The following is a 57,671-nucleotide window of genomic DNA, read 5'->3' as shown; positions in this document are numbered from 1 at the left end:
ATTTCTTAGTCTTTATCCGGATATATGTATCCAGCTCTTGTTTGATGATAAAGAACTTGATTTAACAATGCGCCAAGCAGATTGTGCTGTTCGTTTGCAGCAGCCCCAACAGCCTGACCTTATACAAAGAAAACTCTTTACAATTCATATGCATGTTTATGCTTCAGAAAACTATGTTGCAAAGTATGGAAAACCAGAAACATTATCTGAGTTAGAGTCACACCGTATTATTTCGTTCGGTGAACCTGTTCCGCCTTATTTGTCTAGTTTAAATTGGTTGGAAAAGGCTGGCAGAAGTGATGGATCTTTGCGTCTTTCAGTTTTACGAATCAATAATATTATTTCAATCAAGAATGCAATTATGCGTGATCTTGGTATCGCTGTTCTTCCTGATTATATCGTGAATAATGATCAGAAACTCGTGCGTCTCTTTCCTGATATGGTCGATATTCCTTCCTTTGATACTTTTTTTTGTTATCCTTACGCTTTAAAGAACTTAGCAAAGCTGAGAGCTTTTCGAGATTATATTTTTTTAAAAGCCCGTCAGTGGTCCTTTTAACGATGTGGTATTTAAAGCTATGTGTTTATTGCATAGCTGATACGCTTAAGTCTTTATTGCACTTTTTCTGATAAAATGACATACTATGCTACCTCTTGATTATGTTGCCTCCCATTGCATTTTCTTGAGGGTTCCCTTACGGAAATCTGTCAGATTGATTTTATCTCTGGAGATTTACCAGATTTGCCGGGCATTTGTCCGGCTTTTTTTTAAACGTGTAGGATGGTATATAAAAATGAAGGTCCTTTAGAAGATGATAGGGAAAGAATTTAAAAAGTTTTGTTTTATAGATTTCCAATAATTTTTAGGTACATCAAGGTGTAATGAAGAGCATTGGGAAATATTTGCGTATAATGACCCTTCCCGAATAGAAAAAGTTTGATTGAAAGGAATGGTATTTAATATAATATTAAATCTTCTTTAATGCCACAAATTGAATGAAAAAATGTAATTTTTATGATTATGTAGAAGCGTTTTGGATGGAGAGCCATTGAGTATGGCGAGAGAGCCCATACGCTTGTCTCTTAATAAGCGCTCACTAAAGCTAAAAGATTTATTTCTGATAATAGAGCTAAAATAGCCGATACTCTTCATTTCTCATATGGGGGAACGTAGAAATGTACTCTATGCGGATATCATTGTTGAAATCACGTGTGGTTTATTTTGGGGATACTTAAAAATTTTTCAATCTTTTTTGCAATATATATCTTCATGTAGTTTCATTTATACGTACTTTCTATAGGATTCGTTTGTTTGTGCCATAACCCAATGGTCGAAAGTTTTCAGATAGACGAATGTTCGGCAGCAAAACTATAGCAATAGAAGATACTTCAGCATTTAAAGCAGACTATTACAAAAGCGCTGGATACGTAAACAAGCTTCTTCAAGCAACCTTTCTGATGTTGCATAAGAAATACGAAAAGCTGGTCCAAGTCCAAAAGCAGATCCATGAACAACAGCAACCGATTCTGCTTCGAGAAGCGCTATTACAAAATCTTCATCATGGGCAATCACTTTACCTTCGGGTGTTTTCTTCCCAATGAGTTCTGCACAGGAAGGATAAACATAAAAAGCGCCTTCTGGTGTTGGACAGTTAAGGCCGGGAGTCTGGTTGAGCATAGAAACGACAAGATCACGGCGTGCTTGGAAAACATTTTTATTTTGAGTGATAAAATCTTGCGGACCACTGAGTGCTTCGACGGCTGCCCATTGCGAGATAGAACTTGTACCCGATGTTTGCTGACCTTGAATAATATCCATGGCTTTAATTAATTTTTGTGGACCACCCGCATAACCGATTCGCCAACCCGTCATAGCATAGGCCTTAGAAACACCATTCATTGTAAGTGTACGATCGTAAAGCTTTGGTTCTATCTGAGCTGGAGTGACAAAGGTAAAACTTTCATATGTGAGATGTTCATAAATATCATCGCTGAGGATATAGACATGAGGATGTTCTAATAAAACATCTGTTAGCTTTTTTAATTCGTCATGTGTATAAGCCGCACCTGATGGATTTGAAGGGGAGTTAAAGATGAACCACTTGGTTTTTGGGGTAATGGCAGCTTCTAGCTCTTGTGGTTGAAGTTTATAAGAAAACTCGGCTTTTGTTTCTGCAAAAACAGGTATACCATCATTCAGAGTAACCATTTCTGGATAACTAACCCAATAAGGGGATGGAATAATGACTTCATCCCCTTTATTTAAAGTTGCCATCAATGCATTAAAAAGGATTTGTTTGCCACCGGTGCCAACAATAATTTGTTCTGGTGTATAAGTGAGATTGTTTTCTCTTTTAAATTTTTCTGCAATTGCTTGGCGCAATTCTGGAATACCCGATATGGGGGTGTATTTTGTTTCACCACGTCGAATGGCTTCAATGGCAGCATTTTTGATGTTGTCTGGTGTATCAAAATCTGGTTCTCCTGCGCTTAAAGCAATAATATCACGACCTAACGCTTTCAAATTACGTGCTTTTTGGGAGATAGCAATTGTTGCAGAAGGTTTTATATAGGAAAGCCTGTCGGCGATAAAAGCCATAATTTCAGTCCTTATATAATTATAAGTAAAAGATTGTTGATGTGAGGCTATTCTATAAAAGATTGCGTTGTATGCAATAAAAAATTACAGGAAAATTCTTAAATTCTGTGTCTTTAAGTAAGATTTGAGATAAGGGAAAATAGGTCGTAAAGTTGCGTTTATAAAAAACAGGAGTGTTACCATAGAGAAGTTTTACATCAAGAATAAAGAAAGGATTTATGGTCTTTTGAGAAAAGTTTCGAATCTTCACGCGAAGACTGGAGATTTTTCTCGTCGTTTTGTTAAGCGCAATTCATTTTAAAAAACAGAATCTCAATAGAGGAATTTCCTTCTTTCCAAAGGCAAGTGGCATAGCATCCGTAAATATTATGCGTTTTGATGTGAGGTAAGAAAGAGATCATTAAAGGTTTTTTAAAATAATTTACCAAGGACGATGAGTGTAGATTTATGATGGTTGGTGGTGCTTCTTCGTACTCATTCCCGCCATTTGTTCACTTAAACAGAAAAACATCGTATAACTATGATGAATATATTTACAAAAACGATATCTTATTCAACGACTCTTCGACAAAATCGATAATTTATATGTATTTTTTTGCAATTCAATAAAAAGTTTCTTTTTTATGGAAGGTCTAAATTATGCTGTAATCCTCTTTTGGCCTAAGACGCTAGGTGCGTAGAGCTTGGGAATTTTCGTTTAAAATAGGGAATCTGTATTGTTGTTTTTTGAAATTTTACAGGAAAAAAACAGTTTGCAGCAATTATGAAAGATTTAAGGAGAAAGACAGGAGTATCTTGGATCATTGTGTAAAGCAGAGCATCAGTATTTTTTTTTATAAAGATCAATTATACTTTTACAAAGAATAAAAAAACTCGCCTGTAAAGGCGAGAATTTTTCATTGAAATAAAGAAGAATTTAAAAATCAAAGCACTGCAAGATTATCAGCTGCGAACTTCCCAGAACGACGATCTTGAAGAACTTCATAAGAAACTTTTTGTCCTTCGTTAAGATTATTTAAACCAGAACGCTCAACAGCAGAAATATGTACGAATACATCTGCACTTCCATCACTCGGTTGAATAAATCCGAAACCTTTTGTTGTATTAAACCACTTAACTGTTCCTGTAGACATAGGAAACTCCTTAGAATATATAATGATATTGCGTACTGAAGCCATAAAGCCTTCAATACAATTTTAGATCGAAATTAGGTGGGAGAAGTTTCGTCGAAAGTGCAAATCGCACAGGAAAGAAAGTCACATAACCGAAAATTCGATGGAGTCTGTATAAAAGTTTTTAGGATAAAAAGCAAGTCTTAATCGGTCTTTTTTTACAAAGAAAAGATTGAGAGAAAATACAGAATATAAAGAGAATATATTTTGTACCATAGTGAAAAACTCAAGTGAAATAACTTTGCAGTGAGCGCACTTCAAGGTTTCTGTTTTTGAGTGCTTTGATAGCTTCTGCGACAGCTTCGGCTCCAGCGGTTGTTGTATAATAGGGGACTTTTTGCATAAGCGCTGCATGACGTAATGATTTGGAGTCTGAAATAGCACTGGGAGTGCTTGTTGTATTGAAAATCAATTGAATTTGTTGATTACGAATAGCATCTTCGATATGAGGGTGTCCTTCTAGTACTTTGTTAATTTTTTTTGCTTCAACATTATGTTCGGTAAGAAATTTGTGTGTTCCACTTGTTGCTAAAATAGAAAAGCCAAGATCAGTTAACAGTTTTACGGGGTTTAAGATGCTTTTTTTATCTTCATCTCTCACAGAAACGAACAAAGTCCCTTCCTTTGGAAGATCAATGCCAGCTCCAAGTTGAGCTTTAGCAAAAGCAAGAGCAAATTCATAATCAAGTCCCATGACTTCTCCGGTTGAGCGCATTTCTGGACCAAGAAGTGTATCAACGCCTGAAAAGCGTGCAAAAGGAAAAACCGCTTCCTTAACAGCGATATGTTGTTTTGGTTGCGGAGAGGGAAGCCCACCATAAGCTTGAAGAGCTTTTGAGAGCGTTTCCCCTGCCATAATACGTGCAGCTATTTTGGCAATGGGGCGGCCAATCGTTTTTGCGACGAATGGAACGGTACGTGAAGCACGGGGATTGACCTCTAAGATATAAATCATACCATCTTTTATGGCATATTGAACATTCATCAAACCACGAACATGAAGCGCTTGTGCTAGTGCTTTGGTTTGACGCTCTAGTTCAGCGATGATTTTATGTGAGAGTGTATGCACTGGTAAAGAACATGCTGAATCCCCAGAGTGGATACCGGCTTCTTCAATATGTTCCATAATACCAACAACCAGTGTTTCTTCTCCATCGCATAGACAATCAACATCAACTTCAATGGCTTCTGTCAGATAGGTATCAAATAAAAGTGGATTTTTACCAAGAAATATATTGATTTGTCCCGTTTTGTCGTTGGGATAATGGGCTTTAATATCTTCTGGAATTAATTCAGGGACACTCTCAAGCAAATAATTTTGCAAGCTGCGTTCATCACGAATAATTTGCATGGCACGTCCTCCTAAAACATAAGAAGGGCGTACAACCAATGGGAAGCCTAATTCATGGGCGATAAGACGCGCTTGTTCGACAGAATGGGCAACACCATTTTGAGGCTGTGTTAAGTTAAGTTTGAACAACAATTTTTGAAAGCGATCTCTATCTTCTGCTAAATCAATAGCGTCAGGTGAAGTGCCTAGGATGGGGATATTATGTTTTTCTAGTGCACTTGCCAACTTTAATGGTGTTTGTCCACCGAATTGGACGATAACTCCAACCAATTCGCCTTTTTTCTGTTCTGTCTCTAAAATGGCGAGTACATCTTCTGTTGTTAAAGATTCAAAATAAAGACGATCAGAGGTATCATAATCGGTCGAGACGGTTTCAGGATTGCAGTTAATCATAATGGCTTCAAAGCCAGCATCACGGAGCGCAAAAGCAGCGTGGCAACAACAGTAGTCAAATTCAATGCCTTGTCCGATCCGATTTGGTCCCCCGCCTAAAATAGCAATTTTTTTGCGTTTAGAAATTTGTGCTTCCGAATGTTCTGTACCTGCAAAAGGAACTTCATATGTCGAATACATATAGGCTGTAGGTGAAAAAAATTCAGCTGCACAAGTGTCGATTCGTTTGAAAACATGCTTAACATTAAGTGATTTACGCAAAGCAGCAATATCATCGGGCTCTTGCCCTGTAAGGGTGGCTAAACGCGCATCCGAAAAGCCCATAGCTTTTAACATGCGTAGATTGTCTGGATCGTGGGGCAAGCCATGGATGCGGATGCGTTGCTCCATTTCAATAATGGACGCTATTTGTTCTAAAAACCATGGATCAATTTTGCTAATTTGATGAATTTCATTTAAGGGTAGACCTGTACGCATTGCTTGGGCTATGTAGCGCAGACGATCTGGGCTTGGTATTGCAATGGCGGAGTGTATTGAACTCTTTTCATCACCTTCAGCATGTTCAGGGATGACAATTTCATCAAGACCGGTAAGACCTGTTTCAAGTCCACGAAGTGCTTTTTGTAGCGATTCTTGAAAAGTGCGTCCAATTGCCATGACTTCACCTACAGATTTCATCGCCGTTGTTAAAACAGGTGAGGAATCAGGAAATTTTTCGAAGGCAAAGCGAGGAATCTTGGTAACTATATAGTCAATAGAAGGTTCAAATGATGCTGGTGTTGCACCACCTGTGATATCATTTTTTAATTCATCAAGTGTGTAGCCAACTGCGAGTTTGGCCGCTACCTTGGCAATTGGAAAACCTGTTGCTTTTGAGGCAAGTGCTGAAGAGCGCGAAACACGCGGGTTCATTTCAATAACAATGAGGCGGCCGTTCTCAGGATTAACAGCAAATTGCACATTGGATCCACCGGTTTCAACACCAATTTCACGCAGTACAGCAATGGAAGCATTGCGCATACATTGATATTCTTTATCCGTTAAGGTAAGGGCAGGCGCTACGGTGATAGAATCACCGGTATGGATACCCATAGGATCAATGTTTTCAATGGAACAAACAATAATACAGTTGTCATTCTTATCGCGAATAACTTCCATTTCATATTCTTTCCACCCTAAAACACTTTCTTCAATTAAAACTTCTGTTGTAGGTGAGGCCTCAAGGCCACGTTCAATAATTTCATAAAATTCAGAGCGGTTGTAAGCGATTCCACCGCCGGTACCACCAAGGGTGAATGAAGGACGGATAATAGCTGGAAGACCAACAATATCAAGAGCTTGAACTGCTTTTGCAGTTGCATGTGCAATATAATGTTGCTTGCGATGCACTTCGGTTTGTCGCCAGTCACGTTCAAGCTCTTCTAATGCTTTCTCAAGAGCATCACCGGAAAGTTTCGCTTTAAGTTCATCGCGCATTTTTGCGTGTTTTTGGCGATTTTCTTCTTTAAGTTCTGTTGCATTGGCTAACATAGAACGTGGTGTTTCCAAACCAATTTTTGCCATCGCTTTGCGAAATAAAGCACGATCTTCAGCTTTATCAATCGCATCGGCATTTGCTCCTATCATTTCAACGTTATAGCGGTCTAAAATGCCCATACGCTTTAATGATAAAGCAGTATTCAGGGCGGTCTGTCCTCCCATAGTTGGCAAAAGGGCATCGGGATGTTCATGAGCGATAATTTGTGCAACTATTTCAGGGGTAATGGGCTCAATATAAGTCGCATCAGCTAAATCTGGATCTGTCATAATGGTGGCAGGATTAGAGTTAACCAAAATAATTCGATAACCTTCTTCTTTTAGTGCCTTACAAGCTTGTGTGCCTGAATAGTCAAATTCACATGCTTGGCTAATAACAATAGGTCCTGCTCCAATGATAAGAATGGATTTTATATCTGTGCGTTTTGGCATGGTTTTTCCCTATAACAAACGTCCGTACGCGGTTGTCGCAGACAGAATTAAATTTTGAGGCTAAAGTTGTTTTATAGGTTAAGTGACAAAGAAAGTAAGCAATAAAATGCCTTTTCCCTGCTTTTTTTCATAGAATGGGAGATAAATATCTTCTTTGGAGCTGTGAGAGTGTGCCCTTTAATAAAAAACAACAATGCACGAAAAAGACAGAATATGAAAGATAATTCGTAAGTATGAAACATAAGCCATTATTTATGGAAGTGAAATTTTGCAGAATACAAAGAGGGAGATTATACAAAGCGATAAATATGATTGGTTGATCGTGAGTGTTAGGTTTGTCATTATAAATTTTTAAATTGTAATTCTTTGTACTTTAGTTTTTTGTAATAATATTAAAGCTTAGGGGGAGATTGATCACAAATTAATTAAAGTCATAATTATTGATACGAAGTGTTCTATCGTATCAATAGACGAAGCGAAACAAAAATTATTTTATTCTGTTATTAAAACTCTAAATAAAGGCATTGGATTCTGTATAGAATGCAAGAACTTGGCTATTTGGCTTAATAATTTTAATACGTATTTGATAATATGGGGGGATGCTATCCCCCCATATAAATTATTGACGAGCTCTTAAAACAATAATTCCTGGTGTTTTTGCGACATAATCCATAAAAGGAGAGTCTACAACTTTTTCATTCTTTTTTAGCGAGGAAGCATTCCGTAACATAGGGCCGTGGTCTGTCATAATAAAGAAGCCTACATGCGTTACATCTAATCCAGCCAATTTAGTATAAATACCGATGAAATCACCAGTTTGCAAACGACTTATAACCTTTTCATTAATAAAATGGCTTGGAATATACGTTATATTGCGTTTAACAACTGGTAAGCCAGGAAGGTAGTTGCTACCATCAGCTTTTTTATTGAGATATTTTTCAGTGCTTACTGCATGAGGGCTTATTTGGGCGGTAATGTCATCGGCGAGTTTATATTCTCTATAAGCCCAATCGGTAAAAAAATGTTTCCGATTCAAAAAGCTAATATTACCATCAACGTAACGGGTGCGGACAACGTTGTTTATGAATTCTGTTTGCGATGTTGATTTCCGTAATGCTTCAACATAGTCCAGATAGGTGAAGCAATCTAAACCTCTAAAGTTGATTATCAGTTTTTCTGGTATTTTTTCTGAGCCATGTAACATGTTTGCCTGGTAAGGTGTCCCTAAAAAAGCTTCAGAAAGTAAGTCAATTATTTCTCCTCTTTCACGGTGGTGGGCTTTCGAGCGTTTTTCAAGAAGAGCGTTCAGTTTATTTAAAGTATATGGATCTAGGGTTAAGCTAACTGTTTGTTCTATCTCCATTTTGTTCTCTGAAATATCCTTTTTCGTACCAGAATCTTGAAGATCACATCCTGTAGCTAGCGTTGAAATTAAAATTAATTGGAATATTTTTCGCATTTTACACACCATTTTGGAATTAACAGTTCATCATCTAGTTATCTCTGAAGGCGGCCTTTTCCTTCGCGAATTAGATTGGCGTTGAGTTCATGGTAGCATATAATAAATCATAGCATAAATCGATATGCTCATGGTTTTTAAAATTACACAAATTGCATATGCTATGTGGATGAAATAAAAAGTTTTATGGCTTTGATAGAAGTTTGTATTTTGTCTATAAAATCTTGCATTATATTTAAAATCTGATCAATTTTATTGAGATGGTAGGCTATTTTAATGATGCATTCTTTGATCTTTTAGCATGTTCATATGGGGATGGAGATAGCCTTGCTAAAGGCTTATATTTTAAAGGATTTCAATGATTGCACAATGATACTGAAACCCAAAATTTTTCTGAACTGTTTGAAGTCATTATAGTGAAAGAAAAAATACGGATCATAAAACATCATAATCATGTTTATAAAGCTATTGAAAGTATTTCATACTTATTGAAACTTTGTTTGTGGTTTATTTTTAAAAGCTAGAAAGTAATTTCTAGGCTGGTATGTTAGTTGTATTATATTGTCTAATAAATGGGGTTTTACAGTACTTTTTCTGATCTTTTCTCAGATTTCTGCTTCGTTATCATTTTATATTGAAAAAAAATTGCTATAGAAAACTATTGAAAATAGAAAAACTCTAGAAAGCATTGGGGAGGTTGTGTCTGCTCTGAAAGGTCACACGCTTAATCCAAAATTTGTTTAGCGTGGGCTCATTTTAATTTTCATCATTTTATTGTTGGATATTATTGCTATCGCAATCATTCGTTCTGTTTTGGCTGAATATTTTATCAGTTAACTGGAAAAATATGTGTGTTTTTTCTGTGGAAAGGAGGAAAATTGCCCGTGGGTTATGCAGCAGTGCAATTTTTTCTGTCATTGGCAATTTTTCTGATCGATATGGTCGCGGTCCTATTTTGCTTCTTTCTATTTATTAGCTTTACTCTTGATAGTTTCATCTGATGCTATAATGTGAAACTCTTCTATATTGTTTATAGAGCGTCTTTTGTTAGAAATGAGGGGTATTTGTTTTTCAACTTGTTGGTATCTTTGACTGATATAGCTGATTATAGGAGGCGTACAGGCAATTTTGCTCTGTTGGGAATTGCATTTGGATTGAGATTTATTTTAGGTTCATTTATTGTTTTTTTAGGGAAATTAGGTTTACGTGGTCCTTTTATTTTGTTGTTTATTTTTGCATGTTTTCTTCTTCTAGAATCTTTTTCTGTGTGGAATCGGTGCACTTTTTGATATTAAGTGTGAAAATCCTTTAGGTGCTTTTTTTGCAACTGAGGCCATATCCAATAATTCTCTGGGTACAGGGCGTCTTTTTTCTTTATGAGTTTGTGAAAACTGTATGGTTATGTCTTTGAGCATTCGTTGCTAAAGAAAGCTATGATTAGAGCATATTATCTCTCGGAGTGTTTTATCGTGTTTTCCGTATAGTCCCGATTATTATGGTCGCTTTCATTCTGCTTTATTTTTCTAAGCGATGGAGCAATTGGCGTATTGCTGTGGTAGGTGTTTTGTTTACCTCTGTTGCTATGCTTGGTTAATACATTTGCAACATAAGAGTGATGGTCTATCTGGTTTTTTGCGGGTACTACTTGAATATCTTGTTATGTACTTACGTGCGTTAAAGCTTCAGGGCAGGGGGTGCAAATATCTAAAAAAGAATTGCATAAAGCGATGCTCTGTGTTGTTTCATTGAGTTTAATATTTTGCTCTATTTTATGTATTTCTTTTGTGAGAGGTTTTTATGTGCTTGTTGTTACGACAATATTTTCGCCTTGTGGGCACACTAAGTTTTTGGTATTCTGGCTGGTAAGTATATTCTTCAAGGCAATATAAAAAATAAATAGTATTTATGAGTCTTGAGCAGATTCCGCTCTTTTTTATGTTGTATCAAAGTCGTTTTATGGAGACAGGATTATTATTTTTTATATTGAAAAACAACTTATTTGTGTGCAGCATGGAAATATAGTTTGAGAAAAAATCCCAAAAATTAAGGACTTCAATTAAGCTATTTTTTATAGTCCATAATAAGATCGCAGAAATGTTGAAAGAGGTAGTGACTGTCTTGTGGACCGGGGGAAGCCTCGGGGTGATATTGAACAGAAAAAACCGGTTTTCCAATGATTCGAAGGCCACAGTTGGAACCATCAAAAAGGGAAATATGTGTTTCTTGAACATATTGTGGTAAAGATGTTGTGTCTACGGCAAAACCATGGTTCATTGATACGATTTCAACTTTTCCAGTGTTAAGATCTTTAACAGGGTGATTGGCGCCATGATGCCCTTGGTGCATTTTTATGGTTTTTGCGCCAACCGTGAGAGCAAGAAGTTGATGCCCAAGACATATCCCGAAAAGTGGTAAATTACGATCAATCAATGTTTTGATAGTTGGAATGGCGTATTGTGCCGTAGCAGCCGGATCACCAGGTCCATTGGAAAGAAAAATACCATCGGGGTTCATTGCCAGAATTTCTTCTGCATTTGTGTGTGCGGGTACAATAGTAATGCGTGCACCTTGTATCGCCATAAGGCGAAGAATATTACGTTTAATGCCATAGTCAATTGCAATGATGTGAAGCTTATGCACATTATTTGTACTATATCCTTTATTCCATACCCATGGTTTTTCATTCCATTGCCTTAATGATTTAGAGGTAACTTCTTTTGTAAGGTCGAAATTAATAAGACCAGACCATTTTTGTGCACGCTTCTTTAAAGAGAGGATATCGAAGTCTCCTTGAGGATTATGTGCGATGACGGCATTTTGCGTACCTTTTTCACGGATAAGAATAGTAAGTGCGCGTGTATCAATACCACAAAGTGCAATAATTTTACGTGCTTTGAGCCATTTATTAAAGTTTTCATTTGCGCGATAATTAGAGGGGTGCGTAATATCTGCCTTAAAAATAGCACCTATTGCACCACGACAGTTGAGGGGTGTGAGATCTTCAATATCTTCGCTATTTGCGCCTACATTTCCTATATGAGGAAAAGTGAAATTAATAATTTGTTGTGTATATGATGGATCTGTGAGGATTTCCTCATAACCTGTTATGGCTGTGTTGAAGCACACTTCAGCTTCAGCAATACCTGTAGCACCTGCTCCTTTACCCTCAATAACTGTCCCATCAGCTAATACTAAGAGGGCTGTAGGTTTGCTTACACTCCAAGGATCGCGAGATGGGATAGTTTGTGTCATAGTGTGCATCCACAATTTACTTTTTGAAAGGCATAATGATCAACGTTATACAAAAGCACCATCAATGCTATGTATCTTGTTCTTACACTGTTTTGCTTACGATGGAAAGTATAGGTATATTCCACGAAGAGGTAAAGTCTTGTTTTTGGATTTTCTAAGATCTGAGTATTTATTATTTTTTAGTCGTGCATTGCAGATAGATAAAGATTGGTTAAAGATGGTTTTTCTGTTGGAACAAATTGGGTAAATTTATGTTGCGTGAGACTAGATTGGTGTTGTGTTCAAAATGCTTTGAGGGTCTAAGATGGGCCTGTCTTGTTATACTTCGTTTAACAGATGCTTAGAGATCGTGATAAAGGGAATCCGGAGGTCTATGATCATCAGAGACAGTAGGTTTTCACTAAAATGTTTCAATAGTGTGAGGAGTTAACGCCTATTTATAAAGGGTTTTGTCTCTTATAATCGGTATAAAAAACAAGAGGAGATAGAAGCTATTTGCGAATTCCGTTCTTGTCGGTTCGATGAGAAAAAAGTTGAATAAATGCTTTTTGAAGCTTTGGCACAAACAAGGGCCGAAAGATTACATTATATCGGTAAGGTTATGGTAGAGCTCAAGGAACGTTATCCAAGCTAAATGAGTTTTTCTAAGGTTTGCAATAACTTTCGTAAAAAATTAGAATGAATCTTACCAATTTGCAAAGGGCATTTGAAAGTGTTTTTTACGACTGGCAACTTATTCAGTGTACAGAAAGCATGGAGACATTGTTAAGAAGCATTTATCCTGTAAAATTAGTATGAGGGAAGAGTTCTTTGAAATAAGCAAATTGGTGTTTTTTTCTATTGATGGAGAAACAAGATGCCTCTTTTTGTGCTATGTTCTGCTTTCCTCTATGAGAATTACATCATTAAAGGAGTTATAAGCGTTTTAACTTTTCTAAAAATTTATTCCTGCAATCTCAAGAAGCTTTTAGAAAAAATAAGGCGGTTAGAAAAACTGTCTGATAAAAATTTAAAGTTTTTTTTAAACATGTTGTCAATCATCTTTGATGCTTCAAAAATGTTTCTTGGTATTTAGAGCTACCATATATTTTAAAAGGATGGATATTCTTCTGCAGGTAACTTAAATGCAGATAATTTTTAATATGGTGTACATATTCAAAGCTTATCAAAGACAAGTTTGTTTTATGTTTTCATGGTTAGGATGAGGTAAAAGAGATTTTTAAATGCTTCTTTGTAAAAGTGGCGATATTTCCGCGTTGGAATGGTTTAAAAAGTATTGCGAAAAAAGTTTTTCATGCATAGTATGCTATTCAGATAAGTTTGAAAACTTGTTCCTTACCTTGAAAAAATTATATAAAATCAATGAGTTTTCAGAATGGAAAAAGTATAGTGTTTTTTATTTATGCAGGATTTGTTGTGTAGAGCGGTGAAGCTGTTAAAAAAAGCTCGGTTAGCAACAATGGCTTGCCTTCTAATCGCAAACGGGAACGTCGTGCCCATAGTCCACCTTGCTGGCCGATATGAATGTAATCGCGGGTTAATTTGTCATGATTAAATAAATAATGTCCCAGTGGTATAGTGCCTAAATGCATCAGAGCTTGATGGTGTTCGGATAGAGTTTCTTGCGGAATTACAGTACGTCCAAGGAGCCAAGGCTGATTATCTCCCATTATTATGACTTCGCGTAGCCAGTAACGTGCACTCTTGGGCAAATGTTCCGCTTCTTCTTGCAATTTGTCATGCGTAATAAAACATTCACGTTGTGGTTCGACATGGATGCAGGTACAGTGCTGTTTCAATCGAAGTGTCATAGAGTCCGACTCCATAAGCCAATTGCGGATGCTTTCTGGTATTGGAGGATCTTGATCAGATAGCCACGTTAGAGGTGGTAAGATGGAATCTCTAGGATCAGACATCGTTTCACTCCACATCTAAAATCGTATTCTGTACACTATACTGGATGATATAAATAAACGCTTCTTGTAATGGAGAAATGCAAAGGTAGCAAGCTTTTAAATGGAAAGCTGTAAAGGAAAAATTTAACCGATGGGAACTTAAAGAAGATCTACAGAGAATATATTTATTGGATTGAATCTTAATTAAAAAATGAAGGAAAATCATATATTATGATTTATCTGAAGCCCTTTCATACTATGCGTTTTGGAACTTTCTTGATAGTGATAAAGGTTTAGGCATTTCCAAAAGTTAAAACCATTATATTTGAAGAATTCATATGTGATAATAACAGCTACTTAAGAGATGAACCTCAAAAATTAGTTAGCTTATGTGAAACTGTTTTAGACATAGCAATGATGGGAGAATGATATGTCTTGGAAATAGTATTTCAAGCTCTAATCCATATTTCGATTTTTTTGATCCTAAAAACCATCAAAGTGACGAATTTACACATTATAAATCAAAGTCGATATTAATTGGTCACACTGTAGGAAAAGAATTTATACAAGAGAAATTAACAACAAGATTTGCACAATCTATTAAAGATACAACATATAGTTCATTAATATTCTCAAAAAATGTTATTAAAGATGATTTTGCTTTCATTAATAAAATGAAATCTATTAGGAAAAAACATAGATTAATCTGATTATTAATGGAGAACAGTGAGCTATATTTTGCGGCAGATAAATTCTTCATTAGAGAAGAAAATATCAAAGAATTTCCTACACACAGCATTGATAACAAAGTCCTCTATGAAGATGCAATTAAAGAAAACCTTGCTAAAGATGCTTACTTAAAACGGCTTGCAAAATTTATTAGAGAAGGCATGTAGTTTTCAAAACAATGAAAGTAAGACGATTAATGGAACCTTTCATTAAAAAAGTATAAGCTTATGAAAAAATTTATATCACGTAAATGCATTCAAATTTTTGAATGTTAAAAAGTTGGTGTTGATATGTTTATTTAAAAAAGAATAAAAATCTTATCAAATCATAAAGTTTTTTGGCTTTATAGTGATGTTATGGTATATGCGAATGCAGGAATGTTAGAAAAATATCGTTTATAAAAGACTAAATTATTTTGTAATAAAATCATCGATAATAACAAACTTATTAATATTATTAATCCTTAGAGATTTTTAATAAGTGATAAATATTATAGAGTTTGAATATAATATTCTTTCATTGTAAAAAATGATTTTTGAAATGTGTGGTCCTTTAAATTTTATATTGGGTGATTGAGAAAGTCTTTAATTCATAAAAGGTGAGAATAGAAGATACCGAATAACAAGGGAAGAGTATCTTTTTATAACGTTTAGTTTTTTATCTCCGACGCATCCTAGGAAACTTTCTTTTCATTTATGAAATTCAAAAGGGATATTTGAGTCTTTGAATGAAATGGTCCTGTTTGTAGAGTGCATAGAGTTAAGTACTATGCGATAGAGTTTTGGAGCAATTGTTGTTCTTATAATAATATGTATTGATTGTATTGGTATTATATTGAGATGAGCAAGGTTTTATTGTGATTGGTATATTTTATTTCTTACCAGAACCTTGGGCATTATGAGATAGTAGGAATAATTAGATATTCAATCAATGATATTTTAAGCCGGAATGATAGAAAGATAAGCTCGTATTGCATTCTAAACAACATCGATATCTCCGCTGGTATGAGCACATCACAGCATATTCGTTATGGCGGCATATGTGTTGCTAAAGACCTCTACCGTTTCTAGTTTAACGAGGCGGTAATGGTGATGTAAGGTTATGTAAGAGATTGCAGCTTAAGCATCTAACCCCCATTCCACCATTGGCTGCATCTTTAAAACTATGGCAGAAATATTTTAACAATTTCACTCAGCACAAAAAGGTGCCTTAAAAAGTGAATAATGTTCTATGATCGTATTTTTCGCCCTATCCATATAAGAATACAGGCGCCTATAAGACCTGAAATAAGATAGCCAAGCCACCCGGCAAAACTCACACCTAAAAGGCCAAAAAGAAAGCTAGCTAATGCGGATCCAATAATCCCCAAGATAATGTTTAGAAACAATCCTGTCTGGCTTTTCATAATATATTGCGCAGCCCAACCTGCAAGGCCACCGATAATAATAGCTGCAATCCAGCCGATATTTGCGTCTTCCATTGTACTCTCCTTTGCCTGAATTTAAACTGTTAGTTCTAATTAGGGTAAGCTTTGTAAAGGTCAAGGTTTACTTCTTTTTGCCGAGGGGCTCTTGCTGGGAACTTTATTAAAATTTCTGCTTCGTGGATTCTCAACCAATGTGAATATCTTCTGCCTGCAGTATTATATCTATAAAATCATATACCGCACGTAACATATGGCTAACTTATTGAGCCATAATATATAATTTCTCTAATATTACAAAAAGTGCTGAATTTAACAACCACTTTACGTAAAAATATCTGCGAGAGTACTTTGCAATCATAAAATGTATATTTATGAGAGGCTTTCTTGTAAGTTTTTATACAAGTTTTGCAAAAAACTAAAATGATGTGATTAACGCCAGAAGTAAAATTGATACTCAAAAAGTTGAAAAGAATATCACCAATACGGTATCAATGTTGTTTGAAATGAGGTTTTAAAATGTTTCTCTGTAATTCTTTGAAACATATTGTGTCGGTCCAATCTATAAAAATATCCATGAATATTTATATTTCTTATGACACACCTTTTCCCTTTATAGTGCTTTAAAGTGTGCCTCCTTTATAAGGACACTTCAATGTTCATAATGCAATGATTGATATGGTTCGTTTATTATCTCTTTTTAAGATTAATATTTTGCTGTTTGTTGTTCCCAAGGATTACGCAGGCGGGAGCTTTTGAGTAGTCCTTGTGTTTCTAAAATTGGGTAGATCATTGAGGTTAAAAGGGAGTTGATTTGTTTGAGATCGCGTACAGTATCAAGATGAAGGCTGGACGACTCTACATTTTTGAGATCACCTTCACGAAGGCATTTAAAATGCTTTAAACTCATCTCTTTTTCTAAATTTCGCAGTTGATCTTTTTTCTGCACCAGTAAATGCGTAGTGTGTGTCCCGCGAAACACGAACATTAAATGCGATATGCGCATTAGCGAGAACAATGGTGTGGAAATGAAGCAAGTCATTCCATCTATCGGTGCTGAATTTTAAACCTTTTTGTTGTTTCTTTTTAACCAGCATAAGCATATTATGAATAATGATGTCTCTTGCTTGATCTAATTTTATACAAGCGCTTAGAAGTTCTTGTGTTTGAAGGGCCTCTTCATCAGACAGTTTTTGTCCAGCTAATCGGGCGAGATAAAGTTTGATTGCAGTATGTTTTTTGTCTAATATAATATTCAGCTGGTTGAGTTCACGAATGATATCAGGATCAGAATTTTCGTAAAGTTCCATGATTTTTTCTGGCATGATATCCACAAGATCACAAATATGGATAACTTCACGCATGACATTAGAAAGCGCTAAAGTTGGACGTTCAAGGACGCTATCATCAAGAGCTGTTTGATCAGATAAGTTAAGCATTTTATCGACTGGCGTTTTTTTTGTACTTATATGAACAATTTTAGTGGTCAGTTTTAAAGTCCATTTTGAAAGTGGGATCCCGGCAAGGAGAATGAAAACATTGAAAATGATATGGGCGTTAATAACTTGAGTAGAAGCGTTATTCCCAAGTCATGTGATTGGCGGTTGAAAAAAGAGAAATAAGATAAGGACAAGGATTGAACCGGCTCCACGCATGAGTAAATTCCCCAATGGAACGAGGCGGGTATTAGGGGAGGCGTTGCGTGTTAAAAGTGGTGCTATGAGGAAAGAACCAAAATTGACGCCGAAAACCATTACAACACATAGCTGAGCATGGATAAGATCATAGTTGGCAAAATTGACTATCAAAATAATCCCTGCAATAGATGAGTGCAAGAGGTAAGTTAATGTTGCTGCCAATAAAAAAGTGGAAACAGAATCGGTTGAAAGATAGCTAATGATGCTAGGCAAAATCGCGCTATCACGTAAAGGTTCTGTGGCTGTGCTTATCATTTGTAAAGACAAAATCAAAAGGCCAATACCGATGACAATACGTCCTATTTGGCGCCAATCGCGTTTTTCAGTTGTCATAAAGATACACGTACCGATTAAAAGACAAAGCGGTACCACGAGAGTAAGATCATAAGAGAGATTTTGACAACTAATGCTGATCCTAATTCTTCCCCACGTACAGCCGCCCGGCTAACCCAGAGACAAAACCAGACTCAACAAAAGAACCAACAAGGAGCGTTATTGCTGTAGAGCTTTGTAAAATCATTGCTGTAAAAAGTCCAAAACTTATAGCAAATAATGGTCTGGAAATGACGTGGCGCAGTTTGTATTTAAGCTTGTCACCATAGGCGCGTTCAACGCCTGTGCGCACCATGCGTGTGGCCCAAAGAAGGAGAAAAATAGCGCCTGCAAGATGAAGGAGTACCAATGAACCATTCATGATACTTTTCTTTCTCTGTTGTTATAAATAAGGTTGATCTAAAAATATTGACGAATTGAGGTTGATCATTTTACGTTTTTTTCACTTCTAATGCATGGTGAAAATCATAGCCACTTGGATTTTGAAAAATCCTGAGACCAAAACTAGGAAGAATGGAATAAAGGTGGTCAAAAATATCAGATTGAATTTTTTCATATTCTAACCAAACGGTTGTGTTGGTAAAACAATAGATTTCCAAGGGTAAACCATTTGGTGTCGGAGGGAGTTGTCGTGCCATCAGGGTCATGTTTTGTTCAATGTTTGGATGCTTTTCTAGATAAGAAAAGATATAAGCACGGAAAGTTCCAATATTGGTTAAACGACGTGTATTTGCTAAAACATCGCGATTTTTATCTAATTGCGTGTTCCATTTATTTATCTCTGGTATTTTTTCTGTGAAATAGTTCTCTAACAAATTAAATTTGGAAAGGCATTCTTGTTCTTCTTCTGTGTGGAAACGAATACTTGATTGGTCAATAAAAAGGGAGCGTTTAATGCGTCGTCCTCCCGCTTCTTCCATTGCACGCCAATTCTTAAAAGGATCAGTTACCAGTTTACGGATAGGCACAGTTGTACTTGTTTTATCGAAATTTTGAACTTTAACAGTGTGAAGTGCGATTTCAGTGACATTCCCATCTACATCGAGGCTAGGAATTTGAATCCAATCGCCAACACGTACCATATCGGTCGATGAAATTTGAATGCCTGCAATAAGAGAAAGCAGCGTATCTTGGAAAATCAACATTAGGACAGCTGCCATTGCACCAAGACCGGATAGAAGAATAAGAGGTGAGCGGTCAATCAATGTGGCGATCATCAGAATTGCAGCTAGAGTAAAAAGCGCAATTTTAGCGATTTGAATATAGCCTTTTATTGGTTTTAACCGCGCTGTTGGTCGTTGTTCATAAAGGATATTAATAACATTAAGAAGAGAAGAAATGGCAAGGACAACAACAAAAATAATGAAAGCGTTCGCAACATTACCTATAATAGTGCTGAGTGCACCAGGAAGTGTTGGTATAAAATTAATACCGATTGAAAGAGTAAAGGCTGCAACAATATTAGCGATGTATTGAATGGTGCACTCAATATCAACGGTTGTTTTTTTAGGAAGAACAGAAGAAAGCTGTTTTGCTCCATGAAAAAGTAGTTTTCTTGCTAAAAAATTGACTAAAAGTGTAATGATGATAAGAATAATGAGCCAAGTAATAGATTCTAGCAGCGGATATTGAACAAGGAACTTGATCACTTTATTTACTCTCCATTTCTCAGATTTTAAACGGTTGAGTCTTTAAACCTTTTCAACCGATCAAAGGCTAGTATTGGAATTATGCTCTAAAGTTATTAAATATGCAAAAAAGAATTTTAAAACTCTGTGAGAGATGATGCGCTTTCCTCCTGATTTCCTTGAAGAGCTCCGCATAAGATTGCCAATTTCAACAGTTATTGGACAAAGGGTGGTTTTTGATCCCCAAAAAAGCAAGCCTTCGCGAGGAGATTTTTGGTGCTGTTGCCCATTTCATGGTGAGAAAACTCCAAGTTTTCACTGTGATGATCGTAAAAGTCGTTATTACTGTTTTGGTTGCGGTGTGAGCGGTGATATTTTTACTTTCCTTTGTGAACTTGATGGATTGCATTTTTCAGAAAGTGTAGAGCGTTTAGCCGATTTTGCGGGGATAAAACTCCCTCTTTTTGATCCGCAAAGTCATAAGCGCCAAATGGAAAAAGCTGATCTTTATAACGTTATGAAAATAGCTACGGATTTTTTTCAACGTAGCTTACACGATGAAGAAGGTATGCAGGCGCGTCGTTATCTTGATGAACGCGGTGTAACGCCAAAAATTGCAGAGCGTTTTCAAATTGGTTTTGCCCCAATGAGGCGTACAGCTTTGAAAGAAGCTTTAAGTGCACGTGGTATTTCAATAAAACAAATGGAAGATTGTGGACTTCTCAAATTGGGTGAGGGAAATACAGTTTCCTATGATCGGTTTAGAAATCGTATTATGTTTCCTATTGAAGATTTACGAGGACGTGTGGTGGCTTTTGGAGGGCGTGCGTTAGAAAAAGATACGCCGGCAAAATATCTCAATAGTCCTGAAACAGTGCTGTTTCATAAAGGAAATATCCTTTACAATGCCGCCGCTGCTCGCAAAAATAGCCGCTCTGGGGGTAATGAAAGACTTCGTTCACTCCTTGTTGTTGAAGGTTATATGGATGTCATCGCATTAACTAAATCCGGTTTTGAGGGAGTGGTAGCGCCTTTGGGAACAGCATTAACGGAAGCGCAAATTGGGCTTTTATGGCAGATGAGGACTGATCCTATTTTGTGTTTTGATGGAGATGACGCTGGTTTAAAAGCTGCTTTGCGTGTTGCTGATCGTGTGTTGCCTCTTTTAAAGGCGGGGGTGTCTGTGCGCTTTGTTTTGCTGCCACAAGGCAAAGATCCAGATGAAATTATTGCTGCTGGTGGTGCACAACTTTTTTCTTCTTTTTTGCAAAAAGCAATTCCATTGATTGAGCTTTTGTGGTGGCGTTTTACAGATGGAAAGAATTTTGAAACCCCAGAGGCACGAGCAACGCTGGAAAAACAATTGAAGCAGCAAATTTTTACGATTAAGGATGAAGAGTTACGGCGTTATTATTTACAGGATATAAAGAAACGGCTTTTTGAATTTTTTTATCCTTCTTTTTCGAAAAAAAAAGATGCAGGACGATATCATAAGTCCTCTCAAAATAGCATATTTAAAGATCAACCTTTTTCTGCTGTAGTCAATTCTGACATAGTGCAAAACTCTTCGCAATCTATCCCTTTGCGTGAGGCAGTTATTTTATTGATTCTGGCTTACTACCCTGAGTTATGGTATGAAAATTTTGAAGTTCTTGCTGAGTTGGAGTTACAAAATACAAAATTAGTATGTTTCCATCAATCCATGTTGGAAATTCTTGGAGAACAGCAGCTTCATGATAAAGAGACAATGGTTGCACTTTTAGAAGAAAGAGGACAAAAAGCGTTGTTAGAACGTATGAAAGATCTTGTGCAACATGTTGGTATGGGGACTATTGTCGTCGGAGTTCCCATAGAGGACGCTCGTGCTATATTAAAACAAGCGCTCTACTTGCATCTTCAAGAATACCACCTACATAAGAGATTACAAGATATTGAAGAGCAACTTGTAGAAAATCCTAAGAGTGAGGTTTTTGATCTGCTTCGTGAGATAAAAAATGAGTTGGAGCAGACTCAAGCGACAGAGGCATCAATTGAAGGATTTGGAAGTTGGTTGGATGAAAAAATAGAGGGGAATAAGCAAGATATGATAAAATGATTCGCTTTTTTGATGCGAATCAGTCACCTAAAGCTTAATATGAGAAAATTTATGTAGAGCGGCATTTTTATAAGGAATGACGAATAAATTTTAGAAAAAGCGGGAAATTGGTTCTTACTATAGGGTGCAGAGATTATCTCAGAAAGGCTGAGAGGTGTCGGGGAAACTTCTGAAGTTTTCCCGCGTTTTTGTGTGAATGAAAGGCGTTTACAAAATGTATTCTTTCTAATAGCAATCTCTTCTAAGAGGAAATATATAGGATAAATTGTTGATACGTTAGGTGAGAACGCAAAAGCTGATCACGTGGAAGCTATGGAGTGATCGAGTGGAGTTAAGGTATGGCAACAAAGGTTAAACAGAAAGATAATGTAGAAGTAATAAGCCAAGCGAGTTTGGATAGTCCTCTTCTTGATTTTTCTGATGATGCCATCAAGAAAATGATTAAACTTGCAAAAAAAAATGGTTATGTGACGATGGATGAACTGAATGCAGTTCTTCCTTCTGAAGAAGTTAGCTCCGAACAAATTGAAGATATCTTGGCGATGTTATCCGAGATGGGTATTAATGTCGTGGACGATGAAGACGAAGTCGAGTCTGAACATGATGAAGAAGAAGTCACAGTAGAGGGGGGCGATTTAACAGAGTCCTCTAGCCATGCAATTACAGCGACAACCAATAAGCGTGAGGTAACCGATCGTACGGATGATCCGGTGCGTATGTATTTGCGTGAGATGGGAGCTGTTGAACTGCTTTCGCGGGAAGGCGAAATTGCCATTGCTAAGCGTATCGAAGCAGGGCGTGAGACAATGATTGCAGGGCTTTGTGAGAGTCCTTTGACTTTTCAGGCTCTCATTATCTGGCGTGAAGAACTGAAAGAGCATCATATTCTTCTGCGTGAAATTATTGATCTTGAAATGACTTATGCGGGTCCAGAAGCAAAACAGGCTCCTGTTGTTGAACAAAGTGAAATTGATAAGATAAGAGAGGAAAAAGTATCTTCTGGCATACGTAATATGGAACATATCGTGGAAGACAGAGGCGTTGAGGATGATGAAGAAGACGATGACGAAGTTAACTTGTCCCTTGCTGCAATGGAAAATGAACTCTATCCCCAGGTCATGGAAACATTGGATTTCATTGCTCAAACCTATGTAAAATTGCGAAAGTTACAAGATCAGCATGTTGAGAGCAGTTTGGTAGAGTGTAAAGAAGGGGCTCTTTCACCTTCTCAGAAGAAAAAATATATTCAATTAAAGGGTGAGTTGATTCAAGCAGTAAAATCTCTTTCTTTGAATCAAAATCGTATCGAATCCTTGGTTGAGCAGCTTTATGATATCAATAAGAGGCTCATTCATAATGAGGGTAAGCTGAAACGGATAGCTAATAACTATGGCATTAGTCATCAGGATTTTTTAAAAGAATACCAAGGTCGTGAATTGGATGCAGATTGGATAAATTATATTGCGACTTTGCCAGGGCCTGGTTGGCAAGAATTTTCAATGTGTGAGGCCAAAGAAATTCAACGCTTGCGTAGCGAAATACAAAATCTTGCACAAGAAACTGCCATTTCCATTGGTGAATTCCGTCGGATTGTTATGCAAGTGCAGAAAGGTGAGCGCGAATCAACAATTGCTAAAAAAGAAATGGTGGAAGCTAATTTGCGTCTCGTGATTTCAATTGCAAAAAAATATACTAATCGTGGTTTGCAGTTTCTTGATCTTATCCAAGAAGGCAATATCGGTTTAATGAAGGCTGTGGATAAGTTTGAATATCGGCGTGGGTATAAATTTTCTACTTATGCCACATGGTGGATTCGCCAAGCTATTACCCGATCAATTGCTGATCAGGCGCGTACTATTCGTATTCCTGTCCATATGATTGAAACAATTAACAAGATTGTTCGTACTTCGCGTCAGATTTTACATGAAATTGGGCGTGAACCCACACCAGAAGAACTGTCTAGCAAACTTTCGATGCCATTAGAAAAAGTACGAAAAGTCCTTAAAATTGCAAAAGAACCTATTTCACTTGAAACACCTGTTGGGGATGAAGACGATTCCCATTTGGGTGATTTTATTGAAGATAGAAATGCACTATTGCCAATTGATGCAGCTATTCAGGCTAATCTGCGGGATACAACGACTCGCGTGCTTGCTTCATTAACACCACGGGAAGAACGTGTTTTGCGAATGCGTTTTGGTATAGGGATGAATACCGATCACACCTTGGAAGAAGTTGGTCAACAGTTTTCAGTCACAAGGGAGCGTATTCGTCAGATTGAAGCAAAAGCACTTCGTAAATTAAAGCATCCTAGCCGTTCACGAAAATTGCGGAGTTTTCTCGATTCTTAATGAGAAATTTGTACATTTTAAAAGATGCATGCTTTCTTGGTGAAAATGGATGAAGGACATATTACCTCGTTCTTGAGATGTCTTTTTGAGAAGAGTGTATAGGAAGTGTTGAACAATCTGTCCGATCCATATGGTGTTCAATCTTTCTCTTGGGTTTGATGTTGTTTACTGTCTATGAAAAATAACAGATATGCGGTGTGAAGTAATGTGGTGATTTCTCAAAGGAATGTATGGTATCTAATATGTTACTGCATCTACTGGTGAGTTTATGAAGAGGGGGGAAGAATGCCTTATTGAAATGTATTAGCTTTTTGAAGAACAAGGTATATTCTCTCTTGTACAGAGGCTTTCAGTCAAGCAATTTATATCGGTATGTGGGGGTGAAGATTCCATTCAGATGATATTATTGTTTTAGATTGTAAAACATTTGAAATTACGTATTTTAGTTGACTTTTATATGTACTTATAATGGATATTTTTGATGTATTATTTTCTTTACACAAGATGTTTGTTAAAGATAGAGTGTGTCTTTATTCAATTGAGTTTAAAAGACTGTCTTGGCAAGACATAATCCATTGTGGTTATTTCGCTTTTGATAGATTGTCTTGTTGGAAAAGGCTATAGCCAAGTTTATGCGTGAAAAGCTGCCCTTTTGGAAAATAAAAAAACTAGAAGAAATTTCTCTTTCTGAGTGGGAGAGCCTCTGCGATGGTTGTGGGTTTTGTTGTTTGCATAAAGTAGAAGATGATGATACCGGTATATCTATTGCAACTAGTGTTGCTTGTCGTCTTTTGGATGGAGAAATTTATCGGTGTCGGAACTATGTTCATCGTAAATCAATTGTTTTAAACTGTATAGCATTGGATGTTGCGACAGTAAAAACAGCCCGTTGGCTTCCCGAAAATTGTGCCTATCCGCTGATTAATAAGGGAAAAGATCTTCAATGGTGGCATCTACTGGTATCAGGAAATTGTCAGACGGTGCATCAAACACCATTTTCTGCACGTGTATAGATAGAAATTTACGAAGATGAATTATCGTCTGAAGAAGTTTATCTTCCACCATATCACCGGGCTTCTCTGTGAAGGCCAGTGATATGATTATTTTACGCAATAATTGATGACATTCTATGACTGAATTAGTCTATAGAAAATACTACGGTAACACTGACATTATAGCCCAATTCGCCTCCTGAGAAATTTGTCGCAGCATAACTTGCATCTACTGCTCTGCTCATGAGGCGCGTCGTTGGATAATAACGGTCATTATTTTCATTGATTTCAATGATTTTTCCTAACTTCAAATTTGCTGCTTGTGCTATAGTTTCTGCTTTTTCAATAGCTTCAGCAATGGCTTTTTTACGGGCTTCTTGATAAAATGGCTTTGTATCAGAGTTAGTAAAAGTAATGCCATTAACCGAGTTAACACCCAGTGCCATTGCTTGATCAAATATTTTCCCCGCATTGGTAAGATCACGAATACGCACTGTTAAAGAATTTGAAACATGATAAACTTTTTCATTATCCTTTTTTTCTTGATGTTTATCTGGGCTAGATTGATAAATGGATAAACCTGATGTTTGCAAGTCATTTGCTTGGATGCCATTGTTTTTAAAAGCATTTACAATATCATTCATGGATTTATTATTGGCTGCTAATGCTTTCTGGGCAGTTTTATCATAAGTTACAACGGCTAGATTGATAATTGCCATATCGGGTGTTGCTTGGCTTTCGCCTGTTGCAGTAACAGTAATCGTTGGATTTTTCATTTTGCTTTCTTCAGCATTTATGGGCAGTGAACTAGCTAGAAGTGTGAGTGCCATCATAGCTATTTTAACTTTATAATGATTCAGCGGTTGGAAAATTACTTTTGTCATATCTACTCTTAGTCCTTTGTATTTGCAGGTTACGATTTTCTCACTTTTGAGAGTCCTTGTAAAGAAATTAGGGCATTAGAAAAAAAGTCGATAGAAAAGAGAAAAAGATGGGTTATAATTGAGGTGAGCTCTTGTATCACAGGGCATTTTAGTTTAGAGAAAAATAACCTGTGTGGGGCCTGTAGCTCAATTGGTTAGAGCCAGCGGCTCATAACCGCTTGGTTGGGGGTTCGAGTCCCTCCGGGCCCACCATTGTAGAGCAGATAGACTATAGAAAAGTTTTGTTCTGTGTCCTTTTGTGTAGCTTGCCAGGTGATTTTGTATAATTTGCACGATTTTTGTGCGAATTTATTTTTTAAAGATTTTCCAAAGCTTTCTCTCATTTTTGTACTGGATATTGATTTTTGCTATTTTCTATTTTTTCTACCAAAACCCAATTTGATGAAGAGCATATTTAATGGTAAGAAATATTTAAAAACAATTGATTATAGCCTATTCTGACCTGGTCCCACTGAGTACAAACTTAATGTAAAACTGCAGTCTATATTGAATCTTTTCTTAGTTTTTTGATTGTTTTTTGCAAATGGTGCGCTCTTCACCATTTTGCTATGAAGTATGATGCCACATTTTCTTTAATCTAGCCAAAAAAGATTCCATTTAAAACCTTTTAGCATTTGCATTAGCTGATATGTAGAGATGTTTATTTTTTGAATCTCTGCGTTGATTTTTTTAGTGACTTTTACATTATCTTCTCCAAGAAACAGGGTGCTACGATTTTCTTTAATGGTTTTGTTACTGCTTTTTTGCAAATTCAGATAGAATTAGAAGAGAAACTTTTATTTTAAATTGGTTTTTTCTGTTTTTAAATTAAATGATATTATTGTAACATCTTATCACTTTCTCCAAATTGCATCATCGTAATTCAAGCTTGTGCCAAAGAATGTCGTCCATAAACGTTGTGGTCAATGATGATAACATTTGCAGATGTTTTTTTCCAAGCCGGGAATCGGTTCTTCTTGTAGTAAATGCTTGTGAATTTATGTGCAGGCATCATTGGGGCTTGACCCATTGTATCTTTTTAAGTATTGCACTTTTGTTCATGATAGATCTCTATGCTAATATTTCCAGCGGGCTTTAAGAGGGAGGTGGCCTTTTTGAAAAGCATGTCATAGAATTATAAATAGCGATGCTTTTCATAAGAACTTTAAATATCGCATTGTTATGTTATTGCCTTGCAATATCATTTAAAGACATAGATAGTACTGTGTAAAATAAAGTAGAATAAAATTGTGGTATATTCTTCTTTTAAAATGAGCTTTCTTGCATTTTCTCACATAGAGGGCAGCAACGTCTTCAGAGATAGCTTTACATTGATTAGGTATTGGTTCGAATGGCAAGATTTGCGTAACATTATTAGCGTTGTTGATAAAAGTGATAATGTCAATTTTTTCATAAAAAAAGGTCTAGACCGTGCGATGTTTTTTGTTTCACCATGGTACAACCAACAGAATCCCATCTGATTTTATAAAACGATTTTGTCCACAACTGCTTTCATACTGCCTATTGTAAATATTTTTTCTAAGGTATGGGATATGTATAAACGCTTTGGCGTTCTATAGTTTGACTACACGGAGTGTAACTATGAAGAATGACAAGAAATCTGAGACAGCTTTATCTGATATTATCGTGAAATGGGAGGCTTTATCTACGTCTCAAAAACAGGAGATATTGAAAATAGTAGAAGATTCTGCAAATGCTAATCCGTCAAAAGAATATTTAAAGCTTCAATCTTCTTTTTATCTCCAGACGAAATTAAAGCGATGAGTTTTAAATCTTCATCGGAGATGTTAAAACCAGTTATTACATATATGGCGCTAGCATTGCCGAGTGTGTTGAGAATAGCCATAAGTTTATCTACCGAGGGCCTTTTTCCCCCGTGTATCATTTGTTGGACGTAATTTTGTCCACAGCCTGCTGCTTTGCTTATTTCAATCATTGTGCGTCCGTCACTTTTTATTAATTCAATTAAGCGTTGGAACCAATCTTTTTCAGTCTTTTTCATTTTTAGACCTTTACACATTTACGCTATAGCGTTAATATCACGCTGCGAATCCAGAATATATGATACAAGGAGCATGAAAATACCCATGCGAAACTCTTCGCTTATGAAGGATAGAGAATTGTTTTTAACTACTAACAAAATGTCCCCACACACTTTCTGATCCGAATCAATAAAAATGGTTGCTTAGTTTCACGATTGTGACAGGGCGGATGCATATGACCAGAGATGGAAATATGCTGGGTGTGTTCATGAAATATTATTGATAGTATACGCAGCATCATTACAAATCAAGATAAACTCTAACATTGGCATTTGTAAGAAATTTCTGCGTCCAGACAATGTGCGTATATAATGCGGTTTTGCGGCCTTAAGGAAAAAGATCATGGCTGTAGAAAAAAATATAAATTCATAGGCTATAACGCCAGTTTTCCTTTTATTCTATAAATTACGTTGCTGTCAGATAGTATGTCGCATTGTGCGTTAAGAGACTTTAAAAACATGAAAAAAAGGGATTTTGGTGATTTTATAGGGCATCAAACACTTCTCAGTCACAAAAGCAACTGTTGGGTGAAATATAATATGAACGGTAGATGCTTTATTGAAGATGGATATGTTTTTGCTTTCATGGTTTGTGATGATGGGTGTATTAACAATGGTACCTATATTAATAATAGCTTACAGATATATTGTATATCACCTGTTTTCAGAATCATTTCTATGTATGGTCGTGTAGAAATTTTCAGTGGGTTATATATTTACGACAAAGTAAAGATTTATTGTAATTCTAAGGTTAGTGGCAATAAACATGTTGACCGATATGTTTGTGTTTACAGCAATGCTAAAATCTATAACTATGCAGGAATTATTGAATATCCCAAAATTTATGTCAACGTGTTAATTCGTTGTTATGTAAAGTTTCCTGGAAAAGCAAAAGCTTATGGTTATGCCGAGGTTTGTGGCTGTGAAGATTTTTGCAATGAAAAAGAGATTCGCATAGGTAGCCGCATTCTATACGGTACAAAAGAGGTTAGAAAAAGGATGCAAGAGAGGCGCTTGTTAAGCTCATCGCGCTGTTAGCATTGTTTGAGATATTTGTGTTTTGTATAAATAAATACCGTGAAAATAATTGATGTGAGGATATGGATTTAGGCAGGCTTCATAGGACTGCTTTATGTCATTTGTTCGCATGTTTTGGTGGAGAGCACAAGTCTATGAGAGTGTGATTTGTGGTACTTCGTCTATGTATTTTGCATTTTTTTGATGAAGGATAAAGCAGAACAAATTGGTCGAGGTGATCAATTAAGAGCAATTAAATTAAAGGAGATCAAAATGGATATGAATGAAATTTTATTAGGAGCGGTGATTATTGTTTTGCTTTTCAGTGGAGTTATGTTTCGGTTTGTTTTTTACTATCGCGATCAGGTTAAAGCTCTTAACGAAGAAGTAAGAAAGATAAAGCATGAGTTCTTAAGAGATTCCATGAAGCTGACTGAAGAACGCGATAGGGCTATTAGAGAACAGAATATGGTGATTAAAAGACGTAATCAAGCAATTGAAAAACTGAAAAAACAAATTAAGCAGTACGAGGAAGTTATCAAGCAATATCAGGAAGCAGTTAAATCTGAAGATAACACAAAAAGGTAATTTTATCTCCATGTTGTATTGGATCTGTGCATTAAAGATTTTGGAAACGTTAAGAGAAGTCATTAAAAAGGTTAAGGATAACCAGAGAAGGTAATCTTTTTCATAAAATGAATATTGGGTTGGTGATGATGGTTATGATTTTTGGTAATGCTTCACTTTGCTCTGGTGCTATAGTTTATGAAAACACTCAAGTTTATGAGAAGGTCATTGTTGGTGTTAATGGAAAAGTTTATGGCGATGTCCCGGTTTACAGAGAGGCTAAGGTTACAAAGGAATGCACATACTATATGATTTTGCATCAGTTTATGAAAATGCGACTGTTCTATGATAAAATAGTTTCAATCAACAAGCGTGAAAAGAGTTATATTCGTAAAGAAAATAATATTTTTTCTTCTTTATGAGGATGAAGCAGAAAAATCAATTGGTTATGAAAATCGGACAAAGAAAGAGAAAGAACAAGATAAAGATTTTGGATATCAGGTAGAATATTCGTAATTTATGGTTTACGTATATTTTATTATGTTCATTATTTACGTTACATTCATCATTTACTAAAATGATACAAAATTTGAGAAAGCTGCTGGTTAACAGATTCAGTAACAGTTTAATTGGTGGTGCGTAAACGGTTGTAGAATCTGTAAAGCACTTTATTTAATGTTTTTTGAGTTCTAGAAATCATACCCTCATTTTCCATTGAGATTAAACCTATTCTCCTTATTCACAGCCAAAATGTGAAACGAGGTTTAAATAAAGGATAAAAGCTTCATCTAATGGTGGAGATGTCAGGATTGAAGCTCTTTAATGCAAGCTTTATGCGTAATTTCCTTTATTTGTTCAATATTTACTAGGATATCTTGTTTTGTTGGGTAACCTTTACTAGAAAAAGCGATTTTTTGTTCGTCTCCTGAGACTAACCGCCAATACCACTGATTGTGAACTCCTTGAAACACCTCAAAATACATGTTCCCTACCTCATAAAATAGCCGATAATTTGCAGGATAAATATTTAACCAATATGGCTATGAGTATTAAGGTATGTTTCTATAATAAGTAGTCAACGTATTCCTCTTAAATTTTTGCTCTAAAACAATAATTTTTACGAGGGTTATATATTTTTAACAGGAAAATATTTATTGTCAATAAGCTATAGATAGGTATTTTATACTATAAAACTTATTTTTTAATAATTAATAGCTTTATATTCTTCTTTTAAATAGGAATTTTTTTATTATTGCTAGGAAAGATGTACTCAAATATTTTATTATAGAAGCAAACGCACAGTAAACTCCATCAGCATAGAAAAATTAAGAGTGTTTTTTCCATGCTGATAGAGCTTATATCTACAGGGTTATTTCTTTTGATATGAACGTCTATTGGTTAGTGATCATCTCTTTTTGCGATATGCCTCGAATGAGTAAATCAATGAATAAGCTGAGGGTATAAGAATTAGCCATTTTTGCTTTCATATCGATCAGAGAAGTTGCGGCTTTTGGGTTAGAGCTATGCGATAACCCCTGTTTTGACAAATATTGCTGCAACTTTTCATAAGAGCTATCGACTTTTTCTTGATTTCGTTTTTCACTACGATTACTGTTCGCAAGAATTTCTTCAAGTCCCTCAATTTTTTTTATAAAATAGTTCCAATCAAAGTCGCTTTTCGTATATTCAGCGTCAAACATTTTTCCTTGTCCAGTTAAAAGCCAATTAATATTGACACCATACAACGTGCGATATGTTTGTAAGACACTCAGATTGGGTTCTCTTTCTCCACGCTCATAAAAAGCGATAGAGTTTTTTGTCATGCTAAAATTTTTAGCCAGTGTTTCACGTGATGGATCGCCTAAAGCGAGGCGTACATAACGTAAACGTTTTCCAAATATAGTTTTTGATTCAGTTTCAGGACGTGCCACGACTTATCTCCCTCAGTAAATCATCACGGTATAGACTTTGACCAATAAAGGCACACTATGTATTCATACCTTATGATGTAATGTCAATATTTATAGCTTTATTTTTTTATTTTAATGGATCGTATGGTAATTTTTAACTTATTCTATTGCATATTATTATAAGAGTGGTGTTCATTTCAAATAAAATGATAGAATTATTGATTATTCTCTTGTTTTTTTGAAGAAAACTCCACATAAACCCGGCGCGTAAATTCTGTCTGTTTTTCCATTAAATAGATCCAATTTTTGATTTGCGCGGCAAATGAACTTTGAGGAATGATCATGGCCTTACTAGGCTATTTTAAGTGGGCTTTTTTTTTCACAATTGTTGTCGTTTTTATGGGAGGGGCTATTGGTTGGTTTGAAACGGGAAGTTTTACTGGTTTTCTTAAATATTTTTTTATTTGCTGTATTTTAGGAATTTTGGAAATTTCCTTATCTTTTGATAACTCTATTATTAATGCACGTATTCTTGGAAAAATGGATCCGTTATGGCACCGTCGTTTTCTGGTATGGGGCATTTTGATAGCTGTGTTTGGGATGCGGATTGTTTTTCCATTACTTGTAGTTGCTGTTGCTGTTGGGATTAATCCAATTGCGGCAGTAAAATTAGCGATATGGGAACCACATCGATATGCCGCAATTTTAACAGATGCCCATGTGGGGATTGCGGCTTTTGGAGGGACTTTCCTTATGATGGTTGGTTTGAAATATTTTTTTGATTCTGAAAAAGAAGTGCATTGGCTCACTTTTATAGAAAAACCAGCTCAAAAGTTTGGGGCGCTTATTGGCATTGATATTGCAATCGTTTTGATTTTGATTTTATTTCTTTCAGGGCAGATTGTAACAGAAGATAAAATGATTTTTTTACTTGCTGCCCTCTATGGGCTTTTGACGTTTATAGGTGTTGAAGCCGTTGGTTCCCTCTTAGATTCTTCAAAAACGACTGTAACTACAGTCGCTAAGGGGGGGGCAGGCGCATTTCTTTACCTGGAAGTTCTAGACGCTAGCTTTTCTTTCGATGGTGTTGTTGGTGCTTTTGCTTTTTCACACAATCTTTTTATTATCGCAATTGGGCTTGGTATAGGTGCATTGTACGTTCGCTCTATGACGATTATGTTGGTTGAGTCGGGAACATTGTTGCATTATCGTTATTTGGAGCATGGTGCTTTTTATGCGATTTTGGTACTTGCAGTGATTATGTATCTGCAAACGATTATATCAGTTCCTGAAGTGTTGACAGGTCTTGTAGGGGGCTGCATTATCGGAATGGCTTTTTATTCGTCTCTTCGTTTTAAGCGCCGTCACTTGAGTAAACGTGCTATGTCCGAATGATTGAAAAATTTTTATGGGGTGTAAGAGTGAATGAAAGAGAATGTTTTAAGAGGCCATTAAGAGCTCTACACCGGATTCGTTCATAGTTTTAAGCATCGTGTTAAGTGATCCGTTCAGATCAATACCAGCACAGGCATTTAATGAAACGCTGACTTTAAAGCCACATTGTATAGCGTGAAGTGCGGAAAATCCTACACAAAAATCGGTCGCTAAGCCACACATAGCCAGTTTTGTAAAACCATGCTCTTTAAGATAAACTTGTAAACCCGTTGATGTTTTTTGGTCATTTTCAAAAAAAGCTGAATAGCTATCAATTCTTTGATTATACCCTTTTCGAAGGATAAGTTGTGCCTTCTCAACTCTGAGAGATGGATGAAATTCTGCTCCTTGTGTTCCTTGTCTGCAATGATCAGGCCAAAGTATTTGGGGACCATAATCAAGATCTATTGTATCATAGAGTCTTTTTTGGGAGTAGGAAGAAGCAAAGCTGCAATGATTTTGAGGATGCCAGTCTTGAGTTAAGATGACATGATCAAAATGGTCTATGAGATTATTGACAATGGGTAAAATAGTATCACTTTGTGGTACTGCAAGGGCTCCACCTGGTAAAAAGTCATTTTGGACATCGATGACGATGAGAGCTTTTTTTTCCATGAAGATATTCCTGTAGGAGACTTATTTTTATGCTACCTTTAAGAGACTATATTTCGTTTTGAAGTTTTAAGATAATTTCGTGAATATTGGTATTACTTTTATAATTATCAAGCCAAAAAAGGGGAGTAGATAAGTTTTTATAATTCGTTTTATAGTTTTTTACGAATTGCAACCATGTGCCAATGGGAAGTGCGCTATAGTCATCAATTGCTACATGTTGATGTAAAGCTTTCATAATCATCAAGCTTGGGACGTCAGATCCCATACGGCGGCGGTCGTTTTGTAAACGTAACTTGAGCCACATCAATGCAAAGGATGAAGTCCATTGTTTTCCGTGACACAAAATTGATGAAAAAAGGGAGTTTTTTTTTGCTGCGTAATGTAAAGCCCACAAAGCAAAAAAAGAAGGGGCGTAGAGAATTGGCTTTTTTGAGGTTACTATATCACATTGATAAGATGGCTTAATACGATAAAAACATAATTTTATATCTGGGATGGAAAAGAGAGGTAATGTCTGATAACACGTTTCAGGTATCGCTAAAAAAATTTGCTCTTTGCTTTTTGAAGGGACGTTTTTTTGCATTTAGAACCGTAGTGGAGCTTGTAAGATTAGAAAAAATATATCAATATGAAGCCGAAAAGCTTTTGATACAACGCAAGCGCTTTTTACTGCGCAGTTTAGGGAAAGCAGAAGCAATTTTTCAAACTCCTAACCTTTAATACCACACGATATAAAGAGAAATTTATGGCACGTCAATTTATCTATCATATGGCTGGGCTTAACAAGGCTTACGGTAATAAAAAAATTCTAGAAAATATTCATTTGTCTTTTTATCCAGATGCAAAAATTGGTATTTTAGGACCGAATGGGGCAGGGAAATCAACCATTTTACGTATTATGGCTGGACTCGATAAGGAATATACAGGAGAGGCTTGGCTTTCTGATGGGGCACGTTGTGGTTATCTGCCACAAGAGCCTACTCTTGATACAAGCAAAGATGTGCGTGGCAATGTTATGGAAGGTGTGGCCGATAAACAGGCAATTGTCGAGCGTTATAATGCGTTAATGATGAATTATAGTGAAGAAACAGCAGATGAAAGTGCACGACTTCAAGATATTATCGACAGTCAGAACCTTTGGGATTTAGAAAGTCAAGTGGAAATGGCTATGGCTGCTCTTGGGTGTCCGCCAGCAAATGAGAGTGTGATAAAGCTTTCGGGAGGTGAAAAGCGGCGTGTTGCGCTTTGTAAATTACTTTTGTCAAAACCTGATTTATTGCTTTTGGATGAACCAACAAACCATTTAGATGCCGAAACTACCGCTTGGCTTGAAAGACATTTGCGTGAATATCCTGGTGCAGTACTTTTGATTACGCATGATCGTTATTTTCTCGACAATGTGACAGGTTGGATTTTAGAATTAGATCGGGGTAAAGGCATTCCTTATGAGGGGAACTATTCTGCTTATTTGGGGGCGAAAGCCAAACGTTTGGCTCAAGAAGGTCGTGAAGAGGCTGCGCGTCAGCGTGCATTGTCACGTGAGCAGGAGTGGATAGCCTCTAGTCCCAAAGGGCGTCAAGCAAAGTCAAAAGCGCGGATTAAAGCTTATGATGCGTTAGTTCAGGTTGCACATGAACGCCGCCCTGGAGAGGCACAAATTATTATTCCCGTTGGTGAAAGATTGGGGCAGGTTGTTATTGAAGTTGATAATCTCTCTAAGACATATGGCGAGCGTGTATTGATTGATCGTCTTTCTTTTAAGCTTCCTGCTGGTGGTATTGTGGGAGTCATTGGTGCTAATGGTATGGGAAAGTCTACTTTGTTTAAAATGTTGACAGGGCAAGAACAGCCAGATTCAGGTCAAATACGCATCGGGGAAACAGTTCATATGAGTTATGTTGACCAGAGTCGCGATTCCTTGGCAGGTGATAAAACCGTTTGGGAGGAGATTTCTGGTGGAAATGATATTATTAAGTTAGGTAAATATGAGATAAATAGTCGCGCTTATTGTGGTGCGTTTAATTTCAAGGGTGCAGATCAACAGCAAAAAGTGGCAAATTTATCAGGAGGACAGCGCAATCGTGTACATTTGGCTAAACTTTTAAAAGAGGGGGGGAATGTCCTGCTTCTTGACGAACCAACCAATGATCTTGATACTGAAACATTAGGTGCGTTGGAAGATGCATTAGAAAATTTTGCTGGTTGTGCAGTTATTATATCGCACGACCGTATGTTTCTTGATCGGCTTGCAACCCATATTTTGGCCTTTGAAGGTGATGGTCATGTGGAATGGTTTGAAGGTAATTTTGCGGAATATGAGGCTGATAAGCTTCGTCGTTTTGGTCCAGATTCTTTTAATCTTAAGCGTGTAAATTATAAGCCGCTAACACGATAGACTTTCTTATCCTGTTTGAACTTGATTGAAAAAAAGGCGATGAAGGCTTGTAGTATTTTTGTTTTTTAAAAGAGTGCGTGTTGTATTATAAGTTTTCTGATGCAATGATTAAGTTGCTGAAAATGATGGCGGAAGTAAATGGTTTGCGTCTTTTGGCATTATTATGTTACGAAAATTTAAGAATCTCTAATTTTACCTTTGTTCTTGGTCAGTCTCAATCACTTATCTCATGGCATTTACGTTTACTATATGAGGCACGGTTGATGGCATGTTATCAAGAAGGGAAGAGATTTATTTTAAGTTTTGTCATAGCTGTTATTGGCCTTAGATAAAATAGAATGCAGAGTTCTGATCATCGGCTTCACGGAGTATATTATCATACTTTATATGTTAGTCGTATATAAACATCCATTACTCATCAACTTATATTATAGTCAAGACTGATAAGTTTTCATATGCAGTTTTGCGATTGCAAGACAAGCCTTTTCATTATCGTCTGGGAATAGTGGGGAGAGACATCGCTCGTTTTTTTAGTAATTACTCATTTTTCATACTATCAGAAAATTATACGAACAGCGGTCATGCAACTCTGTGTCATCTGCTTGATTTTCTATTAGAAAGAATAAATGTTCATCTGAAAGGAATCTTGATGAAAAAAAGAGCAAGTTTGGATGCAATGATTGGACTGCTAAAACGCTGGCAGAAGCAAATCGTTTGCGTATTTTGGTGCTATTGTATTACGAAAATTTAACGATCTCTGATTTTACCTTTGTTCTAGGACAGTCGCAATCACTTGTCTCACGGCATTTTTACGTTTACTGTATGAGGTGCGGTTGATTGAGTGTTATCAGAATGGGGGAGAGACTTATTTTAAGTTTTGTCATAGGTGTTGTTTTGGTAAAGACATTGTGATGGCTATTCTTTCAGCTTTGCTAAAGCATGATGTGATGTTGGCGTGTGATTTGGCACGTTTGGCCAACGTTAGAAAAAAGCGTGGACAAATGGCGAAGAAGTATTTTTTACGAAATGCAGCGCAGTGGGATGCCTTACGGTTATAGTATATTACAGATCAGGTTGTAGAAAGCGCTCTACTTGAAATCATTGGCGATAAACCATTTGAGACTATGCTTAGTATTAGCGTAGATATAGGCTTTGACTTAAAATTGCTTTCAGATCTTTATAGGCGTGCAGTTGAAGTTACGCTTGAGAGCAATGTTTTGCGTCTGTCTGTTGGGATACAACTTTTGATTTGGTCCTTCTTCATTGGGCTTTACATTTTCTTGAGAATCCTGAGATGGCTCTTTATGAGGTAGCACGTGTTTTGCGTCCTCATGGGCGTGTGTTGATTGTGAATTTTGTTGCGCATAAGGTTGATTCTTCACACCCTTATCATGCGCGTATGCATCTTGGATTCTCAGATTCACAAATAGAACAATGGCTTAAAAATGCGGGGCTTATTCTAGAACAAACGGTTTGTCTTGCTCCTATGCAAAATAAAAATAATGAGGGGCTAAGGGGTATAGTTTGGCTTGCACGGATCCGCGTTTATTAGTAGATGATATCAAAGACAAAAAGGTAGATTTTGCATAATCATATTTATAATATTCTTTCTTTGTAGATTTTTCTCAATTAAAAGTGCAAAGAAAGAATTTTAGTAAGCTTTTGAAAAATAATCGTCTTTTACACTTGCGTTCTGTTTTTCTACATTAAGGATCGATGCTATTAATAAATAGGTATAGTATGCTGTATAATGAAAGGTACTCTTATAAAGGTGGAGTCATTAGTGCAGCCATTTAGCATGTGTTAATACAGTATTTGTTCAATTTATAAATTATTGATTTATAAGGCAGTTTATCATTTTGCAGTGGATTTAAAGCAATAAAAAACTGAAAGAAAACTTCGCACTGACTTCTCCTCTGTTATGATAATGTATGGGAGTTTATTGCTAGTTATAAGATAATCTGTGATCACCTTGAATCAAGATAGTGAATGATTCGGAACAAATACACTCAAGTGTTTTAATATTATTATTATAGGTTTAAAGCGCGAACAAGATTCGTGTTTTGATTTTTGTAGGAACAGTTTTTGAAGAAGTGATTGTTGTTTTTATGCACTTTTCTTTCAATGGGAAGGCGTTCATACAAATCACTTGTGTTTTAAGACTTGGCCAGTCACAATTTTTTTCAAAAAAATTACTATGGTGATAAATTCTTATTAATACTTATAGAAATAAAGTTGCTTCAAATTAGATCATTTTAAATGTTTTTTTGCCTAATTTTTTTCATTTTTAAACAATTTATATTTTTTTTGTGTTTTTTTGCGTGGAAGATGATAAGATTTTCTTGTTGTTTAAAGTGTTTTATTTCATAGAGAGAGTATTGCATCATCTTTATGGTTGATGTGAGAAGGCAATCAGGGAACCTCCTCCCCCCCCCCGCGTGGATCCCTTAGATTGTCTGGCCTGGCTGAGGATTTCCTCAGTCAGGCTTTTTTAGGGATACTGGTTAAACTAATCCAGTATTATGAGGGGAGATATTAGAGCTAGAGTGCTTTGCATTATATGGTATAGATTGTATAAAGAAGAGCAATATTTGTTAGGAGTTGTTTTACTGTTGGTGGTGTTGCAGCATTATCAGGGGGGATAGGGTGTTTGAAAGATTGGTGATTCCTTTTAGGGCATTTTCTTTGTTTGTTATAATGTTTAGGTAAGAGATAATGGAACTTTTCTGGCGCCGTCTTCTTCTCATTTTATTTGTATTTTTTGTTTTTGCAGCCAGTTTGTTTGCTTCTCGGAATGCCGCGGTTTATCGGTTTATATCTGATCGATCTTTTTCTCCTCAGTCTGTTAATGTAACAGAGGATATCATTCTAGAAAGATTAGCAACATCTTTTCCAGATATTATAGACCATCTTTCTAAAATAAGTGTTCAGCAGCAAAAACAATTGATTGAGCAAGTGCGCCAAAATACAATTGCTGCTGCTTTTGCGGATGGCCAGAGTCGTGAGGATGCACTGAAATTGGGTGAAACCGTTGCTACAGCTCTGTTAAAAGCGATTGCTCATCCTTCTCTTGGTGATTCTTATTTTTAGTTTTATTTTATATTTCCTTTGAGAATTGTGCGTTTACAATTAATTTATTTTAAGGGTGTTTTCTGCACTTTTTCGGATTTTAGGATGTTGGTTTATTTTATGATTCTTAAAGAAAGGAATGAAGTGTACGTGCTTTGCGGAAGCATAGTGTATGGGAAAATACTTTAATAGGGATGAATGATACAAACTTTTATGCAAAATATTCTTGAGATTATTTGTATTGCCCCTTTATCGATCTTTTTTAAAAATAGATAGAAATAATTTTTAAGCTGTACTATACAGTTAAGAATGGGTATTTAAATATATATTCATAAATATCCCATGAAGCGGTTGATATCAATAAATAACGTGTCTGGCATGTTTTTGCAGAGGGTGTTTATCAGCCTATAGGGAAAGTTAATAGCGGCTTCTATTCCGAGTACGTATTTTGCAGCATCAAGAGGATCTCGAGGAGGTCTTTCGATCGGTATTGCTTTTTGCTATTATGGAATTGACCTCAAGGGAAGGTTTTAATTATTTTTATTGAGGATGAGCAAAAGCTTTTCGAAGTTTTTTGGGTGCAGTTTTGTAATGTAATAGATGTTTTAAAACTTGATAGAGTATATCGCTTTTTTTGCACGTTAAAATCTTCGTTATGTTTTTTTATTTTTTTTTGAGATACAGAATATATATTTAATGTGTTAAGCGATTTTCTTCTGTTGCGAAAAAATATCTTAAAATTATCTTAATATCTTCATTTTTAAGCCGCTCTTTTTTAGCTTTCTTTTTTATAGAATACATCCGAAACGCCGTGGTGGCTAGGATTTTAAGAAGAATGTTTTAATGAAGAGAAAGAAAATGCGATTTTTGAAAATCCTTTTAAATACAGCATTTGCTGTATTTTTTATGTTTGATATAAGTCGGTCTCATGCCGTTTTAAATGTTGTAGATTCAAATGAAAGCTCTGTGACTGTTGCTGCTAAAATTCCTGCTCGTCCTTATGAGTCTCTTATTCAGAAAGTTGCAAATAAATACAAGGTTCCCGTTAATTTAGTACATGCTGTTGTAAGAGTTGAAAGTAATTATAAGGCACGTACAAAGGGAGCTGCCGGTGAAATAGGCTTGATGCAAATTAAACCATCTACGGCGCGAGGCCTGGGTTTTAAAGGTTCTGTACAAGATCTTTATGATCCTGCGACCAATCTTGAATATGGTATGCGTTATTTGGCACGGGCATATAAACTCAGTGGTGGCAATACGTGTGGCACAATCCTTAAATATAATGCAGGTCATGCTGCAAAAAAAATGAATTCCATTTCAGAAAAATATTGCTCAAAAGTCAAAACTTATTTGGCTTCATTAAAATGAAAATGGACTTTGAAAACGGTACGTTTTCTTGATCAGATTTGTAAAATATCTTGAGACGGCTATTTTCACTTAATGAAAAATGCTTTATAAATGATATGTCAGTCGACTGGGCAGCCGCGCTTGTCCAATGCCTAAAGGCGGGCAGGTGAGGAAAGTCCGGGCTCCATGGAAAAACGGTGCCGGGTAACACCCGGCAGGGGCGACCCTAGGGAAAGTGCCACAGAAAGCAAACCGCCTATTTTTATAGGTAAGGGTGAAAGGGTGGAGTAAGAGCCCACCGCACATTCAGTAATGAGTGTGGCAAGGTAAACCCCACCGGGAGCAAGACCGAATAGAAATGACGCGCAAGCCTTAACTTGCAGCCGGTTTCCGGGCGAGTCATTTGGGTAGGTTGCATGAGGCGGATGGTAACATCCGTCCCAGATGAATGGTTGCCATGTAGAGTGAAACTTTACTATACAGAACCCGGCTTATAGGTCGACTGATATTTCATGATCGAATTCTATTTTACCGTCATTGATGTTGTAAACGGGCTTTTTATGGTCTGTGTTTTTAAAGCATATGCTTAAACAAAGAGTGTTTTTAAAAATTATAACATTTCTTTAAATATAATGAGTTAAGTTAGAATGTGTATTGGATTAACTTTAGCTTTGTTTTCTTTCATTGTGAGATGTGAGAGTTAAAGTTTTTGTTATTCTGACATCAGTTTCCATTAATATTAATGGTTATTGGTTTGAAAAAGCATAAATCAAGACGGATTATTTTGACAAAGCAGGGTAAAAGAGCTGAACGCCATATTCCAGTGTTGTTGCAGCCAGTTTTGGCTGGATTGGCACCATTGGTTGGGGCAAGAGTGGTTGATGGCACTTTCGGTGCTGGTGGTTATACACGTGCTCTGTTGAATGCAGGAGCAGAGGTTATTGCCCTTGATCGTGATCCTCATGCTATTCGCGATGGACAATCGCTTGTTGATGAGTTTTTTCCACGACTTCGTTTGGTGCAAATGGAATTTTCAAAGTTGGATCACGTAGTTGAAGAAAAGGTAGATGCCGTTATTTTGGATATTGGTGTCTCTTCCATACAGCTTGATGAAGCTGAGAGGGGATTTTCTTTTCAAAAAGATGGTCCATTAGATATGCGAATGGCTCAGACCGGTTTTACTGCTAGTGATGTTGTAAATCGTTTAAAGGTGAATGAGTTGGCCAGAATCTTTAAAATATTAGGAGAAGAACGCTGTGCGGGTCGAATTGCACGAATGATTGAAAAACGCCGCTGCGTTCAGCCTTTTTTGCGTACAGGTGATCTTGCCCATGCCATTGAGGCGTTAGTGGGGCGTAAAAGCGGAGATCGTATTCATCCTGCAACACGTGTATTTCAAGCACTTCGCATTTATGTGAACGATGAAATTGGTGAACTTGCCCGTGGCTTATTTGCTGCTGAACGCGTTTTGAAACCAGGAGGTCGTTTGGGTGTTGTGAGTTTTCATTCTCTTGAAGATCGTATGGTTAAAAGATTTTTTTCTACGCGTTCAGGACAGCATATAAGATCACGCTATCTTCCTGAAATAGAGACGGCTCCAGCGACATTTTCTCCTTTGTTTAAAGGTGTAAGGACCGCAAATCAAGAAGAAATCGAGAAAAATCCTCGTTCACGTTCTGCTAGATTACGTATTGGTATACGCACCAATGCAGAGAGTCAGGATTCCGATATAAAATTATTTGGTTTAGCAGAGATTGCCAGTTTTGAAGGCGGCAGGAAATGACAGTTTTTCGTACATTTGATATGATTTTAGTGATGATTATGATTTGTATGGCAGGTCTTACTTATAAGGTAAAATACGATGTTCAAAAACAGATGAGTGAAGTTCGCCATCTTGAACATGAAATTGCTGCAGCAAAAAATACGGTAAGTTTACTTCACGCTGAATGGGCTGTAATGATAGAGCCTTCACGCATGCAAAAGCTTGCGAAACGTTATCAAAAAGAGCTTGGTTTAGAGATCATACAGCCTCGCCAAATTGTAGAGTTTGAGGATATCCCGGTAACTGTACATGATGATATTGAAGAGGTGATTAAACAAAATATCTTGGAGGAGGGTAAGGATATTTTGGCAAATAATCGTACTTTCCAGGGGAATGGCGCTGTTCGAAAAGGTATGCGGTAATGAAATTATACTTTTTATTTTCGCAAAAGAAAAAGCGCTTAAAAAAAACATTGGATGTTCATAACTCTCCTATTCGTCGTTCGTACTCTGGTCGTCCACGGCTCCTTTTTTCGTTGCTCTGTTTTCTTATTGTATATGGTGTTATAGGAGCTTGTCTTATTTCTTATGGGCTTGAAGGTGGACAGATTGAAGAGGCAAAAGGGCCGGGAGTTCTTCAATTGACTGCGCGACCTGATATTCTTGATCGTAATGGTCGTTTATTGGCAACGGATATTAAAACTTATTCACTTTTTTCTGAACCACGACGTATCATTGATGTGGATGAAACTATTGAATTGCTCTCAACTGTTTTGCCTGATCTCAATTGGCAGGAAACTTATAACCGTCTCAAAAGAAAGTCTAGTTTTTCTTGGATTCAGCGTGGGTTAACGCCAATGCAGAAGGCACAAATTATGGCTCTTGGTATTCCAGGGATTGGTTTTCGTACTGAAATTCGCCGTTTTTATCCGAGTGGCTCTGTGGTTTCGCATATTCTCGGTATGGTTAATGTTGATAATCAGGGCATAGCAGGTATGGAAAAATATATTGATGATATCGGTTTGAGTGCTCTACGTGCTGCTGGTCTTGCAACTGAAGAATCATTAAAGCCAGTTCAGCTTTCGATTGATGTGCGTATTCAAACAATTGTTCATGATGAACTTACGAAGGCAATGAAGCGTTATAAGGCGGTTGCTGCAGGGGCTGTTATTTTAAATATTCACACGGGTGAAGTTTTGGCTTTGGCATCTATACCCGATTTTGATCCTAGAAATCCTGTTGAAGCTCTAAAAAGTGATCGCTTCAATCGGATGACCGCTGGAACTTTTGAAATGGGGTCTATTATTAAAAGTTTTACAACTGCAATGGCACTTGATTCAGACCTTTTTCATTTAAATAGTGTCATTGATGCTTCAAAGCCTGTTCAAGCAAGCCATAATTATTTTATTCATGATTTTCACGGAAGAAATCGTCCTTTAGCACTTTGGGAGGTTTTTATTTATTCTTCCAACATTGGTTCTGCTAAGGAAGCATTGGCCGTGGGGATTGAAGGACATCGTGATTTTTTGAAACGACTTGGTTTACTTGATCGAATGACAACAGAATTGCCTGAAGTTGCGCATCCTGTTGTGCCACACCCCTGGAAGAATATACATTCTATGACAATTTCTTTTGGACATGGTATGGCAACAACACCTTTGCAAACAGCAGTCGGTGCTGCTGCTTTAATGAATGGTGGTTGGTTGATTGAACCCACGTTTTTAAAACGGACAAAAGAACAAGCTTTAAGATATGCAAAAAAAGTCTTACAAGACAAGACAAGTGAAAATATGCGTTATCTTTATAAGTTAAACAGCGATATTGGCTCTGGGCGTAATGCAAAAGTCGAAGGTTATCGTGTTGGTGGTAAGACAGGAACAGCCGAAAAAGTGGAAAATGGAAAATATTCTAAAATAAAAAATTTTAATAGCTTTCTTGCTGCTTTTCCTATTGAGAATCCTTCTTATGTTGTTTTAACAATTGTGGATGAACCTCAACCTGAAGATGGACAACGTTCAGCAACAGCAGCAATGAATGCAGGTCCGGTGCTTGCTAATATTATTCGTCGTTCAGCAAGTTTTTTGGGAATAAAACCAGACTTTGAAAAAGAGTACGCGCCTCTTTTGAGCACAAAGAACAGTTCGAATTTCGTTAAACAACGGTAAAATTAATTATAAAGGTGTGTTATCATGTTGTTGGGAACAGTTTTTCCAGAGTGTGTTGAAGATGAAAATCTTTCTTCAATGGAAATAACAGGAATAAGTGCAGATTCTCGGCAAGTTTTGCCGGGCTATGTTTTTGTAGCTGTTCAAGGAAATCAAGGTGATGGTAGATACTATATCAATGATGCACTAAAGCATGGTGCATGTGTAATCGTTACAGATTGTAATGCTGTTCTTGAGAATTTATCTATTCCCGTTTTACGTGTTCGTGATGTTCGTCATAGTTTAGCGGTTGCAGCTGCACGTTTCTATGGTTCTCAACCCGAAACTGTCGTTGCTGTGACAGGGACAAGTGGCAAAACATCGGTTGTTTCTTTTATTCGGCAGATTTGGACTCATGTAGGATTGTGTGCTGCCAGTATAGGAACGGTAGGCGTTGTTTCTCCTAATCAGAATGATTCTTGTTCTCTTACAACACCGGATCCGGTAATTTTACAGCGTCTTCTTTTTGAAATTGCCAATGAAGGTGTCACACATTTAGCCCTTGAAGCATCTTCGCATGGCCTTGATCAAAGCCGGCTTGACGGTGTACGTTTAACAGCTGCTGCCTTTACCAATTTAGGGCGTGATCATATGGATTATCACACGGGCGTAGAGGATTATTTGCGTGCTAAAATGAGACTCCTTGATACGCTTTTGCCTCGAGATGCTCCTGCCCTTATTTTTGCAGATGATGTTTATTCGCAAAAGGTTATTGATATTGTTGCACAAGCACGACGTCGTGTCTTGACAATTGGGCGTAAGGGGCAATTTATCACCATTAATCGTGTTGAACATCAACGTTCAAAACAGTGTGTTGAATGTCGTGTGGACAACAATATTTATACATTTGATTTGCCTTTAGCTGGAGATTTTCAGGTGAGCAATGCGCTTATGGCGGCGGGATTAGCAATTGTAACAGGTATTTCTCCTGAGAAAGTTTTTCGTTCACTTGAAACTTTGCAGGGAGCACCAGGTCGTTTAGAGTTGGTTGGAAAGACAGAAAATAATGCTCCTGTTTATATAGACTATGCGCATAAACCAGAAGCTTTAGAGCAGGTATTGCTTTCTGTTCGCCCCTTTACCCAAGGACGTTTAATTCTTGTTTTTGGTTGCGGAGGGGATCGTGATCGGGGGAAAAGACCTTTGATGGGAAAAATCGCGGAAAGTAAGGCTGATCTTGTTATTGTAACGGATGATAATCCGCGTACGGAAATACCAGAAAAAATTCGCAAGGATATTTTACAAGCAGCGCCAAGAGCCATAGAAATAGCGGACCGTGGTGAAGCTATTACTTATGCCGTTGGGCTTTTAAAAGCAGGGGATACATTAATCATTGCTGGAAAAGGTCACGAGAATGGTCAAATTATAGGGCAAAAAACATATCCTTTTTCAGATCGTTTGAAAGCGATTGATGCTTTGCAGGAACGTAATAGATGACGGCTTTATGGGATAAACAAGCACTTATTGCCGCAGTTGATGGCTTTGCACTCGGGTGTATACCGGAAACTTTTTCTGGGATTTCTATTGATAGTCGTACTCTTATAGAGGGTGATATTTTTTTTTGTATTAAAGGGCATCATCTTGATGGTCATGATTTTGCTGCACAAGCTTATGCACGAGGTGCAGGCGTCCTTATTGTTGCAGAAAATAGTTTGGCGGAAATGAAAAAAATATCTGCTCCACTGATTGTTGTTCCTGATGTTTTGCAAGCTTTAGAAAAACTTGCACAAGCTGCACGTAAGCGCTCAAAGGCTCAAATTATAGCGGTAACGGGTTCTGTTGGAAAGACAACAACAAAAGAAGCTCTAAAACAAGTGCTTGCAACTGTTGGGAAGGTTCATGCTAATTCTGCTTCTTTAAATAATCACTGGGGTGTGCCGCTCACTTTGGCGCGAATGCCTGCACAGAGTGATTATGGTGTCTTTGAAATTGGGATGAATCATAAGGATGAAATTCGCCCTCTAGTCAAATTGGTTCGTCCGCATGTTGTACTCATTACGCATGTTTCTGCGGCACATATGGGATTCTTCAAAAGTCTTGAAGAAATTGCAGATGCAAAAGCTGAAATTTTTGAAGGACTAGATAAGGAAGGTACTGCCGTTTTAAATGCAGATAATGATTTTTTTTCTTATTTAGTCCAAAAAGCAAAGCAATGTGGTGTGAAAAAGATCTTAAGTTTTGGTGAGACTGAAAATTCTGATTATCAAGCGAAGGAAATACGTCTTTTAACAGATTGTTCCTCTATGAGGTTACGTATTTTGGGGCAAGATAAGGAGATTAAAATTGGTGCTCCCGGGCGACATATTGTACAAAATAGTTTAGGTGTTCTTGCTGCTTGTGATGCCCTTGGCGTTGATTTGGAGAGTGTTTTGCTTTCTTTGAGCCATTTTTCTCTTCAAAAGGGGCGTGGTGTTCGTTATCGGTTGTTTTTGCCAAGTGGAGGCGAATTTCATTTAATTGATGAAAGTTATAATGCTAATCCTGCGTCTATGCGTGCTGCTCTTGATCTGCTTGCTACAGGGCCAGTAGGGAAGAATGGTAGGCGAATTGCTATTTTAGGTGATATGCTGGAGTTAGGAGCTTATAGTGAAAAGCTCCATCGTGATTTAGTCAAGCCCATCTGTCTTTCTGGTGCTAATCCAGTTTTTTTATTTGGTGAGGCAATGAAGTTTTTAGCCATTGATCTGTCTGCTTACGTTAAGGTTCATTATGCTGAAAATATTGAAAAAATTTTACCACTTATTTTTACAGAAATTTCTAATGGAGATCTGCTTATGATTAAATCATCGCGTAGTCTTTATTCATCAGATATTGTGACCGCATTGCTTGATCGTTATAAGATGGTTTCTCTATAATTTTAAATAGGTTTTTTATACTATGATGCTGTTTTTGTCTTCGCTTAGTGACTGGCTTCCAGGAGTGAATGTTTTTCGTTATATTACTTTTCGCACTATAGCAGCTATGCTCATATCGGGGCTTATTGTGTTTTTGTTTGGCCCTAGTATTATTGCCTCTCTTAAATTGCGGCAGGGAAAAGGACAGCCAATTCGCGCTGATGGTCCTCAGACACATTTTAAAAAGGCAGGAACGCCTACTATGGGCGGATTGATGATTTTAACGGGCACTGTGATATCAGCGCTTTTATGGTGTAATTTATCGAATATTTATTTTTGGGTATCGCTCTTTGTTATGCTTTTTTTTGGGGCAATTGGTTTTTATGATGATTATCTTAAGGTCACAAAGCAAACGCACAAAGGATTTTCTGGTAAAGCACGGTTAAGTTTGGAGTTTTTTGTTGCGGCAATTGCTGCTTTTATCATCTTACAAGTGGGCTCTCCTGGATTAGCTCTACCCTTTGTGAAAGAATATTTGATCAATTTGAGCTGGTTTTTTGTTCCTTTTTCTGCTTTTGTTATTGTCGCAACGGGCAATGCGGTTAATTTAACTGATGGTCTTGATGGGCTTGCTATCGTTCCTGTGATGGTCGCAGCTTTGTCTTTTGCTCTGATTGCTTACCTTTCTGGTAATATGAACTTTGCTGATTATTTACAAATCCATTATGTATCGGGGACGGGTGAACTAGCTGTTTTACTGGGAGCCGTTGTTGGTGCGGGACTTGGTTTTTTATGGTTTAATGCACCACCGGCGGCTATTTTTATGGGGGATACTGGTTCGTTAGCACTTGGAGGACTCTTAGGTATTGTTGCGGTAGCAACCAAGCATGAAATTGTTTTGGCTCTTATTGGTGGGCTTTTTGTTCTCGAAGGGTTTTCGGTTGTTATTCAGGTTGGTTATTTCAAATTAACAAAAAAGCGTGTGTTCCTTATGGCACCGATACACCATCATTTTGAAAAAAAAGGATGGACTGAGAGCCAAGTCGTGATACGTTTTTGGATAATTTCGATTGTTCTTGCTTTGATCGGTCTTTCAACACTTAAATTGCGGTGAGATTTTGATTTCTGTTGCATGCTATAAAGGCCAAAAAGTTGCACTGTTTGGATTAGGGCGATCAGGATTAGCAGCGGCACAAGCATTGATGCGTGGCGGTGCAGAAGTGGTTGCGTGGGATGATAATATTTCAGGTGTGCAAGCAGCTGAAAGGGAGAATATTGCAACGAGGGATCTTCGTTATGAGAATTGGTCTGAATTTGTTGCATTGATTTTAGCGCCTGGCGTTCCGTTGATTTATCCTAAGCCGCATTGGGTTGTTGATAAAGCACGTCAAAAAGATATAGAAATTATTGGTGATATTGAATTATTTATTCGTGCACGTAATCATTTTTTACAGCATCATGGTTTTTGTGATCAAGATGTTCCGTTCATTGCTATTACGGGGACAAATGGGAAGTCGACAACGACTGCTTTGATTGCTCATTTGTTGGAACAAATGGGCTATGATGTGCAGATGGGAGGAAATATTGGAACTGCAATATTGACGCTTAAGCCATTTGTTAAAAACCGTATTTATGTGATTGAATGTTCATCGTTTCAAATTGATCTCACACCCTCTCTACAGCCAACAATTGGAGTCTTATTGAACTTGACATCTGATCATATTGATCGTCATGGCAGTTTTGCTCATTATGTGCAAGCCAAAAAACATTTAGTTGCTGCAGCTTCTCATGCTTTCATTTCAGTCGATGATGCTGCCTGTCAGGCTTTGTATCAACAATTAGTTGATGAAGGTTGTCGCGTTGAGGCAATTTCCAAGGAAAATTTTGTTGAAAATGGTTTTTATGCTGATGGGACTAAGCTCTTTTCTGTTTGCTACGGGCGGCGCCATATGCTTGCAGATCTCGCGTCTATGACCGGATTGCGCGGTAGTCATAATGCGCAAAATGCTCTTATGGCTTTAGCAACATTGCAAGTTTTAAAAATTACTGATCCGCATATAGAAAAGCATTTAGCAAGTTATAAAGGATTAGCGCATCGTATGCAGCAGGTGCGTAAAATGGGATCAGTTTTGTTTATCAATGATAGCAAAGCTACTAATGCAGATGCGTCAGCTCCTGCACTTTCTGCTTTTCATGATATTTTTTGGATTGTTGGAGGGCAGGCGAAAGAAGGTGGGATTGAGGCTCTTAGAGGATTTTTTCATAAAATTCATAAAGCTTACTTGATTGGGACTGCTGCGGAAGAATTTGCTGATATTATTGGATCTTCTTTTCCTTTTTCAATGAGTTTAACTTTAGAAAATGCGGTGCATGAAGCTGCTGCTGATGCAATGTGTTGCAAGGCGAAAGAGGTTGTTGTTCTCTTTTCACCGGCTTGTGCAAGTTATGATCAATTTAAGAATTACGAAATGCGTGGAGAAGCATTTATTTCTTTTGTTATGCAGTTAAAAGAAGCATAAATTTTTTAAAATGCTGTTCTGTTAAGACTCCGGAATCTTTTTTTGTGTAATTCAATTTTTGAAGTCTTTGCTAAAAAGCAGGGGACCATATCACTTTGAGTAGAATTATGAAAAAATAAGGTGGATATGATGGTTACACGTGCAGATAGAGATCCAGTTGCTAATTGGTGGTGGACAATTGATCGCTCTATCTTTGCTGCTTGTTTGATCTTAATGGGGATTGGCATTATGTTATCTTTTGCTGCGAGCCCTACTATTGCAAAAAAGATCGGAATTTCTGATAGTTTTTATTTTGTTCGGTGGCATATCATTTTTAGTATTCCGGCGTTTTTTACGATGGTTACTATTTCTTTTTTCTCACTTCGTAATATTCGCCGTTTATGTGCTCTTTTGTTACTTGTAACCCTCGTTCTTATGGTTGCAACCTTATTTTTTGGTCTAGAATTAAAGGGAGCGCGGCGGTGGATCCCTCTATTTGGTCTTTCTGTTCAAGCTTCAGAGTTTATGAAGCCAGCTTTTGTAGTAATGTCTGCTTGGCTTTTTTCGGAACAGATACAGCGTAGGGGTATTCCTGGCTATATACTTGCTACTGTGCTTTATGCTTTTTGTTGTGTGCTTCTCGTTCTCCAGCCTGATATTGGTCAAACACTTTTAATAAGTGCAACATGGGGCGGTCTGTTTTTTATTGCTGGTGTACCTCTTACTGTTATTTTTCTCTTTATCATTTTAGGCGTTGTAGGAATTGTCTTTGCCTATTTTTTTCTTCATCATGTACGTGAACGTATTAATGGTTTTTTGACAGGTGAAGGCGATACTTTTCAAGTAGATGTAGGGCGTGAAGCTATTTTGAATGGTGGTTGGTTTGGGAAAGGTCCGGGAGAGGGAACAGTAAAACGTATCATTCCTGATAGCCACACAGATTTTGTGTTTTCTGTTGCTGCTGAAGAATATGGTATCACCCTTTGTCTTTTAATTATGATGCTTTTTGGTTTTATCGTTATGCGCTCATTGTCTATAGCATTGAATACGCGTGATTCATTTATACGTCTTGGTATTAGTGGTATAGCGATGATGATTGGCTTTCAATCAGCGATTAATATGGCCGTTAATCTTCATTTGATTCCTCCAAAGGGTATGACATTGCCGTTTATTTCTTATGGTGGTTCATCTATGATGGCGATTGCACTTTCAATGGGGATTTTACTGAGTTTGACCCGTCGCTGGCCAGAAGCGCGCCTTTCAGCTTTTTCTTCTCCCTCTGTCTTGGATACGACTTATGACTCATAAAAAAGTTATTGTTTTGGTGGCAGGTGGTACAGGCGGACATCTTTTTCCTGCCGAAGCACTTGCTATTGAATTAAGAAAACGTGGATATGATGTCCATTTGGCAACGGATAAGAGGGCTCAATGTTATGTACGCTGCTTTGATGAAGAGCACACACATATCATTGCATCAGCAACATTTACACGACGCCACCCTTTCGCATTTGTAAAAACATTTTGGTCTTTGTTAAAGGGCATGGGGCAATCGTTAGCGCTTTTTTATAAATTGCGTCCTGTTCTTGTTGGTGGATTTGGCGGGTATCCTACCTTTCCTCCTCTTTTTGTCGCTGTCTTAACGCGGCGTGTAACATTTATCCATGAGCAAAATGCCGTTATGGGGCGTGCCAATCGGGCTTTGGCAGCTTTTGTGGATGCAATCGCAGGTGGTTTGTTGTCGCAAAATAATACTTATGCTCATAAAACATTTTTGACTGGAAATCCTGTGCGTGAAGCTGTTCTCAAAGCGGCAGAAACTCCTTATCATCCTTCTGCAGATGAAGAGCCATTTCATTTGTTGGTTTTTGGTGGTAGCCAAGGGGCTTCTTTTTTTTCACGAATTGTTCCCGCAGCAGTTGCCTTGCTGGATAATAAGGTACGTAAACGTCTACGAATTGTTCAGCAAGTTCGGGGTGAAGCTGGAGAGTTGATCAAAACCTATCACAAGATGGGTGTACAAGCAGAAGTTGCCTCTTTTTTTGATGATATGGCTGAACGTATGGCGCGGTCTCATTTTATTTTATCACGCGCTGGTGCCTCATCCGTTTGTGAAATAGCTGTGATTGGTCGGCCTGCTTTGCTCATCCCCTATCCTTATGCTCTCGATCACGATCAGGCAGAAAATGCGACACTTCTTTCTGCTGTGGGAGGTGCTCAAATTGTATCAGAAAAAGATTTGAACCCACAAAAACTTGTTTCTCTTTTAACAGAAGCTTGTTGTGCACCACATTTATTGGAAAAACAAGCGCTTGCTGCAAAAAAGGTTGGCCAACCTCATGCAACCAGTCACCTTGCTGATATGGCTGAAGCATTGATTGCGGGGCGATCATTGTCAGATATAAAAGAGGAGTTTTTTGATGAAAATGCCGCTTAATATAGGTGTTATCCATTTTGTTGGAATCGGTGGGATTGGCATGAGTGGAATTGCGGAAGTTTTTCATAACTTGGGTTATAAAGTTCAAGGATCAGATCAAGTTGAAAGTGCAAATATTGAACGTTTACGGGGAAAAGGAATTAACGTTCATATAGGTCATCATGCTGAAAATTTAGGGAACGCAGAGGTTGTTGTTTTTTCTACTGCTATTAAAAAAACAAATCCAGAGTATATTGCTGCAAAAGAAAGGCATTTGCCGCTTGTGAAACGTGCAGAAATGCTGGCGGAGCTTATGCGGTTTCGTCGTGCAATTGCGGTGGGTGGTACGCATGGTAAAACAACAACCACATCAATGATAGCAGCACTTCTTGATGCTGGTCATTTTGACCCGGTGGTGATTAATGGCGGTATTATTAATGCTTATGGTACAAATGCACGTATGGGCGAAGGTGATTGGATGGTGGTTGAAGCTGATGAAAGTGATGGTACATTTTTAAAGCTGCCTGCTGATATTGCCGTTGTTACCAATATTGATGCTGAGCATTTGGATCATTACGGAGGTTTTACTGCTCTGCGTCAGGCTTTTCGGCAATTTGTCGAAAATGTTCCTTTTTATGGTTTTACTGTTTTGTGCCTTGATCATCCAGAGGTTCAGTCGTTAGCGAGTCGTGTTGATGATCGTTGGGTGATCACTTATGGTGCCAATCCCCAAGCAGATGTGCGTTTTCTTAATCTTTCGATGGATGGTCAGAAAACGCATTTTGATGTTCTTATTCGTTCCCGAAAGACAGGGAAAACGACTGAGTTAAAAAATTTACTTTTACCAATGTCTGGTCAGCACAATATTTCTAATGCGACCGCGGCAATTGCTGTTGCTCATGAACTTGGCATTTCAGGTGAATCGATAAAAAAGGGCTTAGCAGCATTTGGTGGAGTAAAACGGCGTTTTACGCAAACAGGAAGTTGGCATGGCATTGAAATATTCGATGATTATGGGCATCATCCTGTTGAAATAAAAGCTGTTTTATGTGCAGCGCGTGAAAGTTCAAAAGGGCGCGTGATTGCGATTGCACAACCACATCGTTACTCACGTTTGTATAATTTATTTGATGATTTTTCTACTTGTTTTAATGATGCAGATACAGTGTTGATTGCACCAGTTTATGCAGCTGGTGAAGAGCCCATTGCTGGTTTTGGTGCTAAAGAATTGGTAGAACATATTCAAATGGCTGGCCATCGTGATGTACGTCTGATTCATTGTCTAGAAGATGTGGTTTCAATTGTCTCTACATTTGCTAAGTCAGGGGATTATATTGTTTTTCTTGGTGCGGGCAATATCACACAGTGGGCTTGTGCGTTGCCTCATTATTTGGCGGTACTTGATAGAAATGATAAATTTTCAGCTCATTGATGGTGAGGCGCTGTTAGCGCGATTACAACCGGCGTTAAGCAGAGTAAAAGGCAAACTTGCGCCCAATATGGATATGCGTAAGGTGGCGTGGTTTCGTACAGGTGGAAGAGCAGAACTTTTTTATCAGCCTGCTGATGAGGCAGATTTAGCCTTTTTTCTTCAAAATCTTCCTGAATCTATACCTGTAACAATTGTGGGGATTGGTTCTAATCTTTTGGTGCGTGATGGAGGAATTCCTGGAGTTGTTATTCGTCTTTCGTCCAAAGGTTTTGGACAAGTACAGCAAGTTTCTCCAAGGCGCTTTTTGGTTGGTGCTGCCACGGCGGATAAACATTTAGCGGCAGCAGCGCTAGAAGCTGAGATTGCAGGCTTTCATTTTTATCATGGTATTCCTGGTAGTCTTGGAGGGGCACTTAAAATGAATGCAGGGGCTAATGGTCTTGAGACAGCTGCACGTGTTGTTGAGGTCTACGCATTTGATCGTCAAGGACGGCGTCATACTTTAAGTCTTGAGAATATGCACTATTCCTATCGCCATTGTAATATTCCTGAAGACCTTATTTTTACTGCTGCTTTATTGGAAGGACAACCAGGAAATAAAGAGGATATTCGTGCAGCTATGGATGAAGTTGCGCTTCATCGAGAAACAGTACAGCCTGTTCGCGAAAAAACAGGTGGATCAACTTTCAAAAATCCTGAAAATACATCTGCATGGCGTGTTATTGATGAAGCAGGGTGCCGTGGTTTGCGGATTGGTGGAGCCAAAATGAGTGAAATGCACTGTAATTTTATGATCAATACAGGGCAAGCAACAGGTTATGATCTTGAAGCTTTGGGAGAAACAGTGCGTGCTCGTGTTTTTTCTCACTCAGCTCATCTGTTACAGTGGGAAATACAACGTATCGGTCAATTTGAGCAAGACCGCATTGTCCTCTCTTTTAATCCTGATTCAATGTAATAAAAAAAATGGGAATAAAAAATTGAGTCATTTCAAAGAGATAATAAAAAAATCCATTAAAAATCAATAAATTAACAAAGAAACTCTTGCGTCATACGCTTGAGTCTGATTCATTATACAAAATGCTAGGTTATTGATTCGCAAGGATAAATCTTAGTATTTCCCGTATATGGTGTTGGTGATCTTTATGTAGTCTATATATAGTATGCACAAGAGGGTAAGTTGTTATGAAAGATGAACATATAGCTGTATTAATGGGAGGGTTTTCTTCTGAGCGGTCTGTAAGTTTGTCTTCAGGGACTGCTTGTGCTGATGTTCTTGAAGCACAAGGGTATCGTGTGAGCCGCGTGGATGTTGATGGTCATATTGCTTCTGTTCTTGAACAATTGCAGCCTGATATCGTTTTCAATGCATTGCATGGGCCATTTGGTGAAGATGGTCGGATTCAGGGTATTCTTGAATATTTGAAAATTCCCTATACGCATTCTGGAGTGATGGCATCAGCATTGGCGATGGATAAAGGGCGTGCAAAAATTATTGTTGCAAGCGTTGGGGTTTCTGTTGCGCCTTCTTTTGTTATAAGCCGTTTTGCTGTTGGGCGGGAGCATCTTATGGAACCTCCTTATGTGATTAAGCCTGTATGCGAAGGGTCGAGTTTTGGTGTCGTGATTGTAAAAGAAAATGAATCGGCACCGCCGCGTAATATCGTAGGGACTGAGTGGGGTTATGCAGATGAGGTGCTCGTTGAAAAATATATTCCTGGGCGTGAACTTACTTGTGCTATTTTGGGAAATGAGGTGCTCGATGTTTGTGAAATTCTTCCTGATCAACACTTTCAATTCTATAATTATGACTCAAAATATAAAACTGGTGGCTCTCTTCATATTTGTCCTGCACAACTTTCATCAAATATTTACCAAAAGGTGCAAAGAATGTCTTTAGCAGCACATCAGGCGATAGGTTGTCGAGGTGTTAGCCGTTCTGATTTTCGTTTTGATGAAAAAACAGGAGAATTGGTCTGGCTTGAAATTAATACGCAGCCCGGTATGACATCTACTTCTCTTGTTCCTGATATTGCAAAAGCAAGTGGTCGTACTTACGGCGATATTGTTCAGTGGATGGTGGAGGACGCGTCGTGTATGCGTTGAATGTTAATAAAACAAGTGTTCCAATGAAGGTGCCGTTAGTGCCAGCTTTGCCACGACTTTATCGTCGCTTTCTTTGGTTTGTGTTTGAGCTTGTATTGACCAGTGTTCATGTTCCTCGCCATTTTGGTTCTTTTGCAGTTTTGTTGTTTTTCTTTGTTACGGTGCTTTATGGACTTTCATCAAGTGGTCATATGGAAATGCTTATGAAAACAGCAGCATCGGATATTGGGTTTGTGGTCACCGATGTCGATATAAGTGGTAATAAGCGCCTAGTAAAACAGGAAGTTTTGAAGATTCTAGGACTCGATACCGCTGCGTCCATATTCACTTTTAATGTTGATAGAGCGCGTTTTCTTTTAGAGAAGCAGGCTTGGGTGCAATCGGCGAATGTTCAGAAAATTTATCCCAACAGAGTGCTTATTTCAGTTGTTGAGCGTGAACCCTATGCAGTTTGGCAGCATGATGGCATGATGGATATTATTGATAATACAGGGCGCGTCATTGTGCCCTTTCAAGGAAGGATGGTTCGGGATTTACCTCTTGTGGTTGGTCAGGGTGCGCAAAATACTGCTAAAATGTTTATTCAAGCTCTTTCGGCGTATCCGCAGTTGTATAGTCGTGTTCGTGCTTATGTGCGTGTAGGTGACCGGCGTTGGGATCTTGTCTTGGATAATGGGATACGCGTTATGTTGCCTGAAAATGATGCACTTGAAAGGCTTTCTTTTCTTGTTAAGTCAGGGATAGCGCAAGATCTTTTTTCTCGCGATGTTTTGTGTGTCGATTTACGGCTTTCTGATCGTATTACAGTTTCCTTGTCTGATGAGGCTTTGGAACGCCGTCGTGCTTTTGTGGTGGAAGAAGAACGCGTTTTAAAAGCGCGAAAGGCAGGAAACTTATGATGTTGTTAGGTTCACATCATTGGGGGGGGCGCAAAACACGTTTTTTGACGGTTCTTGATGTTGGATCAAGTAAGATTGTCTGTCTTATTGCTTGTTTACGTCCTTTGAAGCATGCACACTATTTACATGGCCGTACGCATTCTATGGAGATTCTAGGCTTTGGAGTGCAGCGTTCACGCGGTATCAAGTCCGGTGTTGTGATGGATATGTTAGCAGCAGAGCAATCAATACGGTTAGCTGTTGATGCAGCAGAAAAAATGGCTGGTTTGGTAGTCGATTCGGTGATTGTGAATTTTTCCTCAAGCCGATTACAAAGTGCTCTTATCAATGGCACGGTACGTTTGAATGGTCGTGAAGTCACTCGGCGTGATGTGCGTGTAGCATTTTCAGATGTTTCGCGCAAAGCTTTTGATGCTGAGCGTCATGTTATGCACTCAGTTCCGATCTCTTACATATTGGACGGCGATAAAGGAATTTCTGACCCTATTGGAATGGCTGGGGAATTGTTTGGGGTGGATGTGCATGTGGTAACAGCGGAAACTGCGGCTTTACGTAATTTAGAAACTTGCATTAATCGTGCACATTTGAGTGTTGAAGCAATGGTTGCAACCCCTTTCGCAAGTGGTCTTGCTGTTTTGATGAATGATGAGGCACATTTAGGAGCAGCGTGTATTGATTTTGGTGGTGGAACAACAACATTTTCAGTGTTTTTTGAGGGGAAGTTTGTCCATGCGGATGCACTTGCGGTTGGTGGACATCATGTGACTCTTGATGTGGCGCGTGGATTCTCTATGTCTGTTACAGAGGCAGAGCGTCTAAAGGTTGTCTATGGTTCAGCACTTCTGACA

The 57,671-nt window shown here is 37.6% G+C and carries 44 protein-coding genes, 1 tRNA gene, 1 other RNA gene and 4 pseudogenes (2 of these 50 running past the window's edge); 35 read left to right on the top strand and 15 right to left on the bottom strand.

Translation table 11 applies throughout. The features are described 5' to 3' along the window. Positions 1 to 559, top strand: the 3' portion of a protein-coding gene (locus HNQ69_RS01490) for a LysR substrate-binding domain-containing protein (protein WP_183228330.1). 347 nt of this gene lie to the left of the window's left edge; the window shows 559 of its 906 coding nt (coding positions 348–906); its start codon lies beyond the left edge, outside the window; the stop codon is at positions 557 to 559. Positions 560 to 1,396: 837 nt separating this feature from the next. On the opposite strand, the gene HNQ69_RS01485 is transcribed toward HNQ69_RS01490, so the two are convergent. From HNQ69_RS01485 to HNQ69_RS01470, 4 genes are all read right to left on the bottom strand, one after another. Then, on the bottom strand, positions 1,397 to 2,599 hold the full coding sequence (locus HNQ69_RS01485) for a pyridoxal phosphate-dependent aminotransferase (RefSeq protein ID WP_183228329.1): 1,203 nt from the start codon (positions 2,597 to 2,599) through the stop codon (positions 1,397 to 1,399). 923 nt (positions 2,600 to 3,522) lie between these two features. Next, entirely contained in the window at positions 3,523 to 3,732 is a 210-nt protein-coding gene (locus HNQ69_RS01480) for a cold-shock protein (protein WP_183228328.1), read from the bottom strand. Between the two features lie 265 nt (positions 3,733 to 3,997). Beyond that, the gene (carB, locus tag HNQ69_RS01475) at positions 3,998 to 7,483 is read right to left on the bottom strand and encodes a carbamoyl-phosphate synthase large subunit (protein ID WP_183228327.1); all 3,486 of its coding nucleotides are present in this window, start codon (positions 7,481 to 7,483) and stop codon (positions 3,998 to 4,000) included. Between the two features lie 619 nt (positions 7,484 to 8,102). Further along, on the bottom strand, positions 8,103 to 8,942 hold the full coding sequence (locus HNQ69_RS01470) for a DUF1460 domain-containing protein (protein WP_183228326.1): 840 nt from the start codon (positions 8,940 to 8,942) through the stop codon (positions 8,103 to 8,105). 847 nt (positions 8,943 to 9,789) lie between these two features. Between HNQ69_RS01470 and HNQ69_RS08130 the strand changes: the two genes are divergently transcribed. Continuing rightward, complete coding sequence (locus tag HNQ69_RS08130) at positions 9,790 to 9,918, top strand: hypothetical protein (RefSeq protein ID WP_281380851.1); 129 nt, start codon at positions 9,790 to 9,792, stop codon at positions 9,916 to 9,918. A gap of 483 nt (positions 9,919 to 10,401) precedes the next feature. Continuing rightward, positions 10,402 to 10,536, top strand: a complete 135-nt coding sequence (locus tag HNQ69_RS08125; RefSeq protein ID WP_281380850.1) for a hypothetical protein — start codon at positions 10,402 to 10,404, stop codon at positions 10,534 to 10,536. A 467-nt stretch (positions 10,537 to 11,003) separates the two neighbouring features. Here HNQ69_RS08125 and carA read toward each other — a convergent pair whose 3' ends face one another. Together carA and ubiC are read right to left on the bottom strand one after the other, a co-directional pair. Beyond that, complete coding sequence (carA, locus tag HNQ69_RS01465) at positions 11,004 to 12,194, bottom strand: glutamine-hydrolyzing carbamoyl-phosphate synthase small subunit (protein ID WP_183228325.1); 1,191 nt, start codon at positions 12,192 to 12,194, stop codon at positions 11,004 to 11,006. Between the two features lie 1,400 nt (positions 12,195 to 13,594). Continuing rightward, a complete protein-coding gene (gene ubiC / locus HNQ69_RS01460; RefSeq protein ID WP_183228324.1) occupies positions 13,595 to 14,110 on the bottom strand; it encodes a chorismate lyase in 516 nt (171 codons plus the stop codon). A 392-nt stretch (positions 14,111 to 14,502) separates the two neighbouring features. On the opposite strand from ubiC, the pseudogene HNQ69_RS08290 reads away from it, so the two are divergent. Together HNQ69_RS08290 and HNQ69_RS01445 are read left to right on the top strand one after the other, a co-directional pair. After that, a pseudogene (locus tag HNQ69_RS08290) lies at positions 14,503 to 14,799 on the top strand (phage DNA encapsidation protein); the annotation flags it as partial. Positions 14,800 to 14,805: 6 nt separating this feature from the next. Beyond that, on the top strand, positions 14,806 to 14,985 hold the full coding sequence (locus HNQ69_RS01445; protein WP_183228322.1) for a hypothetical protein: 180 nt from the start codon (positions 14,806 to 14,808) through the stop codon (positions 14,983 to 14,985). Positions 14,986 to 16,046: 1,061 nt separating this feature from the next. On the opposite strand, the gene HNQ69_RS01440 is transcribed toward HNQ69_RS01445, so the two are convergent. From HNQ69_RS01440 to HNQ69_RS01430, 3 genes and pseudogenes are all read right to left on the bottom strand, one after another. Further along, positions 16,047 to 16,298, bottom strand: a complete 252-nt coding sequence (locus tag HNQ69_RS01440) for a GlsB/YeaQ/YmgE family stress response membrane protein (protein ID WP_183228321.1) — start codon at positions 16,296 to 16,298, stop codon at positions 16,047 to 16,049. Between the two features lie 649 nt (positions 16,299 to 16,947). Further along, positions 16,948 to 18,632, bottom strand: a pseudogene (locus tag HNQ69_RS08120) (Na/Pi cotransporter family protein). Between the two features lie 70 nt (positions 18,633 to 18,702). Beyond that, entirely contained in the window at positions 18,703 to 19,920 is a 1,218-nt protein-coding gene (locus tag HNQ69_RS01430) for a mechanosensitive ion channel domain-containing protein (protein ID WP_183228320.1), read from the bottom strand. A gap of 136 nt (positions 19,921 to 20,056) precedes the next feature. On the opposite strand from HNQ69_RS01430, the gene dnaG reads away from it, so the two are divergent. The 3 genes and pseudogenes from dnaG to HNQ69_RS01415 all read left to right on the top strand — a co-directional run bounded on the left by dnaG (position 20,057) and on the right by HNQ69_RS01415 (position 25,440). Beyond that, positions 20,057 to 21,994: a DNA primase gene (dnaG, locus tag HNQ69_RS01425; RefSeq protein WP_183228416.1), complete on the top strand. Its 1,938-nt coding sequence runs from the start codon at positions 20,057 to 20,059 to the stop codon at positions 21,992 to 21,994. 338 nt (positions 21,995 to 22,332) lie between these two features. Further along, entirely contained in the window at positions 22,333 to 24,345 is a 2,013-nt protein-coding gene (gene rpoD / locus HNQ69_RS01420; protein WP_183228319.1) for an RNA polymerase sigma factor RpoD, read from the top strand. A 632-nt stretch (positions 24,346 to 24,977) separates the two neighbouring features. Then, positions 24,978 to 25,440, top strand: a pseudogene (locus tag HNQ69_RS01415) (YcgN family cysteine cluster protein). A gap of 43 nt (positions 25,441 to 25,483) precedes the next feature. Here the strand turns inward: HNQ69_RS01415 and HNQ69_RS01410 are convergent. After that, positions 25,484 to 26,221: an SIMPL domain-containing protein gene (locus HNQ69_RS01410; RefSeq protein ID WP_183228318.1), complete on the bottom strand. Its 738-nt coding sequence runs from the start codon at positions 26,219 to 26,221 to the stop codon at positions 25,484 to 25,486. Positions 26,222 to 26,396: 175 nt separating this feature from the next. Between HNQ69_RS01410 and HNQ69_RS01405 the strand changes: the two genes are divergently transcribed. Together HNQ69_RS01405 and HNQ69_RS07720 are read left to right on the top strand one after the other, a co-directional pair. Beyond that, a tRNA-Ile gene (locus HNQ69_RS01405) sits at positions 26,397 to 26,473 on the top strand. A 1,389-nt stretch (positions 26,474 to 27,862) separates the two neighbouring features. Next, on the top strand, positions 27,863 to 28,045 hold the full coding sequence (locus HNQ69_RS07720; protein ID WP_246348450.1) for a hypothetical protein: 183 nt from the start codon (positions 27,863 to 27,865) through the stop codon (positions 28,043 to 28,045). On the opposite strand, the gene HNQ69_RS01400 is transcribed toward HNQ69_RS07720, so the two are convergent. Continuing rightward, complete coding sequence (locus tag HNQ69_RS01400; protein ID WP_183228317.1) at positions 27,978 to 28,283, bottom strand: helix-turn-helix domain-containing protein; 306 nt, start codon at positions 28,281 to 28,283, stop codon at positions 27,978 to 27,980. The two genes, HNQ69_RS07720 and HNQ69_RS01400, sit on opposite strands and share 68 nt — an antisense overlap. A 498-nt stretch (positions 28,284 to 28,781) precedes the next feature. Here HNQ69_RS01400 and HNQ69_RS01395 point away from each other — a divergent pair, with 498 nt between their 5' ends. From HNQ69_RS01395 to HNQ69_RS01385, 3 genes are all read left to right on the top strand, one after another. Then, positions 28,782 to 29,360, top strand: coding sequence for a hypothetical protein (locus tag HNQ69_RS01395; RefSeq protein WP_210302650.1), 579 nt, complete (start codon positions 28,782 to 28,784; stop codon positions 29,358 to 29,360). 252 nt (positions 29,361 to 29,612) lie between these two features. Next, positions 29,613 to 29,927, top strand: a complete 315-nt coding sequence (locus tag HNQ69_RS01390) for a hypothetical protein (protein WP_183228415.1) — start codon at positions 29,613 to 29,615, stop codon at positions 29,925 to 29,927. Between the two features lie 107 nt (positions 29,928 to 30,034). Further along, positions 30,035 to 30,328: a hypothetical protein gene (locus HNQ69_RS01385; RefSeq protein WP_183228315.1), complete on the top strand. Its 294-nt coding sequence runs from the start codon at positions 30,035 to 30,037 to the stop codon at positions 30,326 to 30,328. Positions 30,329 to 30,709: 381 nt separating this feature from the next. On the opposite strand, the gene HNQ69_RS01380 is transcribed toward HNQ69_RS01385, so the two are convergent. Then, positions 30,710 to 30,889 carry a YegP family protein gene (locus HNQ69_RS01380; protein WP_183228314.1) on the bottom strand — a complete coding sequence of 60 codons (180 nt, stop codon included), beginning with the start codon at positions 30,887 to 30,889 and terminating at the stop codon, positions 30,710 to 30,712. A gap of 408 nt (positions 30,890 to 31,297) precedes the next feature. After that, positions 31,298 to 31,837 carry a helix-turn-helix domain-containing protein gene (locus HNQ69_RS01375; RefSeq protein WP_183228313.1) on the bottom strand — a complete coding sequence of 180 codons (540 nt, stop codon included), beginning with the start codon at positions 31,835 to 31,837 and terminating at the stop codon, positions 31,298 to 31,300. Between the two features lie 321 nt (positions 31,838 to 32,158). Between HNQ69_RS01375 and HNQ69_RS01370 the strand changes: the two genes are divergently transcribed. Next, positions 32,159 to 33,211: a DUF475 domain-containing protein gene (locus HNQ69_RS01370; RefSeq protein WP_183228312.1), complete on the top strand. Its 1,053-nt coding sequence runs from the start codon at positions 32,159 to 32,161 to the stop codon at positions 33,209 to 33,211. A gap of 45 nt (positions 33,212 to 33,256) precedes the next feature. Here the strand turns inward: HNQ69_RS01370 and pncA are convergent, their stop codons facing one another. Then, complete coding sequence (gene pncA / locus HNQ69_RS01365; protein ID WP_183228311.1) at positions 33,257 to 33,865, bottom strand: bifunctional nicotinamidase/pyrazinamidase; 609 nt, start codon at positions 33,863 to 33,865, stop codon at positions 33,257 to 33,259. A gap of 46 nt (positions 33,866 to 33,911) precedes the next feature. Beyond that, the gene (locus HNQ69_RS01360) at positions 33,912 to 34,448 is read right to left on the bottom strand and encodes a hypothetical protein (protein WP_183228310.1); all 537 of its coding nucleotides are present in this window, start codon (positions 34,446 to 34,448) and stop codon (positions 33,912 to 33,914) included. Between HNQ69_RS01360 and HNQ69_RS01355 the strand changes: the two genes are divergently transcribed. From HNQ69_RS01355 to ftsA, 21 genes and pseudogenes are all read left to right on the top strand, one after another. Continuing rightward, positions 34,376 to 34,585, top strand: a complete 210-nt coding sequence (locus HNQ69_RS01355; RefSeq protein WP_183228419.1) for a hypothetical protein — start codon at positions 34,376 to 34,378, stop codon at positions 34,583 to 34,585. The two genes, HNQ69_RS01360 and HNQ69_RS01355, sit on opposite strands and share 73 nt — an antisense overlap. Before the next feature lie 25 nt (positions 34,586 to 34,610). Then, positions 34,611 to 36,260 (top strand): energy-dependent translational throttle protein EttA, encoded by a 1,650-nt coding sequence (gene ettA, locus HNQ69_RS01350; RefSeq protein ID WP_183228309.1) that lies wholly within the window; start codon positions 34,611 to 34,613, stop codon positions 36,258 to 36,260. Between the two features lie 80 nt (positions 36,261 to 36,340). Then, positions 36,341 to 36,592, top strand: a complete 252-nt coding sequence (locus HNQ69_RS01345) for an ArsR family transcriptional regulator (protein ID WP_343056796.1) — start codon at positions 36,341 to 36,343, stop codon at positions 36,590 to 36,592. 317 nt (positions 36,593 to 36,909) lie between these two features. Next, positions 36,910 to 37,850: pseudogene (locus HNQ69_RS01340) on the top strand (ArsR/SmtB family transcription factor). Between the two features lie 1,125 nt (positions 37,851 to 38,975). Further along, positions 38,976 to 39,350: a hypothetical protein gene (locus tag HNQ69_RS01335; RefSeq protein ID WP_183228308.1), complete on the top strand. Its 375-nt coding sequence runs from the start codon at positions 38,976 to 38,978 to the stop codon at positions 39,348 to 39,350. A gap of 837 nt (positions 39,351 to 40,187) precedes the next feature. After that, positions 40,188 to 40,697 carry a lytic transglycosylase domain-containing protein gene (locus HNQ69_RS01330; protein ID WP_183228307.1) on the top strand — a complete coding sequence of 170 codons (510 nt, stop codon included), beginning with the start codon at positions 40,188 to 40,190 and terminating at the stop codon, positions 40,695 to 40,697. A 98-nt stretch (positions 40,698 to 40,795) separates the two neighbouring features. After that, an RNA gene (gene rnpB, locus HNQ69_RS01325) (RNase P RNA component class A) lies at positions 40,796 to 41,186 on the top strand. Between the two features lie 274 nt (positions 41,187 to 41,460). Beyond that, positions 41,461 to 42,459 (top strand): 16S rRNA (cytosine(1402)-N(4))-methyltransferase RsmH, encoded by a 999-nt coding sequence (gene rsmH / locus HNQ69_RS01320; protein ID WP_183228414.1) that lies wholly within the window; start codon positions 41,461 to 41,463, stop codon positions 42,457 to 42,459. Continuing rightward, the gene (ftsL, locus tag HNQ69_RS01315; RefSeq protein WP_183228306.1) at positions 42,456 to 42,860 is read left to right on the top strand and encodes a cell division protein FtsL; all 405 of its coding nucleotides are present in this window, start codon (positions 42,456 to 42,458) and stop codon (positions 42,858 to 42,860) included. Before rsmH ends, ftsL begins: the two co-directional genes overlap by 4 nt. Continuing rightward, positions 42,860 to 44,602, top strand: a complete 1,743-nt coding sequence (locus HNQ69_RS01310; RefSeq protein WP_183228305.1) for a peptidoglycan D,D-transpeptidase FtsI family protein — start codon at positions 42,860 to 42,862, stop codon at positions 44,600 to 44,602. Before ftsL ends, HNQ69_RS01310 begins: the two co-directional genes overlap by 1 nt. A 24-nt stretch (positions 44,603 to 44,626) precedes the next feature. Continuing rightward, positions 44,627 to 46,078, top strand: coding sequence for a UDP-N-acetylmuramoyl-L-alanyl-D-glutamate--2,6-diaminopimelate ligase (locus tag HNQ69_RS01305; protein ID WP_183228304.1), 1,452 nt, complete (start codon positions 44,627 to 44,629; stop codon positions 46,076 to 46,078). Further along, entirely contained in the window at positions 46,075 to 47,496 is a 1,422-nt protein-coding gene (locus tag HNQ69_RS01300; protein WP_183228303.1) for a UDP-N-acetylmuramoylalanyl-D-glutamyl-2,6-diaminopimelate--D-alanyl-D-alanine ligase, read from the top strand. Before HNQ69_RS01305 ends, HNQ69_RS01300 begins: the two co-directional genes overlap by 4 nt. A gap of 22 nt (positions 47,497 to 47,518) precedes the next feature. Further along, positions 47,519 to 48,589, top strand: a complete 1,071-nt coding sequence (mraY, locus tag HNQ69_RS01295; RefSeq protein ID WP_183228302.1) for a phospho-N-acetylmuramoyl-pentapeptide-transferase — start codon at positions 47,519 to 47,521, stop codon at positions 48,587 to 48,589. Between the two features lie 4 nt (positions 48,590 to 48,593). Beyond that, positions 48,594 to 49,994, top strand: a complete 1,401-nt coding sequence (murD, locus tag HNQ69_RS01290; RefSeq protein ID WP_183228301.1) for a UDP-N-acetylmuramoyl-L-alanine--D-glutamate ligase — start codon at positions 48,594 to 48,596, stop codon at positions 49,992 to 49,994. A gap of 129 nt (positions 49,995 to 50,123) precedes the next feature. After that, a complete protein-coding gene (locus tag HNQ69_RS01285) occupies positions 50,124 to 51,281 on the top strand; it encodes an FtsW/RodA/SpoVE family cell cycle protein (protein WP_183228300.1) in 1,158 nt (385 codons plus the stop codon). After that, on the top strand, positions 51,271 to 52,407 hold the full coding sequence (gene murG, locus HNQ69_RS01280; RefSeq protein WP_183228299.1) for an undecaprenyldiphospho-muramoylpentapeptide beta-N-acetylglucosaminyltransferase: 1,137 nt from the start codon (positions 51,271 to 51,273) through the stop codon (positions 52,405 to 52,407). The genes HNQ69_RS01285 and murG overlap by 11 nt, the downstream gene beginning before the upstream one ends. After that, positions 52,391 to 53,818 (top strand): UDP-N-acetylmuramate--L-alanine ligase, encoded by a 1,428-nt coding sequence (gene murC, locus HNQ69_RS01275; RefSeq protein WP_183228298.1) that lies wholly within the window; start codon positions 52,391 to 52,393, stop codon positions 53,816 to 53,818. The genes murG and murC overlap by 17 nt, the downstream gene beginning before the upstream one ends. After that, positions 53,796 to 54,776, top strand: a complete 981-nt coding sequence (murB, locus tag HNQ69_RS01270; protein WP_183228297.1) for a UDP-N-acetylmuramate dehydrogenase — start codon at positions 53,796 to 53,798, stop codon at positions 54,774 to 54,776. Before murC ends, murB begins: the two co-directional genes overlap by 23 nt. 227 nt (positions 54,777 to 55,003) lie before the next feature. Further along, on the top strand, positions 55,004 to 55,924 hold the full coding sequence (locus HNQ69_RS01265) for a D-alanine--D-alanine ligase (RefSeq protein WP_183228296.1): 921 nt from the start codon (positions 55,004 to 55,006) through the stop codon (positions 55,922 to 55,924). Next, a complete protein-coding gene (locus tag HNQ69_RS01260; RefSeq protein ID WP_183228413.1) occupies positions 55,912 to 56,823 on the top strand; it encodes a cell division protein FtsQ/DivIB in 912 nt (303 codons plus the stop codon). The genes HNQ69_RS01265 and HNQ69_RS01260 overlap by 13 nt, the downstream gene beginning before the upstream one ends. Then, positions 56,820 to 57,671: the 5' portion of a cell division protein FtsA gene (gene ftsA / locus HNQ69_RS01255; RefSeq protein ID WP_183228295.1), read on the top strand. Its footprint extends 450 nt past the window's final position; only the first 852 of its 1,302 coding nucleotides appear in the window; the start codon lies at positions 56,820 to 56,822; its stop codon lies off the right edge, out of view. Before HNQ69_RS01260 ends, ftsA begins: the two co-directional genes overlap by 4 nt.

This window comes from Bartonella callosciuri, assembly GCF_014203215.1.
Classification (GTDB): Bacteria; Pseudomonadota; Alphaproteobacteria; order Rhizobiales; family Rhizobiaceae; genus Bartonella; species Bartonella callosciuri.
Note: the sequence above shows the minus strand (reverse complement) of the source record. Positions and strands in the feature narration are given on the sequence as shown.

What these genes read in the sequence shown, in the direction of transcription:
- HNQ69_RS01485 (WP_183228329.1), bottom strand. Translation starts at nt 2,599, where the DNA reads ATGGCTTTTATCGCCGACAGGCTTTCCTATATAAAACCTTCTGCAACA.
- HNQ69_RS01480 (WP_183228328.1), bottom strand. Translation starts at nt 3,732, where the DNA reads ATGTCTACAGGAACAGTTAAGTGGTTTAATACAACAAAAGGTTTCGGA.
- carB (WP_183228327.1), bottom strand. Translation starts at nt 7,483, where the DNA reads ATGCCAAAACGCACAGATATAAAATCCATTCTTATCATTGGAGCAGGA.
- HNQ69_RS01470 (WP_183228326.1), bottom strand. Translation starts at nt 8,942, where the DNA reads ATGCGAAAAATATTCCAATTAATTTTAATTTCAACGCTAGCTACAGGA.
- HNQ69_RS08130 (WP_281380851.1), top strand. Translation starts at nt 9,790, where the DNA reads ATGTGTGTTTTTTCTGTGGAAAGGAGGAAAATTGCCCGTGGGTTATGC.
- carA (WP_183228325.1), bottom strand. Translation starts at nt 12,194, where the DNA reads ATGACACAAACTATCCCATCTCGCGATCCTTGGAGTGTAAGCAAACCT.
- ubiC (WP_183228324.1), bottom strand. Translation starts at nt 14,110, where the DNA reads ATGTCTGATCCTAGAGATTCCATCTTACCACCTCTAACGTGGCTATCT.
- HNQ69_RS01445 (WP_183228322.1), top strand. Translation starts at nt 14,806, where the DNA reads ATGGAGAACAGTGAGCTATATTTTGCGGCAGATAAATTCTTCATTAGA.
- HNQ69_RS01440 (WP_183228321.1), bottom strand. Translation starts at nt 16,298, where the DNA reads ATGGAAGACGCAAATATCGGCTGGATTGCAGCTATTATTATCGGTGGC.
- dnaG (WP_183228416.1), top strand. Translation starts at nt 20,057, where the DNA reads ATGCGCTTTCCTCCTGATTTCCTTGAAGAGCTCCGCATAAGATTGCCA.
- rpoD (WP_183228319.1), top strand. Translation starts at nt 22,333, where the DNA reads ATGGCAACAAAGGTTAAACAGAAAGATAATGTAGAAGTAATAAGCCAA.
- HNQ69_RS01410 (WP_183228318.1), bottom strand. Translation starts at nt 26,221, where the DNA reads ATGACAAAAGTAATTTTCCAACCGCTGAATCATTATAAAGTTAAAATA.
- HNQ69_RS07720 (WP_246348450.1), top strand. Translation starts at nt 27,863, where the DNA reads ATGAAGAATGACAAGAAATCTGAGACAGCTTTATCTGATATTATCGTG.
- HNQ69_RS01400 (WP_183228317.1), bottom strand. Translation starts at nt 28,283, where the DNA reads ATGAAAAAGACTGAAAAAGATTGGTTCCAACGCTTAATTGAATTAATA.
- HNQ69_RS01395 (WP_210302650.1), top strand. Translation starts at nt 28,782, where the DNA reads ATGAAAAAAAGGGATTTTGGTGATTTTATAGGGCATCAAACACTTCTC.
- HNQ69_RS01390 (WP_183228415.1), top strand. Translation starts at nt 29,613, where the DNA reads ATGGATATGAATGAAATTTTATTAGGAGCGGTGATTATTGTTTTGCTT.
- HNQ69_RS01385 (WP_183228315.1), top strand. Translation starts at nt 30,035, where the DNA reads ATGAATATTGGGTTGGTGATGATGGTTATGATTTTTGGTAATGCTTCA.
- HNQ69_RS01380 (WP_183228314.1), bottom strand. Translation starts at nt 30,889, where the DNA reads ATGTATTTTGAGGTGTTTCAAGGAGTTCACAATCAGTGGTATTGGCGG.
- HNQ69_RS01370 (WP_183228312.1), top strand. Translation starts at nt 32,159, where the DNA reads ATGGCCTTACTAGGCTATTTTAAGTGGGCTTTTTTTTTCACAATTGTT.
- pncA (WP_183228311.1), bottom strand. Translation starts at nt 33,865, where the DNA reads ATGGAAAAAAAAGCTCTCATCGTCATCGATGTCCAAAATGACTTTTTA.
- HNQ69_RS01355 (WP_183228419.1), top strand. Translation starts at nt 34,376, where the DNA reads ATGTCTGATAACACGTTTCAGGTATCGCTAAAAAAATTTGCTCTTTGC.
- HNQ69_RS01360 (WP_183228310.1), bottom strand. Translation starts at nt 34,448, where the DNA reads ATGCAAAAAAACGTCCCTTCAAAAAGCAAAGAGCAAATTTTTTTAGCG.
- ettA (WP_183228309.1), top strand. Translation starts at nt 34,611, where the DNA reads ATGGCACGTCAATTTATCTATCATATGGCTGGGCTTAACAAGGCTTAC.
- HNQ69_RS01335 (WP_183228308.1), top strand. Translation starts at nt 38,976, where the DNA reads ATGGAACTTTTCTGGCGCCGTCTTCTTCTCATTTTATTTGTATTTTTT.
- HNQ69_RS01330 (WP_183228307.1), top strand. Translation starts at nt 40,188, where the DNA reads ATGCGATTTTTGAAAATCCTTTTAAATACAGCATTTGCTGTATTTTTT.
- ftsL (WP_183228306.1), top strand. Translation starts at nt 42,456, where the DNA reads ATGACAGTTTTTCGTACATTTGATATGATTTTAGTGATGATTATGATT.
- HNQ69_RS01310 (WP_183228305.1), top strand. Translation starts at nt 42,860, where the DNA reads ATGAAATTATACTTTTTATTTTCGCAAAAGAAAAAGCGCTTAAAAAAA.
- HNQ69_RS01305 (WP_183228304.1), top strand. Translation starts at nt 44,627, where the DNA reads ATGTTGTTGGGAACAGTTTTTCCAGAGTGTGTTGAAGATGAAAATCTT.
- HNQ69_RS01300 (WP_183228303.1), top strand. Translation starts at nt 46,075, where the DNA reads ATGACGGCTTTATGGGATAAACAAGCACTTATTGCCGCAGTTGATGGC.
- mraY (WP_183228302.1), top strand. Translation starts at nt 47,519, where the DNA reads ATGATGCTGTTTTTGTCTTCGCTTAGTGACTGGCTTCCAGGAGTGAAT.
- HNQ69_RS01285 (WP_183228300.1), top strand. Translation starts at nt 50,124, where the DNA reads ATGGTTACACGTGCAGATAGAGATCCAGTTGCTAATTGGTGGTGGACA.
- murG (WP_183228299.1), top strand. Translation starts at nt 51,271, where the DNA reads ATGACTCATAAAAAAGTTATTGTTTTGGTGGCAGGTGGTACAGGCGGA.
- murC (WP_183228298.1), top strand. Translation starts at nt 52,391, where the DNA reads ATGAAAATGCCGCTTAATATAGGTGTTATCCATTTTGTTGGAATCGGT.
- murB (WP_183228297.1), top strand. Translation starts at nt 53,796, where the DNA reads ATGATAAATTTTCAGCTCATTGATGGTGAGGCGCTGTTAGCGCGATTA.
- HNQ69_RS01265 (WP_183228296.1), top strand. Translation starts at nt 55,004, where the DNA reads ATGAAAGATGAACATATAGCTGTATTAATGGGAGGGTTTTCTTCTGAG.